The following is a 57,671-nucleotide window of genomic DNA, read 5'->3' as shown; positions in this document are numbered from 1 at the left end:
TATTTTCTGTTAAGAAAACATCAACACGCGACATACCGCTACAATTTAATGCCCTGTATGCCGATAACGCAATCTCACGAATTTTATCACTAACGGCTTCATCTAGCTGAGCTGGAGCAACCACAGAAGCACCATTTTCATCAATATACTTAGTGTGATACGCATAGAAACTATCATGTAAAACAATCTCACCGCATGGGCTTGCTAGTGGGTTTTCATTGCCTAACACTGCACATTCAATTTCGCGGCCTTTTACTGCGCTTTCAATTAACACTTTAGTATCGAATAAAAATGCAAAATCGAGGGCTTGGTTAAATTCAGCTAGATTACTGACTTTGTTAATACCCACTGAAGAGCCTTGATTAGCGGGTTTAATAAACAGAGGTAGGCTTAACTGAGCCACTATTTCATCATAGTTAACTGTGGTGCGCTCACTGTTTAAAACGGTAACAAAGGGTGCAATTTTTAAACCCGCATCTCTTAGTAACCTTTTCGTTACGTCTTTATCCATACAAGCCGAAGAACCTAATACTCCAGGCCCAACAAAGGGTAAATTAGCCATACGTAAAAGGCCTTGTAAGGACCCATCCTCACCTAAATTACCATGGACAATTGGAAATATAACATCGATTTGAGGGAGCGGCTTTGCGTCTTCTAAAGAAATAAATTGTTCGGAAGTCTTGCCTGGAACAATCGCAATACTACGCTTTGGTGTATTTAATGTAATACGAGATGGGTCATCACCATGCAATAAGAAATCGGCTTCGTTATATTCATGCCATTGCCCTTCTTTATTAATACCTAAAAGGCATACATCAAACCTATTGCGATCTAGCCCATTGATAATATTTTTAGCGGACTGTAAAGAAACTTCATGCTCCGTTGACTTACCACCGAAAATAACACCTACCCGTATTTTGCTCATTATCTGCTCCAACATAAGACATAAAACCCAGCAGAGAAATATAGCACGCACGGAAATAGTTATGTCATAAAATCTTTATATGACAGGGGGGTTCGGTGAATTAATAACCAAAATATCCTTTTTTGATAGTTAACTATATTAATTTATGATTGTTTTAATACTTGTATTCACTTGATCGATTAACCACTGGGTAAAAATATCTGCTGCACTCTTAGGCTTGATGGGTTTTACCGACAATAAATAATACGCTGAGCCATCTTGCATAAACCCATCTGGAGCACAAAGTTGCTTCGATTTAACTTCATCAGCGACCATCAAAAATGATGCCAATGCGACACCTTGCCCTGCTAATGCGGCTTGAATACATAGATAAAAATGTTCATAAGTGATTACCTTATTCCCTTGAAAAGATACCCCTTTCATTTTCTGCCAAGTTTGCCATGCATTTGGCCGCGACGCTGTTGATAACAATGTCGCGTCGCCAATTCCCCCTGCAAAATCTATTTCGGGCCTAATAACCACCCCCATATGTTCAGAGCACACTTTTACCGCACTAATGTGCATATCCCATGTGAAATCATTTCGTCTAAGCGCTAAATCAACATTGTTTTTAGTAAAATCAATAGGCCCTCCAGCGGCAACCAAGTGCACCGTAATATCTGGATAATGTTGATAGAAATCAGTCAACCGAGGAATTAACCACTTCATCGCAATCGTCGGCTCACAAGATAAACTTACCACATTAGAGGTGTTATTTGCGGTGATTTTTTCGACACTTTCTCGCAATTGCTCAAATATAGAAGTGGTTGTTTGTAGTAATAATGCCCCTTCAGCAGTTAAAAAAACAGCCCGGTTTCTGCGCTCAAATAGCTCGACATTAAGATGTTCTTCCAATAAACGAATTTGCCGGCTAATTGCGCTGTGAGTGACATTTAACTCTTCGGCAGCTTTAACAAAGCTGCCTGCTTTAGCTGCTGCGTCAAAAAAACGTAATGAAGTTAAAGGTGGTAGTTTCATATAGGTAATAAAAACTGACAGATTTATGTCAGGATAAATCGCTTTTTAGTTTTAATCAATCTATTGATAATAAAAAATAATAAGCCAGCTGAGAAAGATAAAACAAAGACTTTTCAGTAAGTTTTTATTACTCATTTAGGGAATTAATATGAATGAAATTATTGCTGTTGCCACTATTACTATTTTGGCCGTTATTAGTCCAGGCCCCGATTTTGCTATGGTGACGCGCAGTAGCTATACCTATGGGGTTAAGACAGGGTTAATTTGTGCGTTAGGTATTGCTATCGGTGTACAAGTACATGTTTTTTACACTATTTTCGGCATTACAGTGATCATTATGAGTTCACCCACTTTATTTTTAGTGGTGAAACTTCTTGGTGTTTTTTATTTGGTTTATATAGGTTTTAAGTCATTTATAAATAAAACAAAGATAACAACAGGTGCTTCCCAAGGTCAGTCGCTATCACATTTTGTCGCGTTTAAAACGGGCTTTTTAACTAATGCGTTAAACCCCAAAACAATGTTTTTTGTTGTTTCTGTCTATAGCCAAGTCATCCAAGTGAATAACTCTGTTTGGTTAAACCTAGGCTACGGGTTATTTATCTCTTTTGCCCATTTAGTCTGGTTTAGTTTAATCGCCCTATTTTTTGCAACCCCAACTGTACGTAATAAAGTACTTAACTACCAACTTGTGATGGATAAGGTTATTGGTCTTTTACTTATCGTGTTAGGGTTATCTTTGTTGTTTTTCAACGTGAGCTAATTTTGCGTTGGCTTGCCAGTCACTGTTGATAATATTCATTGACCATTTTCGCCAACTCAATCACATCCTCAGGAATATTGAGTTTGGCGAGTTGCTCATATGCAACCCATTTGAATGGCGTAATGGGAGGCTGTGCTGGCGACAATAATTCGCACAAATACACCATATCAATATGCCAATGATCCCCTTGCGTTTTATCAGCAATAAATTCTTTTAAAATCGCGAGAGGTAAAGGCAATACTTGTGTCGGAGGAACACCCTTTACCTTTGATTTAAAAGGATAACTACAATCAATAACCTTGCATTCCAACCCCGTTTCTTCAAGAACCTCTCGAAAAACAGCATGCTGTGGTTCTTCATTCGCTTCAATATGGCCACCGGGGGGTAACCAAAACCCTAATTTACGATGTTCATGTAATAAAAACTCACCTTTATCATTACGGATCATCGCAGTAGCTGTATAGTGCTTCACTTCATTATTCATTTTGTAACCATTCTTTTATTAGATTAACAACGCGCTACCTTCCAGTCATATGGCATTAACTGTGCTAATGTCACTTGCACATCATCACTCACACCCACAATCGTTTCTTTATTTTTATCCGACAGTTGAGTAAGAAGCTCACGGCATCGTCCACAAGGAGGTACGATACAACCTGATGAGTCAACAGCAACAATAGCTTTAATTACTGACTTACCTTCCTTTAACATATCAGCGACAGCAGCGTGCTCAGCGCAAAAACCCAATGAGCATGCTGAATCAATGCTCACACCACTATAAATTTCACCATCTTCTGTTTCTAATGCAGCTGCTACATGCCCGCTTTCTATATACCCATTAAAGGTTGCGGGCTTTGCATAATTTTTAGCAATTTCTATTAGATGTTTTAGCATAAATAACCCCAGATTTATCTTTTAATTCAACACTATTAAAAACTAATCGAATAAAAACCATCAAGTTTTTCGTGCGTTATTGTAAGCCTAGTCACAACAATATCACTTGCTGTTGTAGGTTAATGATTATTACAACATAGGACGTTATTATCTGTGCTGTTGCGAAAAAATAACCTATAACAGATTTTCGCACTATTGGAGCGACCCAGACTTAATATTTACCCTACATTTGTTACTTCACCAATTAGATGATGGACACGCTATATCGTTGCGAAACCCTAGGTACATACTGGGAATTGCCACATAAAAACGTATAACCATAAAAAAAATAAAGTGATAAGTTATATTTATAGGCAAATATTCAGTCTACTAGACGTCCTTTCACCATTACTTATATTATCTGCTCAATAGGGATGCTATGCACTTTATCGTCGTTACACCTCAGGACACACAACTTATTGAACAAATTAGCAGTGCCTTACATCATGAATGGCGGCATTTACCCCCATGGGAAAATATTTCTGCCATTCGTATGCGGCTAATAGAACGCTGTAGTCATGACAACCCGCAAATACTATCTTGTTATGCGGATAAAAATGGCAATCTCCTTGCTACTGCAAGTACTATTTTGCATGAATTAACGGGTGTCCACCAAGCTACTTGGTGGCTAGGCGAAGTGCTCACAGTCCCTGAAGCCCGTGGACATAAAATGGGCAGTAAACTTATTGAAGAATTATATAACTACTATCACAACCTGATAGGCCAAAGCCTTTACTTATACACTCCGGATATGCAGCAACTCTATCGTCGAATGGGCTGGAAAGATGTCGAGGAACGGATAGTGAACCATGAGCAGGTTACAGTGATGAAACGTTAGTCTCCATAAAAATAGCCGATATACCATCGGCTATTAGTAGGTAGTAGGATAATTTATCCCTATGCGGTTAAAGCCAGTTTCACACCAAACATTAGAAACACGGCACCAATACAGCTATTGGAAAATTTGGATAATTTTTTATTGTGTTTCACCATATTAGTCACTGCAACTGCACCAAAAATTAGTAATGATAAATAAATCATACTGCAAGTTTCTAAAATGAGGCCCAGAATGAAGAATGGCACTCCAGCGCTTGGGTAAGCAGGGTCTATAAATTGAATAAAGAACGACACATAAAAAATGATCATTTTGGGGTTAAGTAAACTTAAAAAGACGGCTTTTTTAAATGTCCCTTTAGTGGCAAGGACAATAGAATCAACATCACCCGCCGTGTCTTTTTTATGTAGAACGCTATAGAGTGTTTTAATCCCTAAATAAAATAAATAAGCTGCCCCTGCATATTTTATGACGCTAAAGAATATAGGGGAGGTTTTCACCAATGAAGCGACACCCAAAAATGATAAAAATATGAGTACAGCATCACCAGTAAAAACACCTAACGCTGCTTTATAACCATTTTTTACGCCATATTTTGCACTGCTCGTTAAAACAAATAAAGAATTAGGGCCGGGTACCAGAGTAATAAATATTACACCAATAAGATAAGTCCATAAGTTTGTAATACCGAGATTTTCAAGCATAGTAAACCTGCTAACTCTATAAAAGTTATAACAAAAAATTCACATTCTTTCTTAATGGTTACTATGATACAGATCTTCTATTTTATATGAAAGATATCACTAATTAATAATTTCAATATGGATTTATTATCTGCATATAAACAAAAAACCAGCTTAACCAATGGTTCAATGGCATGCACAACAGAACATAAAACCAGAGCGGTCACCCTATTCAGTGGCGTGCTGAAAATAATTTACCAGCGTGTTTTTATGCTTACATTTCATAATTAATTGGAGTTTTAAACTTTTTATGGCCATCTATTAGCAGTAGTGATTAAGTTTGTATTTCAAGATATAACATAACAGCCTGTATTACATAAAAGTAGCTATGGCACTAACATCTATTTATTAAACACCCTATATAAATTAGTATTCCAAATGCCATCTTTCTGCTTATTAGTTGTTATTAAAATAATGCTATCAATAAGTCGCTTAATAAAAATAGCTCATAAACGACTCACTTTTGGGAACGCTATGGAAAGTACCCATTACTTTCATTTACAAGGCCTTGGTGGACTTGAAATGATCAATGGCACGTAATCAGGTGGATATAAAAGAGCAATCTTGTTTTATCCCATTGAGTTATAAGTCTTTAATATAAATTATATTGCTATAATTATTTTTACTCATAATAGGTATATATCTACATGTATTCTCAACAACATCACTCATGGCAAAAAGCAATGATGAACGGCGCTGTTCACACTGCCCCTCTCAACCTTGCCGTTATTCCATGGGGAGTCCTCGCTGGCTCTATGGCTGTCGAAACAGGGCTTGATTTTTGGCAAAGTCTTGCCATGTCAGCCATGGTATTTGCTGGTGCAGCTCAATTAGTTACACTTGGGTTACTTAATTCTGGTGCTGGTTATATCACGATTATTATCTCGGTTTTCTTTATTACTTCTCAACACTTACTATATGGGTTGACACTGCGACCCCAAGTTAAAGACTTTACAACGCCTCAGCGCCTTAGTATCGGCTTCTTACTGACTGATGAGTTATTTGCGATTAGTGCAGCAAAACGCCAGAGTTTAAGTTTTCCTTATCTCTTTGGTGCAGGTTTTAGTTTTTATCTGGTTTGGTTAATTACCAGTCTTTGCGGGATTGCGATGGCCAATATTGTGGGCGATTTGAGTCGATTACATCTTGATTTTTCTGTGGTTGCAACTTTGCTCGCAATCGTCGTTCCATTAACAAGAAAAATAAGTACACTTTGCGGAGTTATCTTTTCACTCGTTGTCGCTATCATACTTTCAATGTACTCCTTCAGTAGTGCTATTGTTATCGCAGGCGTTGGTGGGATGTTTGTCTCTGTCGCAGTTTCACGTTTATTGAAGGAGGAAAAATGATCTGGTTGTTAATTATTAGCTTAACCGCTATTGTTTTTACTCTGCGCTATATTTTTCTAATCCCCCAATTACCAATACGGTTACCCCTTGTCGTTCGTCAAGCTTTGAGCTATTCGGCTCCCTGCTTATTGACCGCTATTTGCGCACCTGTAATTTTGCTAGAAAATCATGAGATTCGCAGCTTCCCAGACAACCCTTACCTTTGGGGTGCTCTCTTTTGTGTGGTCGTAGCTTCAGTGCTTAAAAATATGCTATTAACCGTTGGGCTTACCTTAGTCTTTTTCTATTCCCTTATTTATTTTATGGGCTAGATAACGCTACATGGGGTAAAGCATCGTTCAGTGCTTTGCTTTATCCTGTTATTCCCTCATAATAGCCACCTCGTCATCGCAAGTTTCTTTTCAAACAATATCTTGTCAGCGTTGTCACGGTAACCATTAATGCAAACAATATGATTGCGTTAATTAATTTTATAAATAATGGATAAAATACAACCATGCTTAATAATTATGTTTTACGTAGTATTCGCTATATGTTGGACTTGAGCGATGCTCAGATGGTTAATATCGTAAAACTAGCAGACCTCACAATTTCAAAAGAAGACATGGTGAGTTGGTTAAAGAAAGATACAGACCCTGAATACATTGAATGTAATGATAATGTAATGGGGCATTTTTTGAATGGGCTGATTTATTATCGCCGTGGTAAAGATGAAAGTCGTCCTGCACCTGAAATCGATACTCGTTTAAACAATAATATTATTCTCAAAAAATTACGTGTCGCTTTTGAACTAAAAGACACTGATATGATTGAAATTTACCAACTCGCTGACTTTCGTGTTTCAAAACCCGAACTAAATGCCATTTTTCGTAAACCTGGGCATAAAAACTACCGTGAATGCGGAGACCAGCTACTTCGTTACTTTCTAAAAGGCCTCACAACGCGTTTTCGAGGCGATAAATAGTCTTCACCAATGGCTATTTTTTAATCTTTTATTTTACACCTTACTGACAATTGTCTATAATAAACAAGACAAATGTCAGGAGGTATTCAATGAGAAACTATATTCCAGCACTCCCAACCCAACCCCCCACGCCACCTTTTAAGCCCCTATGGCGCTTTGCTGGCCTACCCGCAGAACGTGGTATCGAACTCACTCATTTCCTACGACAAGGTCTTTCTGTTACGGTGTTAGACAACATTCAAGAATGGTCTGGCATCAGCAAATCTGAATTACTCCGAATTTCAGGTATTAATGAGCGCAATGTGGCAAGGCGTAGAAATGCAGGTCAGCCACTCAATGCCGATGAAAGTGAAAGAATTGCTCGCTTAGTGCGTGTATTTGATGCCGCTGTACGCTTATTCAATGGTGATAAGTCAATGGCAAGTGATTGGTTGAATCACCCCGTGAAAGGCTTAGGACATACGCGCCCTATAGAGTTGATTGCCACTGAAAGTGGTGCTCTTGAAGTTATCGACCTTATTGGCCGCATTGAACACGGTGTTTTTTCATGATTTTATATCGTTTGATTAAATCTGACTTTGCTCATGATGCGTGGTCCGGTCAAGGTGCTAGGTTATACGGTGGGCGCTGGAACCATAAAGGTACGCCCGCTATCTACACATCAACAAGTATTTCATTAGCTGCTTTAGAAATTCTCGTTCATATAAACCAAGATACCGTGCTTAATCATTTCACTTTATTATCAATTGAGATCAACGATAGGTATGTGATGAAGCTGTCAGTAGAGCATCTCCCTGATGATTGGCAGCGTGACCCAGCACCTACCTCTACAATGGACATAGGCACAACCTGGTTAACTAACCAAGACAGCCTAGCCTTAATTGTCCCTTCTTGTATTATTCCTTATGAATATAATGCCATTATTAACCCTATGCACCCGCAATTTCAAAAAGTGACCCAAACCATTAAGCCCCTCGACTTTGCTTTTGACCCACGATTTAACCGGTAGTAAGCTTGTTATATTTGCTGTAATAAATAATTTAAAAACGCAGCTATCTTTGGTGATAATGCACTGCGACTGGCATAAACAGCACGTAACTCAATAGGTGCAGGTTTTATATCACCAAATTCAATCAACTCAAGTACCCCTTGCTGTATTTGCTCACGACAAGCCTCTAACGATAAAATCGCGTAACCTACGCCGTTTGCCGCAGCGGCATTAGCAAGTAACCCACTGTTAACCCGATATGTGCTGTTTATTACTACTTTTTGCTGGCTGTCATGTGCATCAATAAATATCCACGGCTGCCCTTGTAAAGCGCTTAAACTTGAAATGCAAGGCACACTAGCCAAATCAGCCACTGTAGAAGGTTTTCCCGTTTTTTCAATTAATTTTGGTGATGCGACTACCGCACTTGGCCATGATTTAATTAACCGTGAGTGATAACTACTGTCTTCGAGATGGCCCCGATGAAAAGTCAGCAATAAATCAATATCGTCACTGATAACATCTTGTGGTGTTAATTGAGTATCACAATGGATATTTAGTTGGGGATGCAATAATGCAAATTTTGCGAGTAAATCAGCCAATAATAAACTACCAGACTCACTGGGAATAGTCAGCCTCAATGTCCCTGTGAGCGCTTGAGGGTGACAAATTCTCTGGACGACTTGCTCCAATTCATCTACCAGTTTTTGGCTTTGAGCAAATAATATATTACCGGCCTCGGTTAAACGCATTTGCCGCGTTGTTCGCTCAATTAATTGGCTATTTAGTTGATGTTCCAGTTGTTTAATATAACGGCTTACATTTGATGTAGGCATGGAAAGCTGTTTTGCCGCATTCACAAAATTCCCTTGAGTGGCTACCGCAATAAAAACTTTCAATAAATTCAGGTCAACCGTCATATTTCCTCCATGCTCCACAACATATGGGCCTGAACTAATAACATTAACAATAACCGAAATCCATTATTTTTTGATAACGAGAAGCGAGCAATGTGTCTATATCTAATTGAGTTAATTCAGCTAAATCGACCAATAACTGCTGCTTTAAGTGCTCGGCTGCCAATGTATAGTCACGGTGTGCTCCTCCCATTGGCTCAGGTATAATTGTATCGATAATTCCGAGGTCTTTTAATCTAGGAGCTGTCATCCCCATCACTTCCGCGGCTATTTGGGCTTTTTGTGCATCTTTCCATAAAATAGATGCGCACCCTTCCGGTGATATTGCTGCATAAGTACTGTATTCCAGCATATTTATTCTGTCCCCTACACCTATCCCTAATGCACCACCTGAACAGCCTTCCCCTGTTATCACACAAATGATCGGTGTTTTTAAACGAGACATTTCGATAATATTACGGGCAATAGCTTCAGCTTGCCCTCGTTCTTCCGCACCAACACCCGGATAGGCCCCTGCTGAATCAATGAAAATAATGACGGGTAAATGAAAGCGTTCCGCCATTTTCATTAAACGCAATGCTTTTCGATACCCCTCTGGTGAGGGCATTCCAAAGTTGCGCATCACTTTTTCTTTCGTTGTACGTCCTTTTTGTTGGCCAATAACCATCACAGGCTTACCGTCTAAACGCGCGAGCCCGCCTACCATTGCTTTATCATCAGCAAATGCGCGATCACCTGCAAGCTCTTGAAACTCAGTAAATATTAATGGGATATAATCTAAGGTATAAGGCCTTAATGGGTGCCTAGCTAACTGAACAACCTCCCATGCACCAAGTGATGAAAATATTGTTTTAGTCAATGAGAGGCTTTTTTTCTTTAATAATTGGATTTCTTCATCGAGTTTAATTTCAGATGGGCGGCCTTTTTGTTTAAAGGCGATCAAAGCTGCTATTTTTTCGTTAAGTTCAATAATCGGTTTTTCAAACGCCAAAAAATGAGTTGTCATAATTTCCCTAAAATCGTTACTACAATTTTAGTAGTGTAATCAGATTGGCCATCCCATTCTATGCTTGAAATTAGGATTCATTATTATCAAAAGTGGGATAATATAATCAGGGTCCTTTTTTCTTTAACTGGTTTAATTTTAAACGACTTGCCATAATCTTTTGGAAGTTAGGGCATAAAAAATGATTCTCTTCAGGGCAATTAGCAATATGTAAAATACCATTTTTTAAAACTGACAGACTTTGCAGGGTTTGTTCAATCTCATCCGCTTTTGCCAGTAAACTTTCTCGTTCAATTTTAGGGCCCCCTTTATGGTTTAGCATTTCAGCTATTTCTTCAAGTGAGAACTTTGCCTCCTGCCCTAGCGAAATCAAAGATAAACGGGTTATAACTTCTTTGCCATGATAAACCCGTTTTAGCCCTTTTCTGCCTATCGGTTTAATTAACCCTCTTTCCTCATAATAACGAAGTGTAGAGGGTGCCAAACCTGATAACTGGCTAACTTGGGAAATATCTAGCTCATCATACATAAAATAATAACCCGTTATGCAATAAAAATTCATGATTAAATAACTACATCAACTAGTTATGCAACATCTAATTCCTGGCGTAATAATACCGTAATGCAACCGTTCATAAATATTTCACGGTCGACAACATAGCCTACTTTTTCAGCAACACGCAAAGACGCTATATTTCTCGGCTCAATAAAACAAATTGATTGCTTATGTTTTTTTTGTTTTTTTAACCACATTAGAGCGGCGCTCATCGCCTCGCTTGCATAACCTTGACCTTGAAATTCAGGTGCTATTACCCAACCAGCTTCAGGGACCCCTTTAACTTTAGGCTCAACCATGCGGTGAAAATCAGCAAAGCCTAAATCCCCTATATACTGCCTCGTGTTTTTTTCGCGCACAGCCCAATAACCAAACCCCAGTAATGGCCACAGCCCTCCATACGCAAGCATTCTCATCCACGATTCACGCTCTGAAGATGGAACGCCACCAATATGGCGTACCATAGATTCTGTTGCCCATAACTTGGTCAGTGCAGGAAAGTCACTTACCTGATGTTTGGATAAAATCAACCTATCCGTTTCAATTTCTGGTATCAAATTCATAGATGGCATCTCCTTGCTATCTAAATGGCGGTTCATCAAAAGTTCTTAATTTCCTAGAATGTAATTTATCCCCTTCTTGCCTTAATAAATCAATAGCACGAATACCTATTTGTAAGTGTTCGGATATCGCTCCTTCATAAAAACTATTGGCTTGTCCCGGTAATTTAATTTCACCATGCAGAGGTTTATCTGAAACGCAAAGCAGTGTGCCATAAGGTACTCGGAAACGATAACCTTGCGCTGCGATTGTTGCACTTTCCATATCCACCGCGACCGCACGGCTTAAACTAAACCGACGTGCGGTTGCAAAAAAACGCAGTTCCCAGTTTCTATCATCTGTGGTAACTACCGTTCCAGTACGTAGCCGCTGTTTGACCAACTCACCAGGCATATTACTTACCTGTTTTGTTGCATCATAAAGAGCACGCTGAACCTCTGCGATACTTGGAATAGGAATATCTGGCGGTAATACATCATCTAAAATATGGTCATCACGTAAATAAGCATGAGCTAACACATAATCACCAATTTTTTGGCTTTCTCGTAAACCACCACAATGACCAATCATTAGCCAGGTATGTGGCCTTAATACAGCAAGGTGATCACAAATGTTTTTTGCATTTGAAGGGCCAACGCCAATATTCACTAATGTGATCCCAGAGCCATCTTTTGCAATCAGATGGTATGCAGGCATTTGGAACTTTTTCCATGTTAAATCGGAAGTTGCAATTTGTGGGTCTGCATTTTCATCCGTTAAATAATTATGACCAACACAAGACAAAGCAATATAGCGGCTTTCAGGGTCTCGAATTTGTTCGCATGCCCAGCTCACAAATTCATCCACATAACGGTTATAGTTCGTAAATAAAATATAAGGTTGGACGTGCTCAGGCGGTGTACCCGTGTAATGTTTTAAGCGCGCTAACGAGAAATCTACCCGCAATGCATCAAAATGCGATAATGGCATTTCATCAGTTATTGGGTTTAAACCATCCGTAATATCGTCACTAATATGTGATAAGTCTGTAATCGGAAAATGTGCAGCAAGACGACTGCTCATACTACGGTCTAGGACTAAATCTGAACCATCAATCACAAATGGGTAGGGAATTTCTGTTTTGGATGGGCGAACCGTAAAAGATACATCATAGTCTTGTTGTAAAATAGAAAGCTGCTCAACTAAATAAGCCCGAAATAGTTCTGGTTGAGTTATCGTGACAGTATAATTACCGCGTTTAACAAAGCGTGCATAAGCACGTGTTTTTTCACAGTGATCAACTTCCCCTAACCATGTTACGCATAGCTCTGGGTAGGCAAATAAACCATTTTCCCGTTCAGCATTTTCAGGTATGCGGCCATCTTTAACATAAATAGCGATTGCATCTCGTAATGAATCAATTGCATTTGTATATAACAATGAAAGTTTATCCAATACCTCTTCAATTGATAAATTTTCATATTTCTGACATTTATCCAAAGACACACACAACTCCTTATCAGACGAAGTAATCTCCCGATAACATAGTGTATGGAGGCTAAGGTTGCAAAATATATCGCTGTTATTGTATGGCTAATGACAGAACTAGTGGCAAGGTAAAAACCGCCATCACAGTTTGTAATGTAATAATACCTGCCATTAATTGGCTATCACCATTCAATTGCCTAGTCAGAATATAAGCTGTTGGCGCAGTTGGAATAGCAAAAAAAATAACTAATAAAAGAGTTTCAAATTCAGGTAAGGAAAATAAATATGCGATTGATACCGCCAATACTGGCATCGCTAATAAACGTATCAATGTTGAGATAATCAAAGGCTGGAATTCTCTTCTTAAGGTTGCCGTTTGCAAAGCGCCCCCAATGCATATCAACCCTAATGGTAAACTGGACGCCGCCAATAATTTTAATAATTGGCCAGACCCAAATGGCAAACCAATAGGGGATAAATTCAATAGAATACCGACCAAACAAGAGATAATTAATGGGTTTTTAATGATCGGGAATAGAATTTGCTTTATCGATATTTTCTCACCTGATGTTAGGGAAAGTACCGCAATCACATTACAACTAGGGACAAGAATTGCCATTATTACCGCAGCAATTGCAACCCCTTCTTGACCAAATAAATCAGCTATTATTGCCAAGCCTAAGTAGGTGTTAAAACGCGTGATCCCTTGAATATAAGCACCGAAGCGCGGAACCGTAATTTTGAATAAATATTTACATAGCAAAACTAAAAATGAACTTGCCCCTAAGATACAGAATATTGCACTGGCAAGGAGAGTTAATTTAGGGTTATCTAGCGGTGCACTGGCCAAACTATTAATCAACAATGCAGGGAATAGGATAAAATAGTTAAGTTTTTCAGCACTCGGCCAGAAATCATTAGAAAATAAACTTGTACGACGTAAGATAAACCCAATTGCTATTAACGCAAATAAGGGCCATAACACCAATAAAATCTTTTCCATGATAAGTTAATTTATTCAATGAGCTAGCTAAACATGGCAGAAGCTTATCGTTAATGCAATGTTATGGTTAGGTAAAAAAAGCGGTATTGTGAATATCCGTTTTTGTAAGAAGGTTTTTTCATTAAAACTAGAAATACCTCACATTTCCTATTCTTAAATAGTTTTATTTTCTCCGCTAATCTCACTGACAACACAAAACAGTATCCCTCCGCATTATTCAACCTCATATCACAGTACTAATTTATAAATATTGTTTGCTTACAACCTAAAGTTTATGTATTTTTATGCACTATAATTGCATAAATAAAGAGGCTGTAATGATGTTTAAAAAATTAGTTTTTGCGGGATGCCTGACACTCGCGGCTTTTTCAGGGAATGTTTACGCTAAAGAAAGTTATACGGTCGGTGCTGGTGGTACATACCGCCCTTTTGAATTTGAAAATAGCCAAAAACAACTGGAAGGTTTTGATATCGATATTATTAAAGCTATAGCGGAAGTTGAAGGTTTTGATGTGAAGTTAATCAATACCCCTTGGGAAGGTATTTTTGCAACTTTATCCTCAGGTGATCGGGACATTTTAATTTCTGGTATCACTATCACAGATAAACGTAAAAATATGGTCGATTTTTCCAACCCTTATTTCCCAGCAGAACAAGCTATCGTTATCAGCGAGTCCTCCAATGTGACTGACCTGAACAGCTTAAAAGATCTCAATGTTGGCGTGGTCAATTCCAGTACGGGGGATATTGTAGTCTCTGAAGTTATTGGCAAAAATAGTACCTCAATCAAACGGTTTGATAATACCCCTCTTCTACTACAAGAACTATTTGAAGATGGTATTGATGCAGCAGTCGGCGATGTGGGTGTGATTAAGTTTTATATCAAAACACACCCAGAGAAAAAATTTAAGCTGATCTACGATAACCATTTTGAAAAACAATATTTTGGTATTGCGGTGGCTAAAGGCAATAGTGAATTACAACAAAAAATCAATAATGGTTTAAACAAAATTGTTGAGAACGGAACTTATAACAAAATTTACCAAAAATGGTTTGATGAGAACGTTCCGCAACTGCCAAAACAATAATAGTAAAATTTAAAGCCATCGTTGGGTGGCTTTTTCGCGATATAAATCAGGGTGATAATTAAGATGTCTGCGTTTCGTTGGGAAATAATCGAAGAATATGCCCCTTTGTTTGCCGAAGGCGCTATGATGACTATCAAAGCAACCATCATATGCGTTATTTTAGGCTCACTTTGGGGATTAACATTAGGTTTAGGAAGAACAGCTAAGGCTGAACAAGGGATCTGGAAACCTGTTTTACACTATTTCGTTCAATGGCCTGTCCGTTTCTATGTAAGTGCATTTCGTGGCACACCTCTGTTTGTACAAATAATGGTCGTCCATTTTGCCTTAGTACCGCTTTTTATTAACCCACGTGATGGCTTATTAGTCACATCAGGGATTATGTCCATCGATACTGCGCGTATGTTACGCTCTGATTACGGTGCATTTTTATCATGTGTAATCGCAATTACGCTAAACTCAGGAGCTTACGTCTCTGAAATATTCAGAGCCGGTATTCAATCCATTGATAAAGGGCAAATGGAAGCCTCTCGAGCGCTTGGTATGAGCTGGGCTAAAACAATGCGAAAAGTTATCTTGCCTCAAGCTTTCCGCAGGATCCTTCCGCCATTAGGGAACAATGCCATTGCAATCGTTAAGGATTCATCCCTTGCATCAGCTATCGGTTTAGCCGACCTTGCTTATGCAGCAAGAACCGTTTCCGGTGCTTACGCAACCTATTGGGAACCGTATTTAACCATATCAGTAATTTATTGGATGCTGACATTTATACTTGCTCAGCTTGTGCAATATATGGAAAAAAGGTTGGGCAGAAGTGATTTACGTTAATGATTTACAAAAAAAATTTGGTAATACCCATGTATTACGAGGCATTTCATGTGAAGTTCAACCACAAGAAGTTATTTGTATCATTGGGCCTTCAGGCTCAGGGAAAAGTACCTTTTTACGTTGCTTAAATGCATTAGAACGCCCTGATGGCGGCGAAATAAAAGTTAATGGGTTTAACGTCCATGACCCTAAAACTGATTTAAATAAAATGCGTGAAAATATAGGTATGGTTTTTCAGCGTTTTAATTTATTCCCTCATATGACTGTACTTGAAAACCTGATGATGGCGCCGACATTGGTCAAAGGACTAAAAAAGGATCAGGCACTTAAGCAAGCTGAGCAACTACTCGCCAAGGTTGGGTTATTAGACAAAATTGATGCATGGCCTGCGAGTTTATCTGGTGGGCAACAACAACGAGTAGCTATAGCTCGCGCCTTAGCCATGCAACCGTCAATTTTATTATTTGATGAACCCACCTCAGCGCTTGACCCTGAGCTAGTGGGAGAAGTTCTAGCAGTCATGAAAACTTTAGCCAATGAAGGAATGACGATGGTTATCGTTACTCATGAAATGGGGTTTGCACGGGAAGTTGCTGACCGCGTTATCTTTATCGATCAAGGCATCATCCAAGAACAAGGTAGCCCTGAACAAATTTTCAACTCCCCGACAAACCCACGTACTGCAGAATTTTTAAGTAAGGTACTCTAGGCATCACGCCTGCTTATAATTGACTAAGCAGGCTATTCCGATAGTCAGGGTTACCTGTGATAGATAAGCTAAGCATATTATTCTTAGCTAAAGCTGACTAACTTATGGATATAAAAACTCTTTGTAATCAATTTCGCTCAGGCAAAAAATATAAATATGTTTTTTTCTGGGGCCACCAAACAAAACAAAATCACATAACCAAAAGCTGTTTTAGCCAATGGTACCCTTCCCCATTTATTGTTGATGGTCATCGATTTGCAAGTGCTGAACATTTTATGATGGCGGAAAAAGCACGCTTATTTGGTGATACAGAAACCCTAAATAAAATTATTCATGCACCAAATCCAGGTGCGGCTAAAGCTTTTGGTCGCGAAGTCCGTGGGTTTAAACAAGATGTCTGGGATAAAAACCGTTTTGAGATCGTGGTTGCCGCTAATATGGCAAAATTTTCACAAAATGAAGAACTAAAGCAATTTTTACTTTCTACAAATGAGCGAATACTCGTAGAAGCCAGCCCCGTTGATAAAGTTTGGGGAATTGGGTTAGCTGAAGATAGTGAAAATATCGAAAATCCTCTAACGTGGAAAGGGTTAAATTTACTGGGTTTCGCATTGATGGAAGTACGTTCCCAATTAGCTGATTAACTCAGTTTATTTTTGCATGCTCTCTGATTGAGATGAAAAACCCGTTGTTGCCAAACAACGGGTCAGCAAATAATTAACTGAAATGTAGGATATTTGGCGGCTATTTATTACAAGGCCATTCTGTATTCAATCACGCCGGGCTTTTCTGCCACCCAGTTATACAATTTTTGACCGGGTAAGTTAGTTTCTTGCGTATGCCAATAAAGACGACCACATTGTTTTTCTTTAGCTTGCTGATGTACAAACTCGATTAACTGTTTCCCAACATGACGACCTCGCATTTCAGGTGTCACATATAAATCCTCTAAATAACAAAAATCATTTTCAGCCCAAGTTGACCGGTGATATAAATAATTCACAAAACCAACAACTTTTCCTTCTTCCAGTGCTACAGCACAATACATCGGCTCATTAGCATCAAAGAAGCGCTCCCACGCTTTTAACGTCACCTCTTCTTTTAAATCCACTTTGTAGAATTTTTGATATTCTAGCCAATAAACTAACCACTCAGGGTAATGTTCTGGCGCGACAAAATCGACTGTGACTGGTAATGCTGTTTTATTCATAATAACCCTTCCATCTATTAATTTATAACTTAGTGGGGTTATAGTACATACCAATCTGGTGCTGTATAAGATACACTTTTGTTATTTAAATAGGGTCCACTTTATGCGCCGTAAGCAGCAAGCTCCATTTCCCCTTCTTTTACTTAAAGAGGGTTACATTAAAGAAAATGTTTACCACACAATCCGTGATGCAATTCTGGATGGGCGTATTAATACAGGTATTAAACTTCCCTCAACTAGAGCACTTGCGGAAATGATGTCAATTTCTAGAAATTCTGTGATTGCAGGATTCGATAGGTTAATTGATGAAGGCTATTTGTATACCAAGAAAGGGTCTGGCACTTATGTTTCAGCGAAGATCCCAGACGAATTAGTTAGAACAACAAGTAAGCCTCAAATTATTAATTGCCCTGAATACAATGCACTTAATCTGAACCCTATTATCAGCACACTAGAAAGCTTATGGGATAAATCACGCCCGAATACAAACACACACCAAATGTTTAATATTGGTATTGGCTGTGTAGACCAATTTCCACATGAACTTTGGGGGCGTTTACTGGGCCGTGTTTGGCGTAAATCTAAGTCTACAATCCCTCATTTTAACCATCCCGATGGTTATATGCCGTTAAAAAAACTGGTGGCTGACTATGTTCGCTCAACGCGTGGAGTCCACTGTAATGAAAATCAAATTATTATTGTCAACGGTACCCAGCAAGCCATTAATTTAGTTTCCAAAGTTCTATTAAAACAAGGTGATACTGTTTGGTTAGATGATCCTGGTTATGATAGTGCAAGGGCAATACTCACCGCAACAGGGGCTAAAATCGCCGCTATTCCTTCAGATCAGGAGGGAATGGATATCACTTACGCTGCAAAACAATATAGCCATGCAAAATTAATTTACACCACGCCCTCACACCAATTTCCACTAGGAACAACGTTAAGTTTACCTCGGCGCTTGGCATTGCTAGATTGGGCACAACAAAATAATGCATGGATTTTCGAAGATGACTATAACAGTGAGTTTCGTTTTTCATCTAAACCAATTCAAGCATTACAAGGACTGGATAATCACCAACGTGTAATTTATGCAGGCACATTCTCTAAAATGATGTATCCCGGATTCCGTTTAGGCTTTTTAGTTGTCCCAGAAATACTGAGCGAACCTTTTACAATGATGAAATATTACAGTGATAGTCATTGTGGCTACCTAGAGCAAGCGGCCTTAGCTCAGTTTATTCAAGAGGGGCATTATGCACGTCATGTTAGGAAAATACGCAAAATATGTCATGACAGGCAAAACGCATTCCTCAGCGCAATCAACTTATACTTGCCCCATTTATTTGACGTACAAATGACAGACTCTGGTATTCACACTGTTTGCTGGGTCAAAGCAGGTTACGATATTCGGATAATCCTTGAACAATGCCAGCAATTAGGCTTTGGTGCACAACCGTTATCTCGTTATTGTATTGAAAGCCGCAACCACAATGCGATTCTCTTTGGATATGCCGCTCATAATGAAAATGACATCATAAGTAGTGTAAAACAGCTCAGCGAAAAACTAACGAACCTATACCCAACCTAAACAATGGTTATTTTAAGCTTTTATCTGATAGCTTGATTTCTACGAACCATTATAAATGTACCTTAATGACATTATATTTCATTGAGGTAAATTGATGACGACAATAAATTATCCCCATAAATTCGAAGTTGGTGATATTGTATTTACCAGTATCGGAACAGAATTGTTTCGCCAGATAGCCTCTGCTTCACAATGCTGGAGCAACCATGTCGGCATGATTGTAGGCCATGATGGAGATGACTATTTAATCGCTGAAAGCCGTGTTCCACTATCAACCACAACTACCTTATCCCGTTTTATTTCTCGGTCATCTGATAAGCGCTATAGTGTACGGCGACTCAGACAGTCATTGACCCAAGAACAGAAAAAAGCGTTAGTCGCACAAGTACCACCACGTTTAAATAAATTTTACCATACGGGGTTTAATTATGATTCTTCGAGGCAATTTTGTTCAAAATTCGTGTTTGATATATACCAATCAGCGCTATCTATCCAAATTGGCGAAATTGAAACCTTTGAGGCTTTATTAACCAAAAACCCAAACGCCAAATTAAACTTTTGGAAATTATGGTTTATTGGACACATCCCTTGGGAACGTACAACCGTTACTCCAGCGAGTTTATGGCATCACCCTGAATTATCACTAGTGTACCGTAGCCATCAAGATATCCATTAAAACACCATGTGGAAAGCTATATTCGCCATATTAGTTTTGTATAGAGATAAGAAATGCATTGCTCGTCATTAAACAAATTTGCTGCATAATTTGTGCTAACAACGCATCATCTATTTGTTCGCGCTCTAATCGCTTGAGTAATGGCTTGCGTGCAACAACAAAGCCTAATACTTGGCCGATTAATGTATGGGCGCGAATAATTGCAGTTTGCTCATCAACCGAATGAGCCAATTGAACGAGGCTAGATAACCTAATATGAAAAGGCTCAATAAAATCACGATAAATAACATCATAATTTTCTGTCGGTTCTAACTGCTCCCGAAGGATCAATACTGAGTAATATTCATGTTCAGGTAATAGTAATGCATTACCCAATCCTTTAATCAATAAACATGCCAATTGATTTATTTGCTCATTTTCCACAACAGACTGTGTTTTTATCTTTGCCATCTGATCATCAAATAGCTGAATATTACTCGCTTGGGATAAATCAGCGGCTATTTTTTGGATAACAGCGGTATAAACGCCCAATTTCCCGCCCATATGATACGGAATTGCAGACTGGTTAACTCCTGCATTTTCAGCTAGTTGTCGCGTCCTTACACCATTAATACCATGAAGAGCAAACTGTTTAATCCCTTCATTGACTAACTTTTCTTTGGTTGACTCAGAAGAAAGTGTATTTTTATTGGTTTCAGTCATATCCCGCTGTTATTCCATCAATTAATTATCTGCCCGCATAAGATAAGTTGAATTATGATTCAGTTCAATACCCTGACCTTGACCAACGACGACAGTTCCACCCAAATTACATAAATGGTAACCAAATGCGCAATTAGGTTCAAAGGCAAATGTCATACCTGCTTTTAACACCAGCTCACGACCAGGGTTCGGTAAACGCTCTAATTGGCGATACTTTTGTGCAATAGGTAAAGACTCGATACCCGGCGCAGTACCAAAACCAATTGGCCCATATGGGTTAATACTGTGGATCAACGGGTGAACATGCCATCCTTTTGATTTTAAAAGAGGCTGTTCCATTTTATCGACCACTTCCCCAAAAGTGACACCTTCTTTCAGATTTTCAACGCCTATTTCATAGCATTCCCGTGCGACGGCTGCAGCCTTTTCGAGGTTAGGGTGAATTTTCCCTACAGCGACTGCGGCTTGGTGTTGTGTTTCATACATCCCATACAGTGCAAATATTTCACTCAAGACAATATCACCTTGCTCAATTTTACGCGGTGGCTGTGAACGATATTGCCAAGCAGGTTGCCCCCAACCAATATACTCAGGGCCAGAACCCATTAAAATTTCGGCAGTAAACCCGCCCATGGACAAACACTTGGCTGTCACTGCTGCGGCAATATCGGCTTCTGAGTGACCGACCAACGCAGTTGCGCGCATTGATTCACTCATTGCTTCACCAATCATCGCAGCATATCTTACATGCTCTAATTCTTCGGCACTTTTCACTGAAGCTAACTGGAAAAAATGTTTATACACAGGCACAAAATTAAGTTGAGGTAAGCGTTCTTTGATACCTGTTAACGTGTTATAAGGCATCGCCCCATCAAAATAAAATGGGGGATAAGGTTCCAAACCCACCACACCGATATTCGCATTGGCTGATACCCCTAAATCAACAAATATTTGTGCAATATTTCGCCCTGTTTTACCCACAATAATCTGCTCTGGCGAGATCCATTGTACATCGCCCCGCATCTGCGCTTGCATATGGTCAGCCACCATCATTGGCGCAAATGTCACCACCAGCGGTGCTTTATCTTGATGAAAAATCACGACGGAACCTAAGCGGTCATTAGTAAAGTAGTGGTCAATACAAAAAGGTGCTGGCGCAGCTGACTCCCTATCCCCATAAATCATTAAGACTTCTAGGTCATTTAACTGCATGATTTTCCTTGCTATCCCCCACCTTCTATCACGTTCTTCAAAAGAAAAGGGGCTTGGAACAGCTATTGTATTCATCATCATCTCTCTTTATATTTAATTCATTTGAATGAATTAAATATAAGCCTGAGTAATCCCCTTTGTCAAACAATCATATGAACATATCGTGCGGATCAGGGAATTAAAAAATGGGTATTTAGTGAGGCATTAACGATAGCAAATACACTCAGATAAATGTATTTGCTATCATTGATTAACTATAAGCGCAGTTTTACGACTAAAATTATTTCTTTTTATTTAACATTGATTTTAAATCTGCAAAGGGATTGTAAGTTGCGGCTTCAACATCATCTTGCGCATCCTCCCCTGCGACCACGCGTGTACCGTACTGGTCAGCTTCCGTATACTTGGAGTGTTCATGGTCATGACAAAACAGACACAATAATTCCCAATTGCTACCATCTTCTGGGTTATTGGTGTGGTCATGGTCGATATGATGAACCGTTAATTCGCGTAAATTTGAATACACAAACTCCCGAGTACATCGCCCACATATCCACGGGTAAATTTTAAGTGCTTTCTCACGGTAGCCGCTTTCCAAGCGCGCATAGTTTTTTGGGATCACTGCCATTGCCAATGTTACCTATAATAAAAAACAACTTTACGATGATTTCTTTAATATACCCTATCTGGGAACAAAAGGAGAAATGCAAAAAGTAGAATTTTAATCAACTGATCAACGTGCCTGACATATAGAACCACATTAAACACCAGTTACCTATGTCTTGTGTAGCTCAGGTGTTTTTTGATACCCCCCAAAAGTCAGCTGCTGAGACTACCCTCAGCAGACATAACAATAATAAAATTTATTTTCTATCCTCAATAATCATTGCTGCTGCACGCTCTGCAATCATTATCGTTGGCGCATTCGTATTACCACTTGGGATCTCTGGTATGACAGAGCAATCCACCACCCGTAAATTCTTAATACCATGAACCCTTAAACGTAAATCTGTTACCGAATTTGTTGTTTCTGTTCCCATGCGGCAAGTTCCCACGGGGTGATAAACCGTTTTACAAAAATTACGGACAAACTCTTCTAACTGCCGTTCATCATCATATACCGCCGCAGGAGGCATCAAAATATCTTTGCTTACCGCTTGCAATGACGGTGAATTGAGCACTTCTAAACCAAATTTAACTGCTCGTTTGCAACCTTCCATATCTTCAGGCGAAGCAAGATAATTTGCATGAATTTTTAACGGGACGAGAGGGTCACGACTACGCAATAAAACTTCACCACGGGATTTGGGTTGAAGATACCCCACTTTCAATGTAAAACCGTGAGTCGCTGGTAATGGCTCACCAGGAACATCATCCCAGCTATCCAATATAGGAAGAAAATGGATTTGTACATCAGGGCGCCCTTGGTTACAACTGTCTTTAAACGCAGCACCTTCTAATACATTAGAGGCTAATAGCCCACTACGAAAGACCATCCATTCCAGTCCATGTTTAATCGCATTTAGCCCTTGGTCCGCACCAAATAAGCTAATTGGTTGTTTGGTTGTCACGTTAATTGACATATGCAAATGGTCATGAAAATTTTTGCCAACAGGCAGATTTGCAACGGTATCAATACCCAGACTGGAAAGATGTTCTTCTGGCCCAATGCCTGACAACATCAATAGTTTTGCTGACCCCATCGCGCCTGAACAAATAAGAACTTCATTTGTTGCAAACGCTTCTATTTCATGTCCACTTTTCCCTTGATAAGCAACACCAACAGCACAGCCATTACGGATAATAATGCGGTTAACTTGTGCATTCAGTTTTAGCGTGAGTTTTTCGCTATTTTCCACCGATTTTAAATATGTTTTTGAAGTGCTGGCTCTTTCACCATTGTGGGTTGTAGTTTGGTAAAAACCAGTACCCTGCTGGCTTCCCCCATTGAGGTCATTAACATAAGGTAATCCGTGTTCTTGTGACGCACGAATAAATGCCATCGATAGTGGGTGCCGGTACCTGTTCTCACTCACAGGGAGAGGCCCTTCGGTTCCATGATACTCACCTGTCAGGCTTTCGTTACGCTCCGCTTTTTTAAACCACGGGAGCACATCATCGTAACCCCAACCTTCGCAACCATAATTTTGAGCCCAATTATCGTAATCTTGTTTTTGGCCGCGGATATAAATCATGCCATTTACAGAGCTACTTCCCCCAAGAACTTTCCCTTGAGCAATCTGCATTTTACGGTTGTTCGCATGAGCTTCCGGTTCGGTTTCGTAAGGCCAGCTTTTTTGTGCAATAATTTTAGCCACGCCTGCTGGCATACGAATAAACATGTGGTTATCACTTCCTCCAGCTTCGAGAAGTAATACCCTAGCTTGAATGTTCTGAATCAATCGAGCAGCAAGAACACATCCCGCAGAGCCCGCACCGACAATAATATAGTCATATTTTTCTGTATTCATTTCCGATCCACCACCCAAAAGATTAACAATGCATTCCCATTAATTTAACAATAGCGCTTTTGATTTGTTAATGTATGAATAATATTTAGTTAATGTGATTTAAATCAAAAATAATTTCCGACTTTAACTATTTAAAGGGATATTAATTAGTGGCTATATATGGTGTTTTTTACGGATTAATTGACGGTAAATTGACGATAACCAAAACGTCATTAACCCTTTATTAATAGGTTAACATTTAATTAGTCATCCAACGGTGATAGGGAAGAAATGTCATTTAACTCTAATTGTATTAAAGAAGCTTCTTATAGGTAAGAAGCTTCTTTAACATGTGATGATAAGAAATAAACCTATTACAAAACTAGGGGATTTAGCGCAACTACTTCGTTGAAAGCTCTCTACGGATGATTTCTGCTCCGGCACTTAACGCATTGAGTTTACCGCTAGCCACTTGACGAGATAATGGAGCCATACCACAGTTTGTCGAAGGGTAAAGTTTATCTGCATCAACAAACTCAAGGGCTTTACGTAATGTGTTCGCAACCTCTTCAGGGGTTTCTATCGTATTTGTTGCCACATCAATGGCCCCTACCATCACTTTTTTACCACGGATCAGTTCGATCAAATCCATAGGAACACGTGAGTTATGACACTCTAAAGAAATGATGTCGATATTCGAAGTTTGCAGTTTAGGAAATGCTTCTTCATACTGCCGCCACTCTGTTCCCAACGATTTTTTCCAATCTGTGTTGGCTTTAATGCCATAGCCATAACAGATATGAACAGCAGTTTCACATTTTAGCCCTTCAATAGCTCTTTCTAATGCCGCTATTCCCCAATCATTAACTTCATCAAAGAAAACATTAAAAGCGGGTTCATCAAACTGGATAATATCAACCCCTGCCGCCTCAAGCTCTTTTGCTTCTTGATTGAGGATTTTAGCAAATTCCCAAGCCAGTTTTTCACGACTTTTATAGTGGTTATCGTACAGCGTGTCGATCATCGTCATCGGGCCTGGCAGAGCCCATTTAATCGGTTGGTTAGTTAACTGACGTAGAAATTTGGCATCTTCCACAAAGACAGGTTTTTGGCGCGCAACGGCACCAACAACGGTAGGAACACTTGCCTCATAACGGTCACGAATTTTAACCACCTGACGTTTCTCAAAATCAACGCCGCTAAGGTGTTCAATAAATGTCGTCACAAAATGCTGGCGTGTTTGCTCACCATCGCTAACAATATCAATCCCTGCCCGTAGCTGATCGTCCAAAGATAAACGAAGCGCGTCTTGTTTTCCCTCAATTAATTCATCATTCTGTAATTTCCAAGGAGACCAAAGTTTCTCCGGTTCAGCAAGCCATGAAGGTTTCGGTAAGCTACCTGCAGTGGATGTTGGTAATAATATTTTCATAATAATTGACCTTAAATTTTTAAATTAATCAAAGCACGCAGTTAGCAGACCATTTCTCTAGAATATGTTTGTAGGGTTCAATAAAGTGTTCTTCGGTATATTTCCCCTGCTCAATAGCCAGTCGGCTACGTTCTTCGCGGTCATAAACAATTTTTGTTAATGAATAATCTTGGTTCGTCAAACTCGGTTGATAGCATTGCCCTGCGACAGAGTTCGCATTATAAATTTCAGGGCGATAAATTTTCTGGAATGTTTCCATCGTGCTGATTGTGCCAATCAACTCAATATTGCTGTAATCATTCAGCAAATCCCCCGTAAAATAAAAGGCCAACGGTGCAACACTATTTTTCGGCATGAAATAGCGAACCTGTAATCCCATTTTTTTAAAATATTTATCCGTTAATGAGCTACCATTTTGCTGATATTCTATCCCTAATACCGGGTGTTGATTTCCTGTACGGTGGTAAATGTCTTTATTTGATACACTTAAACATATCACTGGCGCCTTGTTAAAGCGCGCTTTATACTCATTTGAATTTACAAAATATTTAAAGATGTTCCCATGCAAATCACCAAAATTTTCGGGAAGACTAAAGTTTGTTTGGTTTTTATTATGGTCTAGCAATAGAACACTGAAATCATAGTCACGGACATAAGACGAAAAGTTATTTCCGACAAGTCCTTCTATCCTTTTACCCGTTTTTTTATCGATAATATTAGTTCTTAGTATTTCAATAACAGGAAAAGTATTGGCACTTTTTTCAACGCTCATCTCTACCGAAATAATTTCAATTTCGATTGAATAACGGTCACTTTTTGGGTTATCCCAATACGCTAGTGTATTAAAACGATTATTCATCATCACCAGCGTGTTACGTAAATTTTCTTGACGGTTTTCCCCTCTCGCTAAATTAGCAAAGTTGGTCGTAATGCGAGTATTTTCCGAAGGGTTATAATTCTCGTCGAAAACACTGCTTTTAATCTTAAAGGTAAAATCTTTATTCATCGTGTTTGTTGCATCCTAAGCGCCAAGATGGAAACGGAGCCTCGCTTTTAAAATCACGTTTCCATTTATCAATATTTATGTTGTCAATAAGTTAATGATTTTGAATAACCTAATTTATGCCAGAGCCGATGAATGAGTTAAAGCGACTTAATTTCATTTGGAACATGAGTTATCTTCATGATCAAAAGATCAGCATATAAAGACTGGAATATAAAGTGTTAATCGTGGTATCCAGAAAATGATTAGCTTTTGATTTTGTTGATAATTAATATCTAAGAACTGCTCCACATTTATAACATTTATTTTGATAAGAAACTTTATAATGTCGGAAGATAACCCCTTTTCCAGCGAGGTAATATCAAATTTTGCCATACCTCTTTGTAATTTTAACCATCACGACACCTTTAGTAGAACGCTCGCCTTTGAAGATTTATCTACCTCTACGTGATGATAATGATGATGGGTCACAATTCTCTGGTGTAATCTACTGCTGAAATGACGAAAACTTCGATGTGTGTGATGAAGCTATAGAATATCATCATCAATAATTTTCTCGGTGCTGTTGTTCGAAACTCTATCTTTTGTTGAAAATACCTCATTTGTTAAGCAAATATAAAGTGAGTTAAACAATTGATTTAAATGGATTTAGTCAATGGTTGATGTCCACATATTGACCACACTTATAAAGCCCCTTTTAATGAGAGGCTTTTTATTTTTCTTATTTTTCAAAATAATTGACATTATTCTAGGACTTTATCAATCAAACGTTCAATGATTGAGTGAATAACAGTTTGCTAGAAGCAGTTTATTACGATTAATTACTAATATCAGTATAAAAACCTTTGTTTTTTTATATTTTCATCACTTTTTTTAGATCATATTCATGTAACAGTAATAACATGAATTTCATTTTCAAAACTACCATAAGGATATTATATGTCTATGTCACATTTACTAAAAGATACTGTTTTACTCTTAAAAAAGAACGGTAAAAAAATTGATGACATCAAAGCTAGTGTTCAATCAAAAAAAATTATTATTATGCGGTCTGATATTTTAATTGAAACGGGTGATTTAATTCAAAGAAAAATGTCGAATGGTGGAGAAGAAACTTATGAGATTATTGACCCTGGCTTTTATGAGAGACACTCATCAATTCCTGCTCACTATCAAATTACATATAAAAAATTGGGTTTACCTGAAGCAGGACAAGCAGTAAAAGATATAACTTATAATTTTTATGGTTCAAATTCGAGAGTTAATAACCATTCAATAGATAACTCCTTAAATGTAGTAAATTTAAATTCTGATATTAATGATAGTATTTCACAACTACGTTTAGAGATAGAAAAATCAATCAATTGTTCAGAAAAAAAACAAGAAGCATTTGAAATTATAGATGCCGTAGAACAGCAATTTTCATCTGATAAACCAAGTAAAACTGTCGTAAAAACTTTGTTAGCAACACTTCCCTCAGTGGCTAGTGTTGCATCTATTGGTTCATTTTTATTAAGCTGTTTAGGTGGATAAATGAAACTTGATAAATATATTGAAGAAACAATAAAACAGATTATTACAGGTATTAATTCTGCTAAAGAATATGGTGATAAAAATAATGCTAAAGTAAACCCAGCCTCAGCAACATATCATAACCAAAACTCAAGCATGATCTATTGTATAGATACCGGGGTTCCAATCCAACAAATAGAATTTGATATTGTTGTGACTGTTAATGAAGGAAATAATACTACAGATGCACCAGTAATTACGGTTGGGTCATCCGCAATTTCTGGCAAGGAACAATACTCTGAAACAGCGAACAGTTCCACCAACAGAATAAAGTTTAGTATTCCTATACTATTACCAATATCTGGCACAAGAGAATAGTGTTTATATAAATACTAATCCCATTTTATAGTAACCCCTACACAGTAGGGGCTAAATCAAATAAAAATGGTCATAATAAACATTTGTTTATTTTAGATTTTTCATGCAAAGTCATAGGGTTAAGGTTTTTTGTGAATTTAATTAATCTTTCACTGTCATTGGAAAAAATGAATTCCTCCGCATTTTCTACATTACACTTACATATAATATCCGAAAATTCAGATAACTTATATATAATACTATTAAAATCTTTAGATGAAAAAATAATCGCAACATTAGGTGTTAAAGTAAACACTAATGTATCACTATTTAAAATATATGGAGCATCAGAACTAATAATCTGATTTTTTTTGGAGCAAAGAATATATATATATTCTTTTTTGTAAAATCAAATCCTGTATACACGAAAGGGATTACTAAATATCTATGAATTTTATAATAAGCTGAAATTAAATCATTTAATATACTCCTATCTATACCTGATACTTCTTCACTAAGCAATCCTATTAATTCAAAAAATTCAGTTCGTTGTTCTATCGTTATAATTTCACTACCTATTGATTTATTTAGATATGAAGGTAATTGATTTAAACTCATTGCAATTTCATTTAGCTTTGGTCTATGTTTTAAGCTTAAATCATCATCAAATTTTTTATTTCTATATAACATTATTCTGATATAAAATCTGGCTATTTTACTTAACACCTCATTTTTTATCATAACAAAACCAGCAGGGTGGCAGCGATAATAAGGTGAAACTATCCTTTCAATCTTAAAAAATGAATTTTTTTTGATATCGCCCAATTTTTATTTTTTATAGATTCAGTCGAAAATTTTTTCCGGCTTATATAATAGAAAGATAGCATACTAATAAATTCCTTATGAGTATTCTCTAATAAATTATAACATTCCTCAATTACTAATTCCCGCTCTCCATTAACGATTAACGTATGCCGTTCAAATTCAGCACATAGTCTTTTAGCTTTTAACTTTTGAAAGCCAAACTTTCTTTGCTTAGCATTAGAGGTTATCTTATTAAAAACGTAAGAAGACGACCCTCCTTTTAGGCTATTACATTTGAATTGTTTTATATATGTTTCAGGTAAAAAATGTTGATTTTTATGCGTGTCTTGCTTTATATCTTCTTTCATACTTCATCCTTTTTTCTCCAAAAAATTCCCACATCAAAACATCTCCATCTGCTTCTCACCCCGATGTGATTTAGGTAACTTTTCCATCGGGATCTCAAAGTCTTCTGGCAACTCTTGTGAGATTGTTTTTGTGAGATAAATCTCTACTGAGGTTATTGTCGTAAAAGAACAACCACACAAGCTTCTACGGGTTTCACTGCTCATGGATTTACTGGTTTTGGTATAAGTCACAGCGCCACACTGGGGACAATTGAACGCCATTTTATAACCTTGGGTTATGGGTATGCCTGATGTTATTATAATCAATTATCCGTCGCTTTGCTCATCATCCGTCATATCAATATCTTTGATTTTTATTTCCAGTTCCAAATGGGTAATAAATCCGTTCCCATCAATGGTGTGTGTCACTCGGCTAATCACCCACTGGTGACTATCAATGGTCGGTTTAAAGCCGGTTACCGTGACGGGCATTTCAGGGTATAGATCTGCGCGCCCCTCAGCCAAGGTGATATTAAATTCTGCTACGCCCCTTTGTAATTTTGACCACTTGGCCGCGGCGGCGCGTTTAGCGGATTGCTCATTTTTAAAGGTTTGTCGCATCACAAAAACGTTACCCTCCGCACCCTCGATGTAATCGCCCTCTTTTTTGCTCGACCATTAGCCCCAAAACTTAAAATCACTATTGTGATACTCACTAAAGATTTCTGACAAATTAAAATTTGTATAGTTATATTTAACTGTATTTCTACGAGATAAATTTGTCACTAATTCATCCAAAAATAGATTTATATCACTGCAATAGAGATTGGATGGCAAATCTGTAATGTGATAATCCCACTAATTACTATTTAATAATCGTTGAATCGTATTTTCATCAAAACGATATTTAATTATCTTCTCAGGAATGCCCACCAACAATGACACAAGGAGGAATGTCTTTAGTCACGACAGAGTTAGGAGTGATACTACAAAGGAAGAATTACCAAGATGCCTACGAATCCCACAAAAATAGCATTATTCATTTGAAAAATCCGTGTATTCACCAAGAGATATATGGCGGGGCTTATTTCCGCTAACTTGAATCATTCAGTTACCTTATTTCGGACAAACTATTATCAGAAGGAAGTCACGCCGGTGTAATAGTGTATCTTTTCGCAGCATTAGCCGACGACAAGGCCGTTGAATCATTAAAGAAATCACTCACTGAAGCCCGCAAAGGCAAGGCATTTAAGAATATCTTTGTCTATGCTGCCAATGGTGGCAAGGATGGGATTCAAATTTTACCTTTCTCCCAAATCAGTGCCAAAGATGAGTTTGTCGGTATCAAGGACACCACCCACGATGATTTGTTGGCTATGCACCGGATACCACCACAGCTGATGGGGATCATCCCGCAAGGCTCGGGCAGTCTTGGTGATGTTGAAAAGGCCGCAATGGTGTTTTGGTTCAATGAGTTATTACCACTAATGGAAAGCATGAAATCAATTAACGACATGCTAGGTGTTGAGGTGATCCGCTTTAAACAATATGCGTTGCTGGATTTCTTGACTCAGGCAAAGGGAAAAGAGCCGAATTATAAATAAACTAAAGATAAGCAAACTGAGTGATCCATTAACTCAGTTTGCTTATCTAAGCAGCGATTAAGACTTATACTTGGCTAACATCTCATCAATTTTATTTAATTCCACTTCAATCATTCGGTCACAAATATTTGGTAAACCTTTTAATTTTTGTAGCAATGCTTTTTTCTCATCTTCATTAAGAGTCCAACTCTCAGCGATACCTGTAACTAAGTAGTTGTTGCAACCTGCTTCATAACTGCCAGTCGTTTTCATTTCATAGTTATAATCTTCGATTTTAAACAATTTATTTTCAATCAAATAATTAATCATTTCTGCATTACCAACATAAAATGCATAAAAAATTAGATTTATATTTTTCTTTTTATAAAAGTAGGAATCAATATCATTGATGGTTGTATTTTCTAAAACACCTCTATCACTCTTAATTTTCTCAGTGATGAAAGGTAAATTATTCGTCAATATATTCATTGCTAATTTATAATCTTCATTACTAGGCGGCAATCTTGTTAAAAAATAATTTGCCGCATTAATTTCTCTATACTCTATTATTTTATGGTAATCAATATCACGAAGATTAACATAATTAGCAATACTTGGATTTAAATCAATTAACTTATCTAATCTACTAATATATATATCACTGTATTCCTTCTTACTTTCAGTTGCAATTTTATATACTAATTCCCGTATTAATTTTCGTTTTGACTCTTCATCAAGCAAAGTGAAATAATTTTCAGCAAAAAGAATCTCAAAATTATGATTTGTTGTTATATTCTTTGATATTTTTTTATCAAGAAAAGACCGAAGGTAATGTCTACCTTCTTCTATTTTATTAACATCAAAGTTATCTTCATGAAATTGGCAGCCAAATAAAAACTCTAAAGAGTCAATGGGGGCTTCAGACCGAAATAATGCATACCATATATAATCGTCTAGTTCATACTCAACTAAACTGCAATTTTTCCCTAATTCTTTTTCTAAAGAGTTAGTGTCTCCATTAGAAATAAATGAATGTACTTTATTTTCAAAATCAACATTTAATTTCTGAGGAAAATAAATAATATTGTATGCAACAAAAGATATTAAGAATGCACCAACAAATTCACTTGATTTTTTGAACCTAAAAACAACCAGAAAAAAATTCAAAAATGTAAATATGAAAAATGTGAAAATACCAAAAAATATTTCACCTTTATCTTTAACAAAATAAATCCCAACATTACAATAGTATATAAAATTTAAAAATGGAATAAAAATAGAGGCAATAATCAGACTTCTCCATTTATAAACCTTTTTATTATTTTTTAATTTACTTTTAAAACTATTCTCTTCATCATCCTTAGCAAGAAATTTTTCAGAATTACATTCTGAGGTTTTATCCTTTGGTATTGTATCGTTGAAAGCATTTCCAATTGAAATCAAGTAGGTTATACATAAAGTAATTAAGACTACCGCACCGATCGCAACAACATAACCAAGACCATCAAACATAACAATTCCATTTATCATTAACAAATATCAGTGCATAGTCTTAATGTTAAATTTACCTTAGGTACATAAGATAAATCTCACTCACGTACTATTCCTTACCTTTGATGCCTATTAGCTTAAACATTATCCCTTTGCGTGCATTTACTCCCCCGCCTCGTCCACACGCAAAAGGGGGACAAGCGTATAATGTAGTTAAACTCGTACCAATTCAAATAAGTGATAACAATTTAATGGTAAAGTGATTGTGCTGTTTTGTGCAAAATTTTAATACTATTGGTTTTAAAAGTTCCTAATTTTGAATCTAACTACAACTTTGAAAATATCTTTTGATATTTTAATTATTATTATATTACTTAATTTTATTAAGTGTTATCAAAAGGTGCATAGTATGATTGAAAGTGTTTGTAGTTAAGCAGACTTGCTGAGGGAGGGATATATGTACATAAAAAAATCTGCACATCGGCAGCCTATAGATGAATGGAGGGGGAAACTAACTCTCACTGTTTTCCTGAAATACCCAGCACTTAATCACTTCAGGTGTTTTAAACGTATCCCCTCCGCAGCGTGCTATTAAACTCACTGTTTACTACACTTCTTACCGTCTTAACGCTCACAAACTTACGCATTCGGCCTGATTTTAGTAAATTTTTAATATCTGTATTCACCAACATCGATTGACGATGTTCACTGGCCACCTACGCAATATAGTTAAAGTTCACCGCATAAACACCCTTTTCACTACTGTGATTCACACCAAAAGCCTCGTTATCGTGTAAATAATCAAACAGCTCCCAAAACTCCATTACTTGCGGTTGGTCGAGTTGATTCGCTTGAACCCGTTGTTTAGACAACTCAATAATAAAGTCACGGGTTTGCCGTATATGGGCAGCTTTCACAGGAAGAACTAACGCTAACGTTTCTAGCAATGCAATTAACTGTGCGTGATTCTTGGCGATCCGCTCATGGTTAATGGCGGCAGTATTATTACTTTGCAGAGAATCCTAGGTCACTCGACATTACAGCAAACACTGACCTACGCACACTTTGCACCGGACTTTCTTCAAGATGCGATTACGTACAACCCATTAAAAGGAGGAACAGAGTTAGCTTAATAGATTGTTCGTTTTAGGATGATTTTGACGACGAAAACCGAGGCAAATTTAACTTTTGCGTGTCCACAAATTGTCCACAATGGGATGCATTTCTCCGCTGTAAGTACCACCAAATCAGCGTTTAGATCGTCCACAAGTTGTCCACACTTGAACACTTTTAGGCACTTTTGAGCCTTTTTTGTACAGATTATGCACAAAAAAAAAGGCACTCGCCCCCGAGTGCCTTTTGACTACAACTCACTGAATATAAAGTAAATTACACCTATTCAGCGGTTCTGGTACTTGTGCGGATTAGGTAGTCAAATGCGCTAAGTGCGGCTTTTGCCCCTTCTCCGGCTGAAATAATAATTTGCTTATAAGGTACTGTTGTACAGTCCCCCGCGGCAAAAATACCTTTAACACTCGTTTCGTTACGTGCGTCGATTTCAATTTCACCCATACGGTTTCTTGCTATAGTATCTCCCAACCAATTGGTGTTGGGTAATAAACCGATTTGTACGAATGCCCCTGCAACCTCAAGTAAATGAACGCTATCATCTGTACGGTCTTTATACTCAAGACCCGTCATTTTGCTACCATCACCTTTAACCTCTAAGGTTTGTGCATTCAAAATAATATCGACATTACTTAAACTGCGGGCTTTTTCTTGTAACACAGAATCCGCTTTCAGTTCTGGTGCAAATTCAAGCACAGTAACATGGTCAACGACTCCCGCTAAATCGATAGCCGCTTCAATTCCTGAATTACCACCACCAATTACCGCTACACGTTTACCTTTAAACAATGGACCATCGCAATGTGGGCAGAATGTAACGCCTTTAGTGCGGTACTCTTGTTCCCCAGGAACGCCCATGTTTCTCCAGCGAGCCCCCGTAGAAATAATGATGCTGCGTGATTTTAAGATACCACCTGATGCTGTCTCAATTTGGTGTAAACCACCTTCCTCTGCTGCGGGTATCAATTTCGCTACCGATTGACCATCAATGACATCAACATCATAACTATCGACATGATTTTTTAACGCGCCCGCAAAAATTGCCCCTTCGGTTTTAATCACTGAAATATAATTTTCAATATCAACGGTATCCATTACTTGGCCGCCAAAACGCTCACCGATCACCCCAGTACGGATCCCTTTACGAGCAGTATAAATTGCAGCTGAAGCACCCGCAGGGCCACTGCCAATTACCAGTACTTCAAATGGCTTACGTTCTGTCAGTGATTTTGCTGCGCGTGCATCCGAGTTGGTATCAACCTTGCTAACAATCTCACTTAATGTCATACGCCCTTGGCCAAACTCTTTTCCATTAAGGAAAACCGCAGGAACGCCCATTACATTACGCTCGTCAATTTCGTTTTGAAAAAGCGCACCGTCAATCGCGGTATGGCTAACATTGGGGTTCAATACAGCCATTAAATTCAGTGCTTGAACAACATCAGGGCAGTTATGGCATGATAACGAGTAATAAGTCTCAAAATGAAACTCACCTTCTAGGCCTTTAACTTGTTCCAATAACTCTTGTGCTTCTTTCGATGGATGACCACCAATTTGCAATAATGCCAGCACAAGAGAGGTAAATTCATGTCCCAGTGGCGAACCTGCAAAACGCAAGCCACTATCTATTCCTGGGTTAGTAATTAAAAAAGAAGGTGTTCTTATCGCGTCGTTGCGTTCTTCACGCACACTGACTTTATCTGATAGTGATGCGATTTGTTCTAACAGCTGTTTGATTTCATTTGATTTTTGGCTGTCATCTATATTAGCAACTAATTCAACGGGTTTAGTTAAACGTTCTAAGTAGGCTTTTAATTGTGCCTGTAAATTATTGTCGAGCATGTAATCCCCTTTAATTTTAATCATAAAATCGGGTACATATACCCGTCCATGCTTCAAGTTGCAGGCCTAAACACCTGCAACTTGAATAGTTTTTTTATTAATCTAGAAACTAATTAGATTTTGCCAACTAAGTCTAAAGACGGAGACAGTGTCGCATCACCTTCTTTCCATTTCGCTGGGCAAACTTCACCTGGATGGCTAGCTACGTATTGCGCAGCTTTAACTTTACGCAGTAAATCTGAAGCATCACGGCCAATACCTTCAGCAGTGATTTCAATTGCTTGAATGATACCTTGTGGGTCAACAACAAACGTACCACGGTCTGCTAGACCTTCATTCTCACGCATATTTTCAAAGTTACGAGTTAATGCGCCAGTTGGGTCACCGATCATGGCATATTTAATTTTGCCAATAGTGTCTGAGCTTGCATGCCATGCTTTATGTGTAAAGTGGGTATCAGTAGATACAGAGAAAATCTCAACACCTAATTTTTGGAATTCTTCGTAATGGTCAGCAATATCGCCTAATTCCGTTGGGCAAACGAAAGTAAAGTCAGCTGGATAGAAGAAGAAAACACTCCATTTACCTTCAACGTCTTTTTCAGAAACTTCGATAAATTGACCGTCTTTGAATGCTTGGTTAGTAAAAGGTTTGATTTGAGTATTAATTAATGACATATGATGTTCTCCTGTTTGGTTGCCTATTAAGTTACTGTTTTACAGCAATTAAATCCAATCAGTACCCACTATCGATTTGATAGGTATAACCTAATCATTGTCATATAATTAATAGGTGCGACATTAAAACGCTTACTGAACTCTTCAGCAAGCGTTTTGTTGTTAGGAAGGTGTTTTTTCTATGATTATGCCATCGTGGCAATAGTTTTGCGGAAGCGGAACAATGCAAGTGTAAAGAAAACACTCCCAATGACGATTAAAATAACAAATTGCGGCCAAACTATTTGGAAACCTGCACCACGATACAAAATAGCTTGCGCAAGGCTAACAAAGTGAGTTGTCGGCATAGTTTGCATAATATCTTGCACTAATTGAGGCATACTCTCACGTGCCGTCATTCCCCCAGAAAGCATATTTAAAGGTAATAAAACTAAAATCATCAATAGACCGAACTGAGGCATGGACCTTGCGATAGTTCCCATAAAAATCCCGATTGATGTCGTCGCAAATAAACTCAGCGCAACCCCTCCCATAAAGAGCAATATAGACCCCTCAATAGGAACTTGCAGCAAGGTTTTAACCACCAGCAACAATGAAACACCCGATGCAATCAGTACCACCAGCCCCATGGACCATATTTTCGACATCATGATTTCAAATGGCGTCAACGGCATCACCATCAAGTGCTCTACTGTGCCATGCTCCCGTTCACGGATTAACGCAGCCCCAGTCAAGACAATAGACAACATCGTGATATTGTTGATAATCGCCATTACGGAACCGAACCACGATTGCGTCAAATTAGGGTTAAAACGCATCCTCACTTCTAAGTCTACTGGCAAGCTTGCATTACTTCGATATTTTGCTAAAAACTCGTTAACCTCTCCTAATGTAATATTTTGGATATAGCTATTTCCTAAAAAAGCTTGGCTCATCCGTGTTGCATCAATATTAACTTGGATTTCAGGTTGTCGCCCTGCAAGAACATCTTTTTGAAAATTAGGTGGAATATCGAGTGCGAAGGTGTATGAACCTCTATTTAATAAACCGTCAATTTGGTCAGGTGTAATATCTGCCGGGGGTAAAAAATACGGGGCATAAAAGCTGTTGATGATCCGATTCGATAACTGTGAGCGGTCTTGATCGGCTATCGCAATAGGCGCGTTATGTAACGAACCCGGCGTAACCGTTGCCGATGAATAAATCGAAACGGTAAACGCAAAGACGATCAATGCAAGCATCGCTTTATCTCGGCCTAAGCTGCGTAACTCTTTAACCCCTAGGTTGATGATATTTTGTATTTTACGCATCATACTAAACCTCCTGCTTTTTCAAAAACAATACGCTTAAGCCAATAACAAGCGGTACCGTGATAAGTAGCGGGATAAATGATGCCTGTAAATCAAATAAATTCAGCCCCTTAGAGAATGTCCCCCGAGTGATGGTTAAGAAATGTGATGTCGGGTAGACCATACCAACCCACCGACCTATTCCTTCTAATGAAGATACGGGGTCAATCATTCCTGAAAATTGAGTCGCAGGAATTAAAGTAATGATTGATGTACCAAAAATAGCAGCGATTTGGCTTTTCATAAAACAAGAAATGAGTAAACCAATCCCCGTTGCAATACTGACATACAAGAAAGCCGCTAACGTCAACGTTAGGAAGCTCCCCTTAAATTCCACACCAAATATATATACCGATAAAATGCACAGTAATAAAAAGTTAAACATGCCTAATAAAATATAAGGCAATTGTTTACCAAGCAAAAACTCTAATTTGGTGATCGGGGTGACATAAAGATTGATTATCGAACCTAATTCTTTTTCGCGTACCACACTAAGAGCACTTAACATGGCTGGGATCATCATTAATAACAATGGGATAACCGCAGGTACAATAGCGGGTAAGCTGCGAACATCAGGGTTATAACGATAGCGAGTTTCGATATTGATAGCCGGCATCCCTGCAACCCCGACAGGTTGACGAGCAGCCATTGTACTTAGCCAAGCAAGGTGCATAGCTTGCACGTAGCCACGTACCGTTTCTGCTCGGTTTGGCATTGCGCCATCAATCCATACCCCAATTTTGACATTATTTCCTCGAGCAACATCCCTCGCAAAATTAGGTGGAATTTCTATAGCAACGGTAATCTTACCGCTACGCATTCCAGCCTCTAAATCATCATAATCTTTGATAGGCGGCTGCTCGATAAAATAACGAGAACCTGCGAGGTTTAGAGTATATCCTTGACTTAACCCCGTTTGGTCACGATCTAGTACTGAAAAGCGTAAGTTTTCGACGTCCATGCTAATCCCATAACCCATAATAAACATTAGGATCACTGTTCCAAGTAACGCTAATGTTGAACGAACCGGGTCGCGGCGAAGCTCCATGCCTTCACGAATGGAATAGCTGAATAACCGACGTAAGCTAAAACGCTTTTTAAGTGCATCTGTTGCTTGCTCTTTTAATGCAGGGTCAACATGGAATTCAGGGGCTGTTTCTTGCTCAGCTCCCGCTTCCCCTACAGCATCTTGTAAATAGGCGATAAAGGTTTCTTCAAGAGTGCCTAAACCTCTTTTTTTGGTTAAATTAACTGGCGTATCACAATCCAGTACTTTCCCTGCATGCATCAACGAAATTCGGTCACAACGCTCAGCTTCATTCATAAAGTGGGTCGAAATAAAAATTGTGACACCGTCACGTCTTGATAGGTCTACCATCAAATTCCAGAACATATCCCTCGCGACAGGATCGACCCCTGAGGTAGGCTCATCTAGGATTAACATCTCTGGTTCATGGATCACCGCAACGGCCAACGATAAGCGCTGGCGGATGCCTAGAGGTAAATCATCTGGCATGGTTTCTCTAACATCTTCCAACTCAAAGCGTTGGCACATGTCATTAATACGCTGTGCAATGCTATCTTCTGGAATATGAAAGAGTTTCGCATGCAGTTCAAGGTTTTGCTCTACACTCAGTTCGCTATACAGGGAGAAGGCTTGTGACATATAGCCCACACGCTTACGCGTTTCAATATCTTTAGGGTCAATTTCTTGCCCAAATAACCAAGCTTGTCCTTCACTCGCTTGTAATAGCCCGGTTAGCATTTTCATGGTGGTCGATTTACCACAACCGTTAGAACCTAAAAAACCAAATATCTCCCCTTTAGGGATTTTTAAGTTCACATGGTCAACCGCCACAAAATTACCAAAGCGCATCGTCAAGCCTTGCGCTTCAATCGCAATCACATCATCTTTTGATTTATCACGCGGGGGAATAATGACTTTTTTGTGGCCACTGCGTTTTTCTTCAGGTAACAATTGAATAAACGCAGCTTCAAGATCATCACAATGGGTTTGTTTTTTTAGCTCCGATGCGTGACCGGTGGCTAAAACTTTACCGTCGTCCATCGCAACCAACCAATCGAACCGTTCCGCTTCTTCCATATACGCGGTTGCCACTAATACACTCATGTTTGTTTGACGTAAACGAATTCGGTCAATCAGGTCCCAGAACTGCGCACGAGATAATGGGTCTACCCCTGTCGTCGGTTCATCTAAAATAAGTAAATCCGGGTCATGAATCAACGCACAACATAGGCCTAATTTTTGTTTCATCCCTCCCGATAGCTTACCAGCGGGTCGGTCTTTAAACGGAGCGAGCCCTGTGCTTTCAAGTAAGTCTTGAATCCGGTACTCACGTTCAGCTTTTGATTGGCCAAACAGCCGGCCAAAAAAATCCACATTCTCATATACGGATAGTGTGTGGTACAGGTTCTTTCCTAGCCCTTGCGGCATGTAAGCAATTCGTGGGCATACTGCCCTGCGATGCAAAGCGCTGTTCATATCCCCATCAAGTACCCTTACGTGGCCTTGCTGAATCGCCCTAGCCCCTGCAATTAGTGAAATTAGACTCGATTTACCCACTCCATCAGGCCCTATTAGCCCAACCATTTTCCTCGCAGGGATAGAAAGAACAATGTCATCCAACGCACAATTTTCACCATAATGCTGGCTGACATGCTGTAAATCGATTATCACATCATCCATCAATTTGTTGGTCATTGCGGTAATCTCACCTCAAGTTCAGCAGGCCAAGGTTCATTTGGGTCTAAACGCACATAAGCCTTTCCTGGTAACCCCGTTTTGACGTATTCAAGGTGTTGCTCTAATAATTCAGGTGATATGCGCGCCCTAACCCGGAACATTAGCTTTAAGCGTTCATTTTGGGTTTCCACCGTTTTTGGGGTGAATTGAGCCACGCTGGCAACAAAGGTTGTTTTTGCCGGAATAACAATATTAGGCGCAGCATCAAGGATAATATGGACATCGCTACCTATCGCAACTTTCCCTGCATCTTCTGTCGGCAAGAAAAATGTCATATAAACATCGCTTAAATCAACCATATTTAAGACCCGCCCACCGGCTCCAAGTACCTCTCCTGGCTCAGCTACACGGTATTGAACGCGTCCATTTCTTGGGGCTTTTAAAATACTATCGTCTAAATCTGCTAAAATCCTGCGCTCTGTAGCCGTCGCGGCTTCAACACGGTTTTTAGCTTGTACAATCCCTGCAGAAGCAGAATCAATGGCAGAAGTCGATGCGGCAACTTGTGCTTTAGAAGCTTCTAAAGCGGCTCTAGCCCCTTGCATCTGCGCGGTATCATCATCAACTTGCTGCTGTGAAACGGCGTTTGTTCTGACTAATGCTCTAGAACGATTAAGCCGTTTTTGTGCGGCATTCAACTCAGCTTCACGTTGGCGAACGACTGCTTGAGCGGCTAATTTTTCGCTCTTACGTTGTGCTAAGGCAGATTCAGCCGTAGTGACGGCACTAATCGCTTGACGCAATTGTGCTTGTACTTCATGCAGTTGCTCTTGAAGAGCACGAGTATCCATCCGTGCGAGCTCTTGACCTGCTTTAACAAAAGCCCCTTCTTTTACGTTGATTGTTTCAATTCTACCTGCTGTTTTAGTCGCAATATCAATCTCAGTTGCTTCAATACGGCCGTTACTCTGCGCAAAGCCCGCAGGTAGCCCCCCAGAGTTCACACTCCAGTAATAATAGCCGCCCACGGCAATAATGATTATTAAAATGAGATACAACGATACTTTTCGCTTATTTATTTTCATACCATCCCTTTTCCATTAAATGAGAAAACAATGAACAACAATTATTTTGATTATTAACCTGGTGAAATTAATAAAGCCGTATAACTGTTTATATACGAAATAAATACGATTAAGACTGAAGTTGTGATGCTTTCTTTTTTTAATCGAGCTACATTTTTCCAAATACAGTTCGATTATTAGCTATCTATCTAATTTAACGACATTTTATCAGGATTTATCTTAAGTATAGTTGCCGTACATCACAAAAAAATAGAATAGATTAGAAAAAGTGATAATAAGGCATTTATTGTATATGTTTATACAAAAATAAAGCCAGTATTTAATTTACTGGCTTACTTGAATAAACTTTAAAAACATCTTTAATATTACATTTACAAGTTGTTTATTTTCTACAAAAATTAACTAGCAAATATTGCAATTGTTTTTTCATCCATCCGATAACGAACCCACTCATCTTGTGGCTGTGCACCGATACTTTTATAAAAATCGATTGCGGGCTGATTCCAGTCTAAAACGCTCCATTCAAGGCGCTGACATTTGCGCTCTACAGCAAGCGTTGCAATGTATTTCAATAATTTTTTCCCTGCACCAGCGCCTCTATAATCAGGAGAAACGTATAAATCCTCTAAATATATTCCATTATTCCCTAGCCAAGTTGAATAACTTGTAAAAAATACGGCATATCCTGCAGGTTGCCCGTCAATGTAACAAATTAAAGCTTCAGTATTTGAATCTGAACCGAATAACGAATTTTCAATGTCAGTAACGGAGGCTTTTACTTCATGACGAGCCTTTTCATAATCAGCCAACTCGATGATCATGTCTAAAATTAATGCAGCATCTTGGCGTGTTGCGGGTTTTATTTCTACGTTCATTAGTCATTCCCTTATAATTTGAGCATCAATTTTATGTATTACTCGCTAAAATCCCAACCATCAGAAATTTTATTCATCTCATCATTAGCTGTATAAGTTTTGTTTATACCAATAACTTACTTCTGAGTAGATAAATTAAACAGCGCATTTTAGGACATTGCTCCTTAAACAGTCTATTTGCTATGATACCGACATTGTTCAACTTAACTAAATAATAAGGAGGCTAATCTATGTTGTTGTGTGATTTAATTGAATATTCACACTTCTTTGGTAATCGCCAAAGCTCAGGCTTTCACAGTTTTATACTGCGATAACCCTGCCTGAGCGAAATTACCAATTGGGTGTTCCCTCAGCTTACTGGGTTGTCGTTCTGACAATTCCTTGGCATTTTTATGCCTAAAAATTGAGTAAGCTATGAGTACTTTATTATCTGTAAAATCATTAAACTACGATACACCAACAACGTCTTTATTAAATGATGTTTCTTTTACCTTACAACAAGGTGAACGTATAGGCTTAATAGGCCATAACGGCAGTGGGAAAAGTACATTATTAAAACTGATAACCCACCAGTTATCTCCAAATAGTGGCACTATCACTTATGCAAACCATTGCGTCACCGCTTACATCGAACAGCATTTACCTGCAGATGTTGCTAATCTGTCACTCATTGATGCTATTGTTGAGAAGCTTCCTGAGCAAGATAAAATAACAGACCGCTGGCGGGCTGAAGTTTTATTATCTGAGTTAGGCTTTACGACACAACAATGGGAACAAAAAGCAAACACAATAAGTGGTGGTCAACATACTCGTTTATTATTAGGCCGTGCTTTAATTGAACAACCTGATTTATTACTGTTAGATGAACCGAGTAACCACTTAGATCTGCCTACCCTTATTTGGTTAGGTGATTTTCTGCAATCATGGAAAGGCAGCTTTATACTTGTTTCCCATGACCAAGCGTTACTTGATAAAGTGACCAACTGCACATGGATTTTGCGGGATAAATCGCTCCATTTTTTTCGGTTAGCTTGTAGCGCCGCTCGTCAAGCGCTAATTGAAAAAGATATCGCAGACGAACATCGGTTTCAGGCAGAGCAAAAGGAAATTGACCGCATAACCTCAAGTGCTAAGCGCTTAGCCATATGGGGACACGTGTACGATAACGAAGCACTTTCTCGTAAAGCAAAGCAGATGGAAAAGCATATTGATCGTCTTAAGGATGACCAAACAGAAGTCACAGAGGGTTACCAATGGACATTATCTTTAAATGGCAAATCCATCCCTGCAAACCGCGTACTTGAGTTAGAGAATACCGTCATTTCAACACCTAATGGCTTGCATTTATTTACTAGTGCATTTCATCAAGTTAAAAGTGGCGATCGTATTGCTATTATCGGTGCAAATGGTTGTGGTAAATCAACATTATTGCGTCTACTTTGGCAGCACTATCAGCAAGATTTACGCTATAGTTCGCAGCTAAAGTTTCATCCTGCAATTAGCACTGGTTATTATGATCAGCAACTTGCGCAGCTAAATGATAATGACACTCTACTGGATGCATTACGCCCTTTTGCACCGTTAACAGATGAACAACGCAAAATGGCCTTAATCAGTGCAGGTTTTGCTTATACTCGTCACTCACAAAAAGTAGCAACACTGAGTGGCGGGGAACGCTCTAGACTGTTGTTTATTGGTTTAAGTTTGGCTCAATATGAATTATTGTTACTGGATGAGCCAACAAACCACCTTGATCTTGAAGGGAAAGAAGCACTAAGCGAGCAAATCCGCCAATTTTCAGGGGCATTACTGGTCGTCAGCCATGATAGGTGGCTGATCGAAAATAGCTGCCAACGTTTTTGGTTTATTAATGATAATCGTTTGGAAGAATACCTCAATGTAGATGATATCTATCATAAAATTGAGCAGCAATCCCAGCTGTTGTTAGTCAATAATCCCCCGCTTATTAATGCAAGTGCGGAGCTTGATGTTTACCCTAGCAAAGCAACTCAGGAAGATGAATTGCTAGAAAAATTGTTAGTGTTAGAGGAAAAGTTACAAGCTGACCAAAAACGCAAACTGAATCATCAAAAACCACAATTACAGCAGCAATGGATTGAAGAAATTGCCTATATACAATCTCAATTAGGTTTATAACCTATTCCCCTGATAATTCAATATTATCAGGGGAATTTATACCATTCATGTTTCTATGATAAATTTAATTTATTATAATTTTAAGTAAGAATACTCTTTTTTTAGCATTCTAATTATTTATTTTTTTCATTAACATTAACAATCTTTGAATGTTAATAATATTTTTATATTTTATATTTCCCATTAAAGATAAACATATAGTCCAAAATTTAGTATACCTACAAACCCAATAAACAAGGTTAATTATTATGCAGAAATATAGGATCACCGATATTGAAAAAAATCATGATGGCATCACACTATATAAAATAGAAAATCTAATAACCAAAGAATATGGTGGATGGGTTAGTAGTGAAAGTAATTTAAGTCAGGAAGGTAATTGTTTTATTTTAGATGATGCGATGGTATATGGTAACGCTCATATTTCTGGTGATGCACAAATATCTGGTAATGCCTGCATATGTGACGATGCAAAAGTATATGACAATGCTATGGTTTATGGTAATGCTCTAATATCCGATAATGCAAATATTTATGGAAATGCAAAAGTATCTGATAATGCTAGTGTTTCTGGTAATTCTAAAGTATTAGATAAATCCGATGTTTTCGATAATGCTAAAGTTTCAGGCAATGCTGAATTAAGAGGAAGATGCCTTATTATGAATTCAGCTGAAATAAGCGAATTTGCTCAAATCACAGGAAAAGATTATACCGCAGTAATAATAAAAGACTCTGCTAAAGTTTATGGTAATGCCATAGTGACTAATAATTCTATTATTAGTGGTCATGCTGAGGTTTATGACAATGCGAAAATACTTATTAGTTGTCAGGTAACTAATTATGCAAAAGTCTATGAAAATGCCACTGTAGAAGGCAGTCCACTCATTAGTGAAAATGCTCAAGTTTATGGTAATGCCCTTATCAGGAATAATGCAATAATAAGAGGTAATGCGAGGGTTTATGGCAATGCGTCAATAAATTTAGGCACCGTGATAGAGGGAAATGATTATGTATCGGGTATTTGCTACTGGGAGGATATTCACTCTCTATCCGCCTTAAAAATATTCATTCCTGGTGGAGGTAAAGCTGCATCTATTTATGCTAATGGCAACCACCAAGTTCAGGTTGAAATTAATATCGAAGCGAAAAACAATCACAACCAACCACTTGACATATCGCCAAAAGATATATTTAAAAACATTCAACTAGTAGATTATAAGAATGAACCGTTTTCTAATGTACTTCACTATACTGATATATGCGGAAACTATGCCCCAAACAGTGGTACGTCTAATAAACAGGTTAACATTTCATCATGTATTGTCTATGTCTCTCTTAACCATCTAATTGAAGCATTTAAACTCTGTGTAAGATGTCAAATTAATCAAGATGAATATACTACAGCCCTAGAATATAATGGGAAAAATAAAATGCCTGATTATGTTCTATTGAATGTACTACCCAAACGTATTTTTTCAGAGTCCGATCTTGATAAGTACTCTCTTGAACACCCCATTATCGAGAAAGGCGTGGGTGGTTACTCAAATAGCATTTTGACTAAATACTACGTAAGATTTAATAATACAAATGGCACAATTACTCATGACGTATCATGCCAAGAGCATCTATGGTTCCACTATAAACAAACAGGTAATTACAAAGGTTGTAGCACATCAACGGACTCTTCAGTCAAACAAAATCACGATGCCGCATATACAACAACATTTCATTTCACACAAAAATGGTCCATCACTGTTACATCAAAAAACCATGAAAAATCAGGGTTATGCTTTTGGAGTTACCGTGTTTGGTATGGTGCTTTATGGAATTATAGTGAATGGGGAGAAAAAATGGCGTTTATTTTGCGTGACCAATATGGAAATGAAGCCACAATTATAGCCAAGGTAGGTAATGATGAACATATTAAATTTTATGTTAGCTAACCAACTGCATTATTATATTTATTAATTTCTCAGCATTATAAATTATAACGCTTATTATTTTAATAATGTCATAATCAAAAACATCCAACAAAAATCAATAATAAATTAAATGGATAACATTCTATGAATACATTTTTTTCACAAAGCCAAAATTTCATAAGTGCATTAAAAACAGGAATAGACCCTAGAACCGGTATTTTTTCCTTAAATATCCCTATCGTTAATATTAATTGTAACTATGGCATGGGCCCCGAAATTAACTTATCATTATGCAGTAGTTCATTACAAAATAATAATAGTGGCTTTGGTATGGGCTTCTCATTACCATTAACCACCTATAACAGTAAGAACAAACTACTTCACTTATCATCTGGTGAAAAATATCTTATTAATGATACTGTTGCCAATTTTGAAGTAAAGCAAAAAAAGTTAAATAATTTTATTTTTGAACGTTTGGATGATTTTTATAAAATCACCTATAAATCAGGTGTAGTTGAAATATTAGAAGGACCATCTTCGGGAAGTGATATCAAAAACACATTAAAAATCGAAAGTTATGATGGCCATTTTGTTACCCTAAAATGGGCGTTTTTTGGCTTCCCTCACCTTTTAGAAATAAAAGATGAAAATAATGTTTTATTATCGATAGACTACGAAAATTATAATCAGCCTATAATATCAATATACCCCCTATCACTAGAATGCTATAAAATAAAATTAAAAATATTCAATGGACATTTACAGCAACTTATAAAAACAACAGAAAATTATATTTGGCATTTCAGTTATAATGAATATGGTTACATAGAAAAAATAATACATCCTACTGGGTTGGTTGAATCTATTTATTATCAAAGAGACCTCATTAGATTCCCTGAGGATATATACCCTGCACTAATTGCCGCAACTCGCCATACGTTATCCTTCCAAGGAGAACAACCTGATATTGTCACCTCCTATACTTATACAAACACAAATTATTTAGGCTTTGCTAGCGGATTAAATTTCAAATCGGATACTGATAATTTATATTCGCTTTTAACTAATTATACTTATGGGTCTACAGAAATACAGAGAAGTGATGACCTAATTATAGAAACTAAACGGCTCTATAATAACTATCATTTACTGACAAATGAAATTACAACATATCAATCACATAATGGTTCTATTAATATTAATCGTACAGACTATGATTATTACGCCGTTATCGGTCTTCCTTTTGATAAGCAACCCCCTCAATTTCAATTCGTTAACAAAAAAACTATCACATGGGAAAATCAACAAGGTCAAAAACGACAAGATGTTTATCAATCCGAATTTGACGAACATGGCAACCCTACATTAGAAATACATCCCGATGGTACGCGAACCATTATGCAATGGTATTCAGCAGAAGAAAGTAGCGATACCAATAATAATTTATTGTGCCCTCGCGAAAAAAATGGATTTGTCCGCTTCATGAAATCCAAAATAGTAATACCTAACCAAACTGATTATCAAACACCGACTACATCAACATATTATTCCTACAGCTACCTAGAAAATACCGAGATAATTATTTTACACCAAGAACAATATTATGCAGATAATCGTTTACTGCAAAAACGTATTTTTGAGTTTTGTAGCCAGAGAAATGGTATAGAATATGGTAGAATAACAGCTAGTTATAATATTTTTTATCAAGATGGGGAAAACTCAACCCACTTCGATTCAAAACAATCTATTAGCACTTCTATACAAAACCAGCAAATAGTTCAAAAAAATCAATTTCAAGGGCATGATGGTTGCCAATTAGCAACAATGAAAAAACTATCAATGCTGAGTTTATGTTTGCTGAGTGAAATAAATAGGTTAGGCATTCAAACTAATTATACTTATGACCAGATTGGCCGGATATTGAGCCAAACTGAAGCTGTGGGTTCCGCCTATGAGCGAACAATATATTGGCATTATAAAATCACTCATTTAGGCCCTATTACTTATGAAAAAGACTCATATGGTAATCAAGCAAAAATACTTTTCAATAGTTTAGGTTACCCTATAAAACAATATCAATTTGATAATGATGGAACTCAAGAATGGTACGAGGTAAAGCATCAGAAATATGGGCCATTAGGTAACCTACAAGCAACAACAGAACAAGATACCCAATTTTCTGATAGAAAACAGCAGTGCTATACCATAAATACAACCTATAAAAGAGACTCATGGGGTGAAATTACCACGACAAGGCTTAATAATAATTTTGAAACACACCGAATAGTTGACCCAATCTTATTAACCGAAACACATACTCAGCAAGGTTGGTTAAACGGCCAACATCTACAAAGTGGCCAGTGGATGACTATTCTTAATAAGAAAAATCAATTGCCCAAACTCACACTACGTATTGATTCGAATAGTGAAATTATTGCCTCTCAACAACACTTTTGGGACGGTTCAGGGCGTTTACGTAAACAAATTGATGAGTTAGGCAATCCTATTGAATGGACCTATGATGTGTATGGTCGTGTTCTTAGCCAAACATTACCTGATGGCACAGTAATTGAACAAACATATGTCCCATATTTAATGGGAAAAGAAGTTTCGTCCATTCAAGTAACTGATATCAATGGCCATTGCTGGGTTCTAGGAAGCCAAGAATTTGACAGTTTAGGCCGTTTAACCCTACAAGAAAGCGGCAAACGAGTCACAACCTACCAATATGATAACGCATCCCCCTCGCCTTCATTCATCACATTACCTTCAGGAGAAACCGTACATTATGAGTATATCCCTGAATTAAATAATGCCATAAATAAGGTCAATGTATGTGGCGTCACTCAGGAGTTTGAATATGATTTAGCCACCGCAGAACTGTTACATTCTACAGAAAAAGACACAAAAGTGAGCAATCAATGGAATAATTCAGGCACATTGAAACGAGAAACAATGATTTTATCGGGTGTAACTAAGCAGACTGAATATCAATGGACATTGCAAGGAAAGCCCGTGTCATACCATGATATTACAGGGGCAAAAACAGACTATCAACGAGATAAATATGGTCGATTAAGTCGAATTTTTGATAGTGCTCTGATAACTGATTTTACCTATGATGCGCTGGGTCGTTTAATTACGCAAATAGTAACTGATAATTCTACCCATGCTTTTATACTCACCACATTCACTTACAATGAGTTTAATCAGGAAATTAGACGGAGTATCACCGATAACCAAGGTTCTCAATTGGTTATTCAAAGTATATGGCTAAAAAATGGCTTACTATCATCCAAACATACGACATTGGATAATAAGCCCGTAAAAAATGAAAAATATCGCTATGATAAACGTAATCGTTTAATAGGTTACTCTTTTGAAGGTAATGAGCACCCTATAGACTGCTATGGGCAATCAGTTAGACAGCAATTCTATGATTACGACCCATTAAATAACCTTATTCAGGTACGCACCGTACTAAAAAACCACGAAGTGGATATTGCCCAGCACCATTACAATAATAAAGATGACCCTACACAATTAACCGCCATATCTCATTCACACCGTAATTACCCTGCGAATATTCCACTTGAGTATGATAAATGTGGTCGTCTGATACTAGATAATGCAGGTAGGACATTACACTATGACCCTCTAGGGAGGCTTATTCGCGTTAATGGGCTGGAAAATAGCAAATATGGCTACAATGCTCTAAATCAAATTGTGAGCCAAACCGTCAAAAATAATCAAAATCATCAACTCTATTACCGCGCCGACGAGCTAGTTAATGAAATCACCACAGAAAAAAACAACAAAATTCGTTTAATAAAAGCAGGTCATACTTGCTTAGCTGTTGGATGTAATACTGAACTAACCTTAATGGCGAATGAATATAATGACAATTTAATATGGTCTTTAAATACAAACAATAAGCTGAGCCAGTCCCACTCTAGGTTGCCATATGGCGAAGATAAAACAACAGAACATTTTCTTGGCTTAAATGGTGAGCGAATTGACCCAATTACAGGTGTTTATCACCTAGGCAATGGTTATCGTGCATATAACCCATGCCTAATGCGCTTTCATTGCCCTGATAGTTTGAGCCCTTTTGGCAAAGGGGGGATAAATCCCTATGCCTATTGTGCCGGAGACCCGATAAACCGGATTGACCCATCAGGGCACTTTAGTCTTAAAGCAATGAGTGGGTTAGCGATTGGGGCATTAGGGATAATTTTCTCTGGTGTAACATTTGGTGCATCATTAGCAGCCTCTGGCGCCATCATGGCAAGTATTACACTAATATTAAGTGTTGCCTCAGATGCTACGGGGATCGCTAGCATGTTAACTCGGAAAAGTGACCCCCAAGCTTCAAGTATCTTAGGCTGGGCATCTCTTGCACTGGGTATTGCCAGCATAGGTACTAGTGTAAGTAGCCTTAAGCTCAATTCCAATAGGCTATTTTCTATACTAACAAACAAAAATAGCTCACCTCTCAGTACAAAATTAACAACCTTTGGTGGCAAAATGGAAGGGATGGTCCCTATGGGGAAAGATTTTTATTTTTTTGAAGATATCTATCATAATGAAAAGCGACTAAATATTGTTGCACATGGAATAAAACAACAAAACGGTACCGCACTACTCTACAGAAGCGCTCAAAATCATATGACCCCAAATGAATTGTATGAAATATTATCAAAAAGAAAAGACTTATCTAATTATACCAATATACGCACAATTATGTGCCACTCAGGAAATGGAGGAGAGCAGTCATTTGCAAAACAGTTAGCTAAGTTAACCAATAAACCCGTAAAAGCGTACTTAGGGCCCGTAACTGGAAATTTTGAAACCGAGGAAGTCAATAAAATTTTGCTGGGTGCGACGCGGCGTTATGGAGACGAGGGGCTCGAATATATGGTTAATCTATTTTCCCAAAAATATGAATTTCAAATAAGAAAAACCAATCCTTATTCGATTTTTTCATCGGAATATTTTTCCTATAAATATGACCCAATAAAATTTAACCCATAAAGGTAACAACATCATTATACTGATGGCACAAGCTCAATACCTTTTTCATTAGCAGGACAGTACCCATCTTTGTTATACAACCGCTGTCCTCTGGAGTTTTTTATTGGTTTATCAATAAAATAAGTTACCCTATCAATAATTATTTATAAAATACTTTTTTTAATAGCCTAAATACTAAACAAGCTTTTTAGTATTTTAATTTTTGTTTTTTATTTTTTGCACGTTTAAAATAAGAAGTTGGCACACTAGGGCAAACGACTTCTTTGAATTTTACGTCTTTATTTGAAGGTTGTATTGCTTCACCGTCAGCGGGTGTTGAGGCTTTATTCTTCTGTGTTTTGTTAGTATCTTTCATATATGATTGCTCATTCACTTGTATAATATCATTTGTTTTAGCCATTTGATTTTCCTTCTGTCACTAATACTGCATTCACTTGTTCTATTCTTTCTACTGCTCGATTGATGATCTCAACCACTTTAGTCGATTCATCCTTCGTCAATTGTTGAAGAACAATTTTATGCCTTAACAATGATTTAAATTTATCTACTGCACATTCAATTTCATTAGCAAACTGATTTCCGGCTTTCAATTCCTGTGCATATTTTAATTTTAGCTGAACTTCAGCTAAAATCTCAGCTTTGAGCAATAAAAAACACCGCCCTTCAGGTGTGATCACATAGCATTTACGGCCTTTCCCGTTATCTTTACCCTCTGTGATAAAACCTAATTCTTCTAACAAAGTCAAAGTTGGATATATCACCCCTGGGCTTGGGCAATAAAAACCAGCGGTTTCTTCCCCAATTTTTTTAATTAGGTCATAACCATAGTTTATTCCCCCTGTCAGTAAATGTAAGATATATATCCTCAACTGTTTTGGGTTGAACATGCGACTGACACTTTTGCCATTACATAAGCATGACCCTGACTGCGGTTCCCTTATCATTAAAACTCTCAGTGGTTATTCGCTATCAAAACCGATATATCTAACATAATAGCCATTTTTACAGAAAATGCTAGCTTTAGATATATCGGTTTTTCTCATATCGTGCTAATGATAATCATTCGTATATAAATCATACCAGCAATGTCGAGATAATATAGTGAAAAAATGCGATAAACTGACGATGAAGAAACCAGCCATTAAAATATGACTGGTTTACAATAAGAATGGTAATTAGCCTATATTAGGTAATATATTGAAAACTATACCTAACTGAACACCTATAACGATAATACCACAAATGAATACCAGTGATAACCCTAACCCGCCACCTAAGACTTGATACTTACGTTGATTTAATGCTCTGGATTTAAACGCCATCGCACTAGGTAATAACAACGCCAATATTGAAAGTGCTATCGCGGCATAGCCTAACGCCATCACAAACCCTTTCGGATAGAACAAGGCAAAAACTAGTGGTGGAGCAAAAGTCAGTATTCCGGTTTGTAAACGCCCTGATGCGTTATCTTGCCGTTTGAACAAATCCGCTAAGAAATCAAATAACCCTAATGCAACACCGAGGAATGACGTTGCTAAAGCGAGACTCATAAACATTTGAGCAACCAGTTCGGTTCTTTCAGATTGCGCTACATTTTTAATAGCATCTAACAGCCCGTTTAACCCTGCATTTTCAGCAAGAATACCCACGAAGGTCGTTGTACCTATACTTCCAAGAGTTGCTATTTGCCATAATATATAAGCGATTAAAGGAATAGCACTACCAATGATAAATATGATCCGTAATTTTTTTACGTCTCCTCCCATATATTTAACAATACTAGGCACACTACCATGGAAGCCAAAAGAGGTAAAAAATACCGGAATAGCAGATAATATCAGTACCTTTTCAGTCGGCGCCGACAGCAAATTTTGCTGTTCTACATGTGGTATCATTAACGCCAAAATAATCACTAAAAATACAATTTTTGCTGTAAACAATATACGGTTAATAAAATCTACCGATGACGTGCCAAAACAAACTACCCCGCCGCCGATTACTGTGAATAGCACGATCCCCATCCAATCAGCCATTTCAATGGCCAAACTGCTGTTTAAATTTGATGTGATAATTTCCCCTGCACCACTAACGTAAGCTGCTGTCAGAGCATACATCAGAAACATCATGCTAAAACCGGTAATAAACTTACCGCCTGAACCTAAATAGCGCTGAGCAACACTCCCGATCCCCGTTTCATGGGATTCATGTTGATAAACTTCAACCAATAATAATGCGGTGTAACACATCAATGCCCATAACACTAATAGCATGGCTAAACTGGCCATAAAACCATTGCCAGCGGCTGCAATTGGCATAGCCAACATACCTGCGCCAATCGTAGTACCTGCAACAATAAAAACACTACCAAGCGTGCGATTTTTCATATTGAGATCCTAGCAAGTCAATTAAACACTAATTTTATAATTGGAATGATTGAGTTTATTTTCTTCATCAACGAGTTGTTGTAGCTTGTCTGCAAAGATATTTTTTAATTCCGCCCAGTAATTATCGAAATGCCCTTTATCTCGTAAACAGTGAGTCATAATTGCCGCCCTTAATACATATACTGAACGGACCTTCTGCCACTCTTCATCTGAAAAATGTGCGTCTCGGCATAGTTTTAACGGAGTATCTCCATATTCTTCATGAGTTAACGAAGTTGAGGATGTTAGAAAATCATTAGAATAAGTGCGCCCTGAAGCATACGAACACAGCTCATATAACCGTTTATTTAATTGGTTTTGCTTTTCTAATGATGTGTTGCCTGATTCGCGGAACATAAAATTCACCATGTGGAAATCAGGTGCGGGCATTGCAGCAATTGAAAATTGACGGTCGCCAATAATAAATGGCTCACATTGGTTAATTTCCTGAATTATCCAATGAGCCGTCGTTACTCCTGCCGCGATCACCTTCCCATAGCCTAAAAGATTTAGCGGCACTAAACGATGTGCCGCCCATACCGCAGCTGCGGTTGCCCCAGATTTTGAACCTTCCATAATAGAAGAACCAAGCAACACATTCTGTACTTTGTCCGTTTTACGCTGTTTTTCTTGTACTTCCTCAAATACATAAGCAGCATGATAAGAAATCAAATCGACAATGCGCTTATCTTTCATACAAATAGCGCCAGCTGAATAAGGAATGAAACCAACTTTATGCGGGTCAACAGTAATAGAGTCGGCTTGGTTTAGTGCTTTAAAACTCTCGTATACCTCAGGCTTCGGCCAAACGATCTCTTTAGGGAATATCCCTTCACTATGATAGCGTTTAATTAGTGCATCATAATCAATGAATTGGTTATTTTCATCACGGAACATTGCACAAGCATACCCCGCATAAGCTGCATCAATATGCACATAAAATGAAACCCCGAAACGCTGTTCGCATTCCTCACGTAACTTAATGACTTCTTTAATGTTATCAATTGATCCGGTTTCTGTTGTACCCACAACAGCAACCACAGCAAGGATCGGTTCACCCCGCTCTATCAATGAAAAGACCGTTTCACGCATTTTTTGTACATCAGTTCGGTAACTTTCATCGACGGGTAACTGGACGATGTTCTGTTGACCTAAACCAAGAATATCCATCGCTTTCATCCATGAATAATGCTTGGATTGCGGCACTAATAATTTACCTAATTTTCCTTGCTCAATACCAACACCACGGCACGTTAAATCACGAACCTCTTCAAAAATGTGGCGTTTTTTTAATTCATCAATTAAGTCCAATATTTTACTAACCGGCAAATTCAGTAATTCTTTTGCTGATTTACCATTCAGTAAATGTTGTGCTTCTGGGTGTTGCACAACAGCTAATGGTAACGTTTTGATGTTTCGTGCCACCCATAACCCTTCATAATTGGCCACCGTACCACCAGAGGTAATATGCCCCCAAGCTTGTTGTACGTCATAGCCAAACATAGCGCATAAATCTAAACCAGCTTCTACTTCTAATACCGTTGTTGTAGGTGAAGATTCTTGTGCACAGTTATTGGGGTTGTACATCATCGCCATCACATAAGCGAGATTAGAGATCATCAGTGTATCGGCATTCATATGCCCCATATAACGGGGTGAAAACCAAGGAACAGATGTTGTTTTTAGCTTTGAAGAGAGTTGGTTAAGAATACCCTCGGTACGGTATAATGTATCCCTATATTCAGGGGCATACCGGTCAACAGTAGAGATAAGGTCAGGGTCTTCAGGGTGGTATCCTGAACGCCAATGCATGTGCTCTGTGATGGAATACTCCATCATCTCTTTGAAAAACACCGCATTTTCTGATTTAGGGCCTAAGAACAAGGCATCGACATTCATTTTTGAATTTTTAAAATTATTCATTATTACTACACCTTCAAACTACAAATAACTTACGTTAATTGTCTTTAAGTTAATTAACTTAATATCATTGGAAAGTGCATAACGGGCTGTGTGTTTAAAAGACATCAATATGTTAATGATATACATTTTTTAAATATCATTTAACAAGAAAATATTGATAGACAAACCGTTAATGGCCAACTTATCTATAGATATAATCTATTCCTATTAAATTATTAATAAACTAATAAGAATTTCGTTCGAAATTGTGGGCGGGGACAAAAAATCAATAATTATTTAGCTGTAAAGAGATATTTACGGTAAAAAGACTTGATAGTGTAAATTATTTGTTATAAATGACAAGTGCTTTCACTACTAGCACATACCATCAGCCAGTAGTGAAAACGCCAAGAAAAAAACAAATAATTAATTGTTTAATAAAACTATTTTACCCAGCAAATCACCAGATTCCATATGTTGATGGGCTTCTTTTACCTGTGTCAATTGGTACACTTTGTTAATAATTGGTTTTATTTTACCTTTTTGCAACATATCCCAGACTTGTGTTTTAAGATCTGTTGCAATCAATGCTTTTTCTTCAGTTGAACGGGAACGCATTGTTGAACCTGTATGAACTAATCGTTTTACCATTAACGGCATCATATTTAATTGTTTAGGGTTACCTTTCATCATGCCAATTTGAATAATCCGGCCAAATTTAGCGGCTACCTGATAGTTTTTCTCGACATAATCACCGCCTATAATATCCACCACCATATCAACCCCTCGTGATAAGGTGTAATTTAAAGCCGCTTCAACAAAATCATCGGTTTTATAATTAATGACACAATCAGCTCCTAGCTTTTTGGCTGCGTCAACTTTTTCTTCTGAACCAACAGTGGTGATCACTACTGCACCAAATGCTTTCGCTAACATAATCGCAACACTACCAATGCCGGATGTTCCTCCATGAATAAGTACCGATTCATCTTTTTTTAACTTACCAATTTGGAACACATTGGCCCAAACTGTGAAAAAGTTTTCTGGAATGCAGGCGCCTTCAATAAAAGATAATGAACCTAGCGGCAACGCTATGTCCTTATGTACTAAGCAATATTGCGCATACCCTCCACCTGCGACTAATGCACAAAGCTTATCGCCTAATTGCCACTCATCAACGTCATCAGCTTTAGCTACAACAGTTCCAGCAACTTCAAGCCCCATAATTGACGATGCATCTGGAGGCGGTGGATAAGCCCCTTTTCTTTGAAAAATATCCGGTCGATTAACCCCTGCGGCCTCGACTTTTACTAACATATAACCTGCAGAAATTCTTGGTAGTGGTTTTTCTATTAATTGCAATTTTTCAGGCCCACCAGGTTCTATAATGTCAACAGCGGTCATTGTCGTCGGTAAAGATGGTTGAGCGTGTATCATCATAATCTCCCTTCTTAAAGTTAAGTTGAAAAATTGATATTTATAAATTTATTTTTGTGTTAAATTAATGCTAATTAGTTTAGTATTTATAGCTTGAAAGTCATATTTCTAAGT

52 protein-coding genes and 3 pseudogenes (1 of these 55 running past the window's edge) are annotated in these 57,671 nt (G+C 37.9%); 20 read left to right on the top strand and 35 right to left on the bottom strand.

What is annotated here, in order from left to right; genetic code table 11:
- Positions 1-925: the 5' portion of a D-alanine--D-alanine ligase gene (ddlA, locus tag ACHB7C_RS03200; protein WP_042843797.1), read on the bottom strand. Its footprint begins 179 nt before the window's first position; 925 of the gene's 1,104 nt are visible here — the first part of the coding sequence; its start codon is at positions 923-925; its stop codon lies off the left edge, out of view.
- A gap of 138 nt (positions 926-1,063) precedes the next feature.
- The gene (locus ACHB7C_RS03195; RefSeq protein ID WP_198861409.1) at positions 1,064-1,942 is read right to left on the bottom strand and encodes a LysR substrate-binding domain-containing protein; all 879 of its coding nucleotides are present in this window, start codon (positions 1,940-1,942) and stop codon (positions 1,064-1,066) included.
- 148 nt (positions 1,943-2,090) lie between these two features.
- On the opposite strand from ACHB7C_RS03195, the gene ACHB7C_RS03190 reads away from it, so the two are divergent.
- Positions 2,091-2,705: a LysE family translocator gene (locus ACHB7C_RS03190; protein ID WP_071548077.1), complete on the top strand. Its 615-nt coding sequence runs from the start codon at positions 2,091-2,093 to the stop codon at positions 2,703-2,705.
- Positions 2,706-2,724: 19 nt separating this feature from the next.
- Here ACHB7C_RS03190 and ACHB7C_RS03185 read toward each other — a convergent pair whose 3' ends face one another.
- On the bottom strand, positions 2,725-3,189 hold the full coding sequence (locus ACHB7C_RS03185) for an NUDIX hydrolase (RefSeq protein ID WP_166684926.1): 465 nt from the start codon (positions 3,187-3,189) through the stop codon (positions 2,725-2,727).
- 23 nt (positions 3,190-3,212) lie between these two features.
- Positions 3,213-3,599 (bottom strand): cytidine deaminase, encoded by a 387-nt coding sequence (locus ACHB7C_RS03180; protein WP_048607185.1) that lies wholly within the window; start codon positions 3,597-3,599, stop codon positions 3,213-3,215.
- A gap of 418 nt (positions 3,600-4,017) precedes the next feature.
- Here ACHB7C_RS03180 and ACHB7C_RS03175 point away from each other — a divergent pair, with 418 nt between their 5' ends.
- Complete coding sequence (locus tag ACHB7C_RS03175) at positions 4,018-4,476, top strand: GNAT family N-acetyltransferase (protein ID WP_042843802.1); 459 nt, start codon at positions 4,018-4,020, stop codon at positions 4,474-4,476.
- Positions 4,477-4,535: 59 nt separating this feature from the next.
- Here ACHB7C_RS03175 and leuE read toward each other — a convergent pair whose 3' ends face one another.
- The gene (leuE, locus tag ACHB7C_RS03170; RefSeq protein WP_048607183.1) at positions 4,536-5,177 is read right to left on the bottom strand and encodes a leucine efflux protein LeuE; all 642 of its coding nucleotides are present in this window, start codon (positions 5,175-5,177) and stop codon (positions 4,536-4,538) included.
- 686 nt (positions 5,178-5,863) lie between these two features.
- Here leuE and ACHB7C_RS03165 point away from each other — a divergent pair.
- From ACHB7C_RS03165 to ACHB7C_RS03145, 5 genes are all read left to right on the top strand, one after another.
- Positions 5,864-6,565 carry an AzlC family ABC transporter permease gene (locus ACHB7C_RS03165; RefSeq protein ID WP_048607181.1) on the top strand — a complete coding sequence of 234 codons (702 nt, stop codon included), beginning with the start codon at positions 5,864-5,866 and terminating at the stop codon, positions 6,563-6,565.
- The gene (locus ACHB7C_RS03160; protein ID WP_042843806.1) at positions 6,562-6,876 is read left to right on the top strand and encodes an AzlD domain-containing protein; all 315 of its coding nucleotides are present in this window, start codon (positions 6,562-6,564) and stop codon (positions 6,874-6,876) included. The genes ACHB7C_RS03165 and ACHB7C_RS03160 overlap by 4 nt, the downstream gene beginning before the upstream one ends.
- Before the next feature lie 185 nt (positions 6,877-7,061).
- Entirely contained in the window at positions 7,062-7,529 is a 468-nt protein-coding gene (locus tag ACHB7C_RS03155) for a DUF1456 family protein (protein WP_042843807.1), read from the top strand.
- 89 nt (positions 7,530-7,618) lie between these two features.
- Positions 7,619-8,080 (top strand): antitoxin Xre-like helix-turn-helix domain-containing protein, encoded by a 462-nt coding sequence (locus ACHB7C_RS03150; protein WP_395346372.1) that lies wholly within the window; start codon positions 7,619-7,621, stop codon positions 8,078-8,080.
- A complete protein-coding gene (locus ACHB7C_RS03145) occupies positions 8,077-8,538 on the top strand; it encodes an RES family NAD+ phosphorylase (protein ID WP_042843809.1) in 462 nt (153 codons plus the stop codon). The genes ACHB7C_RS03150 and ACHB7C_RS03145 overlap by 4 nt, the downstream gene beginning before the upstream one ends.
- 8 nt (positions 8,539-8,546) lie before the next feature.
- Here the strand turns inward: ACHB7C_RS03145 and ACHB7C_RS03140 are convergent, their stop codons facing one another.
- The 6 genes from ACHB7C_RS03140 to ACHB7C_RS03115 form a co-directional block, all read right to left on the bottom strand.
- The gene (locus tag ACHB7C_RS03140) at positions 8,547-9,437 is read right to left on the bottom strand and encodes a LysR family transcriptional regulator (protein ID WP_395346370.1); all 891 of its coding nucleotides are present in this window, start codon (positions 9,435-9,437) and stop codon (positions 8,547-8,549) included.
- Positions 9,438-9,480: 43 nt separating this feature from the next.
- Positions 9,481-10,440 (bottom strand): acetyl-CoA carboxylase carboxyl transferase subunit alpha, encoded by a 960-nt coding sequence (accA, locus tag ACHB7C_RS03135; protein WP_166684924.1) that lies wholly within the window; start codon positions 10,438-10,440, stop codon positions 9,481-9,483.
- Between the two features lie 106 nt (positions 10,441-10,546).
- Positions 10,547-10,969: a helix-turn-helix domain-containing protein gene (locus tag ACHB7C_RS03130; RefSeq protein ID WP_042843814.1), complete on the bottom strand. Its 423-nt coding sequence runs from the start codon at positions 10,967-10,969 to the stop codon at positions 10,547-10,549.
- A 56-nt stretch (positions 10,970-11,025) separates the two neighbouring features.
- Positions 11,026-11,559, bottom strand: a complete 534-nt coding sequence (locus ACHB7C_RS03125; RefSeq protein ID WP_226619150.1) for a GNAT family N-acetyltransferase — start codon at positions 11,557-11,559, stop codon at positions 11,026-11,028.
- A gap of 16 nt (positions 11,560-11,575) precedes the next feature.
- Positions 11,576-13,003, bottom strand: a complete 1,428-nt coding sequence (locus ACHB7C_RS03120; RefSeq protein WP_370661193.1) for an AMP nucleosidase — start codon at positions 13,001-13,003, stop codon at positions 11,576-11,578.
- A gap of 115 nt (positions 13,004-13,118) precedes the next feature.
- On the bottom strand, positions 13,119-14,027 hold the full coding sequence (locus tag ACHB7C_RS03115; RefSeq protein WP_395346367.1) for an AEC family transporter: 909 nt from the start codon (positions 14,025-14,027) through the stop codon (positions 13,119-13,121).
- A 320-nt stretch (positions 14,028-14,347) separates the two neighbouring features.
- Here ACHB7C_RS03115 and ACHB7C_RS03110 point away from each other — a divergent pair, with 320 nt between their 5' ends.
- The 4 genes from ACHB7C_RS03110 to ACHB7C_RS03095 all read left to right on the top strand — a co-directional run bounded on the left by ACHB7C_RS03110 (position 14,348) and on the right by ACHB7C_RS03095 (position 17,296).
- Positions 14,348-15,115: a basic amino acid ABC transporter substrate-binding protein gene (locus ACHB7C_RS03110; protein ID WP_042844340.1), complete on the top strand. Its 768-nt coding sequence runs from the start codon at positions 14,348-14,350 to the stop codon at positions 15,113-15,115.
- A gap of 63 nt (positions 15,116-15,178) precedes the next feature.
- On the top strand, positions 15,179-15,943 hold the full coding sequence (locus ACHB7C_RS03105; protein ID WP_042843817.1) for an amino acid ABC transporter permease: 765 nt from the start codon (positions 15,179-15,181) through the stop codon (positions 15,941-15,943).
- A complete protein-coding gene (locus ACHB7C_RS03100; RefSeq protein ID WP_042843818.1) occupies positions 15,930-16,652 on the top strand; it encodes an amino acid ABC transporter ATP-binding protein in 723 nt (240 codons plus the stop codon). The genes ACHB7C_RS03105 and ACHB7C_RS03100 overlap by 14 nt, the downstream gene beginning before the upstream one ends.
- Before the next feature lie 104 nt (positions 16,653-16,756).
- The gene (locus ACHB7C_RS03095) at positions 16,757-17,296 is read left to right on the top strand and encodes an NADAR family protein (protein WP_042843819.1); all 540 of its coding nucleotides are present in this window, start codon (positions 16,757-16,759) and stop codon (positions 17,294-17,296) included.
- A gap of 107 nt (positions 17,297-17,403) precedes the next feature.
- Here the strand turns inward: ACHB7C_RS03095 and ACHB7C_RS03090 are convergent, their stop codons facing one another.
- Positions 17,404-17,862 carry a GNAT family N-acetyltransferase gene (locus tag ACHB7C_RS03090; RefSeq protein WP_042843820.1) on the bottom strand — a complete coding sequence of 153 codons (459 nt, stop codon included), beginning with the start codon at positions 17,860-17,862 and terminating at the stop codon, positions 17,404-17,406.
- Positions 17,863-17,965: 103 nt separating this feature from the next.
- Here ACHB7C_RS03090 and ACHB7C_RS03085 point away from each other — a divergent pair, with 103 nt between their 5' ends.
- On the top strand, positions 17,966-19,453 hold the full coding sequence (locus ACHB7C_RS03085; protein ID WP_395346364.1) for a PLP-dependent aminotransferase family protein: 1,488 nt from the start codon (positions 17,966-17,968) through the stop codon (positions 19,451-19,453).
- A gap of 94 nt (positions 19,454-19,547) precedes the next feature.
- Complete coding sequence (locus ACHB7C_RS03080) at positions 19,548-20,129, top strand: YebB family permuted papain-like enzyme (RefSeq protein ID WP_048607169.1); 582 nt, start codon at positions 19,548-19,550, stop codon at positions 20,127-20,129.
- 30 nt (positions 20,130-20,159) lie between these two features.
- On the opposite strand, the gene ACHB7C_RS03075 is transcribed toward ACHB7C_RS03080, so the two are convergent.
- The 6 genes from ACHB7C_RS03075 to ACHB7C_RS03050 form a co-directional block, all read right to left on the bottom strand.
- Positions 20,160-20,831, bottom strand: a complete 672-nt coding sequence (locus tag ACHB7C_RS03075; protein WP_349483544.1) for a CerR family C-terminal domain-containing protein — start codon at positions 20,829-20,831, stop codon at positions 20,160-20,162.
- A 21-nt stretch (positions 20,832-20,852) separates the two neighbouring features.
- Positions 20,853-22,118, bottom strand: a complete 1,266-nt coding sequence (locus tag ACHB7C_RS03070) for a Xaa-Pro peptidase family protein (RefSeq protein ID WP_166684947.1) — start codon at positions 22,116-22,118, stop codon at positions 20,853-20,855.
- Between the two features lie 205 nt (positions 22,119-22,323).
- Complete coding sequence (gene yajD, locus ACHB7C_RS03065) at positions 22,324-22,671, bottom strand: HNH nuclease YajD (RefSeq protein WP_042843825.1); 348 nt, start codon at positions 22,669-22,671, stop codon at positions 22,324-22,326.
- A 235-nt stretch (positions 22,672-22,906) separates the two neighbouring features.
- The gene (locus tag ACHB7C_RS03060; RefSeq protein ID WP_166684921.1) at positions 22,907-24,514 is read right to left on the bottom strand and encodes a GMC family oxidoreductase; all 1,608 of its coding nucleotides are present in this window, start codon (positions 24,512-24,514) and stop codon (positions 22,907-22,909) included.
- 379 nt (positions 24,515-24,893) lie between these two features.
- Positions 24,894-25,925, bottom strand: coding sequence for a methionine synthase (locus tag ACHB7C_RS03055; protein WP_042843827.1), 1,032 nt, complete (start codon positions 25,923-25,925; stop codon positions 24,894-24,896).
- A 28-nt stretch (positions 25,926-25,953) separates the two neighbouring features.
- Positions 25,954-26,931: a DUF1852 domain-containing protein gene (locus tag ACHB7C_RS03050; protein WP_131680002.1), complete on the bottom strand. Its 978-nt coding sequence runs from the start codon at positions 26,929-26,931 to the stop codon at positions 25,954-25,956.
- A 936-nt stretch (positions 26,932-27,867) separates the two neighbouring features.
- Between ACHB7C_RS03050 and ACHB7C_RS03045 the strand changes: the two genes are divergently transcribed.
- Positions 27,868-28,461, top strand: a complete 594-nt coding sequence (locus ACHB7C_RS03045) for a hypothetical protein (RefSeq protein WP_395346361.1) — start codon at positions 27,868-27,870, stop codon at positions 28,459-28,461.
- Positions 28,462-28,818 carry a hypothetical protein gene (locus tag ACHB7C_RS03040; RefSeq protein WP_395346359.1) on the top strand — a complete coding sequence of 119 codons (357 nt, stop codon included), beginning with the start codon at positions 28,462-28,464 and terminating at the stop codon, positions 28,816-28,818.
- A 309-nt stretch (positions 28,819-29,127) separates the two neighbouring features.
- Here ACHB7C_RS03040 and ACHB7C_RS03035 read toward each other — a convergent pair whose 3' ends face one another.
- From ACHB7C_RS03035 to ACHB7C_RS03020, 4 genes and pseudogenes are all read right to left on the bottom strand, one after another.
- Positions 29,128-29,538, bottom strand: coding sequence for a hypothetical protein (locus ACHB7C_RS03035; RefSeq protein ID WP_395346357.1), 411 nt, complete (start codon positions 29,536-29,538; stop codon positions 29,128-29,130).
- 38 nt (positions 29,539-29,576) lie between these two features.
- Positions 29,577-29,969, bottom strand: coding sequence for a hypothetical protein (locus tag ACHB7C_RS03030; RefSeq protein ID WP_395346355.1), 393 nt, complete (start codon positions 29,967-29,969; stop codon positions 29,577-29,579).
- Between the two features lie 33 nt (positions 29,970-30,002).
- Complete coding sequence (locus ACHB7C_RS03025) at positions 30,003-30,230, bottom strand: hypothetical protein (RefSeq protein WP_210855208.1); 228 nt, start codon at positions 30,228-30,230, stop codon at positions 30,003-30,005.
- Between the two features lie 45 nt (positions 30,231-30,275).
- Positions 30,276-30,623 (bottom strand): annotated as a pseudogene (locus tag ACHB7C_RS03020) (phage late control D family protein); the annotation flags it as partial.
- Between the two features lie 302 nt (positions 30,624-30,925).
- Here ACHB7C_RS03020 and ACHB7C_RS03015 point away from each other — a divergent pair.
- Positions 30,926-31,552, top strand: a pseudogene (locus tag ACHB7C_RS03015) (phage portal protein); the annotation flags it as partial.
- Between the two features lie 57 nt (positions 31,553-31,609).
- Here the strand turns inward: ACHB7C_RS03015 and ACHB7C_RS03010 are convergent.
- Both ACHB7C_RS03010 and ACHB7C_RS03005 read right to left on the bottom strand, forming a co-directional pair.
- Positions 31,610-33,043, bottom strand: coding sequence for a hypothetical protein (locus ACHB7C_RS03010; protein ID WP_395346353.1), 1,434 nt, complete (start codon positions 33,041-33,043; stop codon positions 31,610-31,612).
- 695 nt (positions 33,044-33,738) lie between these two features.
- Entirely contained in the window at positions 33,739-33,969 is a 231-nt protein-coding gene (locus tag ACHB7C_RS03005; protein WP_243853432.1) for a hypothetical protein, read from the bottom strand.
- Positions 33,970-34,005: 36 nt separating this feature from the next.
- On the opposite strand from ACHB7C_RS03005, the pseudogene ACHB7C_RS03000 reads away from it, so the two are divergent.
- Positions 34,006-34,155 (top strand): annotated as a pseudogene (locus tag ACHB7C_RS03000) (integrase); the annotation flags it as partial.
- A 262-nt stretch (positions 34,156-34,417) separates the two neighbouring features.
- On the opposite strand, the gene ahpF reads toward ACHB7C_RS03000, so the two are convergent.
- From ahpF to ACHB7C_RS02970, 6 genes are all read right to left on the bottom strand, one after another.
- Positions 34,418-35,992, bottom strand: coding sequence for an alkyl hydroperoxide reductase subunit F (ahpF, locus tag ACHB7C_RS02995; RefSeq protein WP_071548062.1), 1,575 nt, complete (start codon positions 35,990-35,992; stop codon positions 34,418-34,420).
- A gap of 113 nt (positions 35,993-36,105) precedes the next feature.
- A complete protein-coding gene (gene ahpC, locus ACHB7C_RS02990; RefSeq protein ID WP_042843832.1) occupies positions 36,106-36,669 on the bottom strand; it encodes an alkyl hydroperoxide reductase subunit C in 564 nt (187 codons plus the stop codon).
- A 185-nt stretch (positions 36,670-36,854) separates the two neighbouring features.
- Positions 36,855-37,979, bottom strand: coding sequence for an ABC transporter permease (locus ACHB7C_RS02985; RefSeq protein WP_162493717.1), 1,125 nt, complete (start codon positions 37,977-37,979; stop codon positions 36,855-36,857).
- A gap of 4 nt (positions 37,980-37,983) precedes the next feature.
- Positions 37,984-40,740 carry a ribosome-associated ATPase/putative transporter RbbA gene (rbbA, locus tag ACHB7C_RS02980; RefSeq protein ID WP_395346350.1) on the bottom strand — a complete coding sequence of 919 codons (2,757 nt, stop codon included), beginning with the start codon at positions 40,738-40,740 and terminating at the stop codon, positions 37,984-37,986.
- The gene (locus ACHB7C_RS02975) at positions 40,737-41,807 is read right to left on the bottom strand and encodes an HlyD family secretion protein (RefSeq protein WP_042843835.1); all 1,071 of its coding nucleotides are present in this window, start codon (positions 41,805-41,807) and stop codon (positions 40,737-40,739) included. The genes rbbA and ACHB7C_RS02975 overlap by 4 nt, the downstream gene beginning before the upstream one ends.
- A 398-nt stretch (positions 41,808-42,205) precedes the next feature.
- Positions 42,206-42,682 carry a GNAT family N-acetyltransferase gene (locus ACHB7C_RS02970; protein ID WP_042843836.1) on the bottom strand — a complete coding sequence of 159 codons (477 nt, stop codon included), beginning with the start codon at positions 42,680-42,682 and terminating at the stop codon, positions 42,206-42,208.
- 414 nt (positions 42,683-43,096) lie between these two features.
- On the opposite strand from ACHB7C_RS02970, the gene ACHB7C_RS02965 reads away from it, so the two are divergent.
- From ACHB7C_RS02965 to ACHB7C_RS02955, 3 genes are all read left to right on the top strand, one after another.
- Positions 43,097-44,839 (top strand): ABC-F family ATP-binding cassette domain-containing protein, encoded by a 1,743-nt coding sequence (locus ACHB7C_RS02965; RefSeq protein ID WP_048607160.1) that lies wholly within the window; start codon positions 43,097-43,099, stop codon positions 44,837-44,839.
- A gap of 248 nt (positions 44,840-45,087) precedes the next feature.
- Positions 45,088-46,782 carry a hypothetical protein gene (locus ACHB7C_RS02960; protein WP_395346347.1) on the top strand — a complete coding sequence of 565 codons (1,695 nt, stop codon included), beginning with the start codon at positions 45,088-45,090 and terminating at the stop codon, positions 46,780-46,782.
- Between the two features lie 123 nt (positions 46,783-46,905).
- Positions 46,906-51,795, top strand: coding sequence for an RHS repeat domain-containing protein (locus ACHB7C_RS02955; RefSeq protein ID WP_395346344.1), 4,890 nt, complete (start codon positions 46,906-46,908; stop codon positions 51,793-51,795).
- 187 nt (positions 51,796-51,982) lie between these two features.
- On the opposite strand, the gene ACHB7C_RS02950 is transcribed toward ACHB7C_RS02955, so the two are convergent.
- The 5 genes from ACHB7C_RS02950 to ACHB7C_RS02930 form a co-directional block, all read right to left on the bottom strand.
- Entirely contained in the window at positions 51,983-52,195 is a 213-nt protein-coding gene (locus ACHB7C_RS02950) for a hypothetical protein (protein WP_042843838.1), read from the bottom strand.
- Positions 52,188-52,739 (bottom strand): PadR family transcriptional regulator, encoded by a 552-nt coding sequence (locus ACHB7C_RS02945; RefSeq protein WP_042843839.1) that lies wholly within the window; start codon positions 52,737-52,739, stop codon positions 52,188-52,190. Before ACHB7C_RS02945 ends, ACHB7C_RS02950 begins: the two co-directional genes overlap by 8 nt.
- Before the next feature lie 231 nt (positions 52,740-52,970).
- Positions 52,971-54,119, bottom strand: a complete 1,149-nt coding sequence (gene tyrP / locus ACHB7C_RS02940; RefSeq protein WP_230232918.1) for a tyrosine transporter TyrP — start codon at positions 54,117-54,119, stop codon at positions 52,971-52,973.
- A gap of 81 nt (positions 54,120-54,200) precedes the next feature.
- Entirely contained in the window at positions 54,201-56,141 is a 1,941-nt protein-coding gene (locus ACHB7C_RS02935; RefSeq protein WP_395346341.1) for a pyridoxal phosphate-dependent decarboxylase family protein, read from the bottom strand.
- A gap of 405 nt (positions 56,142-56,546) precedes the next feature.
- A complete protein-coding gene (locus tag ACHB7C_RS02930; protein WP_395346597.1) occupies positions 56,547-57,557 on the bottom strand; it encodes an NAD(P)H-quinone oxidoreductase in 1,011 nt (336 codons plus the stop codon).
- Positions 57,558-57,671: the final 114 nt, after the last annotated feature.

This window comes from Providencia sp. 2024EL-00732, from assembly GCF_044006275.1.
In the GTDB taxonomy this organism is placed as follows: Bacteria; Pseudomonadota; Gammaproteobacteria; order Enterobacterales; family Enterobacteriaceae; genus Providencia; species Providencia huashanensis.
The sequence above is the reverse complement of the archived record's forward strand: the minus strand, read 5'-3'. Positions and strand labels throughout refer to the sequence as shown.

Coding starts and splice junctions, on each gene's coding strand:
- ACHB7C_RS03145 (WP_042843809.1), top strand. CDS start 8,077: ATGATTTTATATCGTTTGATTAAATCTGACTTTGCTCATGATGCGTGG.
- ACHB7C_RS03150 (WP_395346372.1), top strand. CDS start 7,619: ATGAGAAACTATATTCCAGCACTCCCAACCCAACCCCCCACGCCACCT.
- ACHB7C_RS03195 (WP_198861409.1), bottom strand. CDS start 1,942: ATGAAACTACCACCTTTAACTTCATTACGTTTTTTTGACGCAGCAGCT.
- ACHB7C_RS03030 (WP_395346355.1), bottom strand. CDS start 29,969: ATGAAAGAAGATATAAAGCAAGACACGCATAAAAATCAACATTTTTTA.
- yajD (WP_042843825.1), bottom strand. CDS start 22,671: ATGGCAGTGATCCCAAAAAACTATGCGCGCTTGGAAAGCGGCTACCGT.
- ACHB7C_RS03165 (WP_048607181.1), top strand. CDS start 5,864: ATGTATTCTCAACAACATCACTCATGGCAAAAAGCAATGATGAACGGC.
- ahpC (WP_042843832.1), bottom strand. CDS start 36,669: ATGTCATTAATTAATACTCAAATCAAACCTTTTACTAACCAAGCATTC.
- leuE (WP_048607183.1), bottom strand. CDS start 5,177: ATGCTTGAAAATCTCGGTATTACAAACTTATGGACTTATCTTATTGGT.
- ACHB7C_RS03025 (WP_210855208.1), bottom strand. CDS start 30,230: ATGGCGTTCAATTGTCCCCAGTGTGGCGCTGTGACTTATACCAAAACC.
- ACHB7C_RS02965 (WP_048607160.1), top strand. CDS start 43,097: ATGAGTACTTTATTATCTGTAAAATCATTAAACTACGATACACCAACA.
- ACHB7C_RS03175 (WP_042843802.1), top strand. CDS start 4,018: ATGCACTTTATCGTCGTTACACCTCAGGACACACAACTTATTGAACAA.
- ACHB7C_RS03075 (WP_349483544.1), bottom strand. CDS start 20,831: ATGACTGAAACCAATAAAAATACACTTTCTTCTGAGTCAACCAAAGAA.
- ACHB7C_RS02935 (WP_395346341.1), bottom strand. CDS start 56,141: ATGAATAATTTTAAAAATTCAAAAATGAATGTCGATGCCTTGTTCTTA.
- ACHB7C_RS03190 (WP_071548077.1), top strand. CDS start 2,091: ATGAATGAAATTATTGCTGTTGCCACTATTACTATTTTGGCCGTTATT.
- ACHB7C_RS03115 (WP_395346367.1), bottom strand. CDS start 14,027: ATGGAAAAGATTTTATTGGTGTTATGGCCCTTATTTGCGTTAATAGCA.
- tyrP (WP_230232918.1), bottom strand. CDS start 54,119: ATGTTGGCTATGCCAATTGCAGCCGCTGGCAATGGTTTTATGGCCAGT.
- accA (WP_166684924.1), bottom strand. CDS start 10,440: ATGACAACTCATTTTTTGGCGTTTGAAAAACCGATTATTGAACTTAAC.
- ACHB7C_RS03085 (WP_395346364.1), top strand. CDS start 17,966: ATGCGCCGTAAGCAGCAAGCTCCATTTCCCCTTCTTTTACTTAAAGAG.
- ACHB7C_RS03080 (WP_048607169.1), top strand. CDS start 19,548: ATGACGACAATAAATTATCCCCATAAATTCGAAGTTGGTGATATTGTA.
- ACHB7C_RS03130 (WP_042843814.1), bottom strand. CDS start 10,969: ATGTATGATGAGCTAGATATTTCCCAAGTTAGCCAGTTATCAGGTTTG.
- ACHB7C_RS02975 (WP_042843835.1), bottom strand. CDS start 41,807: ATGAAAATAAATAAGCGAAAAGTATCGTTGTATCTCATTTTAATAATC.
- ACHB7C_RS03040 (WP_395346359.1), top strand. CDS start 28,462: ATGAAACTTGATAAATATATTGAAGAAACAATAAAACAGATTATTACA.
- ACHB7C_RS03010 (WP_395346353.1), bottom strand. CDS start 33,043: ATGTTTGATGGTCTTGGTTATGTTGTTGCGATCGGTGCGGTAGTCTTA.
- ACHB7C_RS03155 (WP_042843807.1), top strand. CDS start 7,062: ATGCTTAATAATTATGTTTTACGTAGTATTCGCTATATGTTGGACTTG.
- ACHB7C_RS02955 (WP_395346344.1), top strand. CDS start 46,906: ATGAATACATTTTTTTCACAAAGCCAAAATTTCATAAGTGCATTAAAA.
- ACHB7C_RS03050 (WP_131680002.1), bottom strand. CDS start 26,931: ATGAATAAAGATTTTACCTTTAAGATTAAAAGCAGTGTTTTCGACGAG.
- ACHB7C_RS03110 (WP_042844340.1), top strand. CDS start 14,348: ATGTTTAAAAAATTAGTTTTTGCGGGATGCCTGACACTCGCGGCTTTT.
- ACHB7C_RS03070 (WP_166684947.1), bottom strand. CDS start 22,118: ATGAATACAATAGCTGTTCCAAGCCCCTTTTCTTTTGAAGAACGTGAT.
- ACHB7C_RS03180 (WP_048607185.1), bottom strand. CDS start 3,599: ATGCTAAAACATCTAATAGAAATTGCTAAAAATTATGCAAAGCCCGCA.
- rbbA (WP_395346350.1), bottom strand. CDS start 40,740: ATGACCAACAAATTGATGGATGATGTGATAATCGATTTACAGCATGTC.
- ACHB7C_RS03055 (WP_042843827.1), bottom strand. CDS start 25,925: ATGAAAATATTATTACCAACATCCACTGCAGGTAGCTTACCGAAACCT.
- ahpF (WP_071548062.1), bottom strand. CDS start 35,992: ATGCTCGACAATAATTTACAGGCACAATTAAAAGCCTACTTAGAACGT.
- ACHB7C_RS03060 (WP_166684921.1), bottom strand. CDS start 24,514: ATGAATACAGAAAAATATGACTATATTATTGTCGGTGCGGGCTCTGCG.
- ACHB7C_RS03125 (WP_226619150.1), bottom strand. CDS start 11,559: ATGAATTTGATACCAGAAATTGAAACGGATAGGTTGATTTTATCCAAA.
- ACHB7C_RS03035 (WP_395346357.1), bottom strand. CDS start 29,538: ATGATAAAAAATGAGGTGTTAAGTAAAATAGCCAGATTTTATATCAGA.
- ACHB7C_RS03045 (WP_395346361.1), top strand. CDS start 27,868: ATGTCTATGTCACATTTACTAAAAGATACTGTTTTACTCTTAAAAAAG.
- ACHB7C_RS02970 (WP_042843836.1), bottom strand. CDS start 42,682: ATGAACGTAGAAATAAAACCCGCAACACGCCAAGATGCTGCATTAATT.
- ACHB7C_RS03095 (WP_042843819.1), top strand. CDS start 16,757: ATGGATATAAAAACTCTTTGTAATCAATTTCGCTCAGGCAAAAAATAT.
- ACHB7C_RS02960 (WP_395346347.1), top strand. CDS start 45,088: ATGCAGAAATATAGGATCACCGATATTGAAAAAAATCATGATGGCATC.
- ACHB7C_RS03160 (WP_042843806.1), top strand. CDS start 6,562: ATGATCTGGTTGTTAATTATTAGCTTAACCGCTATTGTTTTTACTCTG.
- ACHB7C_RS02950 (WP_042843838.1), bottom strand. CDS start 52,195: ATGGCTAAAACAAATGATATTATACAAGTGAATGAGCAATCATATATG.
- ACHB7C_RS03185 (WP_166684926.1), bottom strand. CDS start 3,189: ATGAATAATGAAGTGAAGCACTATACAGCTACTGCGATGATCCGTAAT.
- ACHB7C_RS02985 (WP_162493717.1), bottom strand. CDS start 37,979: ATGCGTAAAATACAAAATATCATCAACCTAGGGGTTAAAGAGTTACGC.
- ACHB7C_RS03140 (WP_395346370.1), bottom strand. CDS start 9,437: ATGACGGTTGACCTGAATTTATTGAAAGTTTTTATTGCGGTAGCCACT.
- ACHB7C_RS02945 (WP_042843839.1), bottom strand. CDS start 52,739: ATGATAAGGGAACCGCAGTCAGGGTCATGCTTATGTAATGGCAAAAGT.
- ACHB7C_RS03090 (WP_042843820.1), bottom strand. CDS start 17,862: ATGAATAAAACAGCATTACCAGTCACAGTCGATTTTGTCGCGCCAGAA.
- ACHB7C_RS02930 (WP_395346597.1), bottom strand. CDS start 57,557: ATGATACACGCTCAACCATCTTTACCGACGACAATGACCGCTGTTGAC.
- ACHB7C_RS03105 (WP_042843817.1), top strand. CDS start 15,179: ATGTCTGCGTTTCGTTGGGAAATAATCGAAGAATATGCCCCTTTGTTT.